General features: G+C 54.2%; 49 protein-coding genes and 3 tRNA genes (1 of these 52 running past the window's edge). 44 read left to right on the top strand and 8 right to left on the bottom strand.

The genetic code is table 11. The features are described 5' to 3' along the window. The 16 genes from cysJ to rpoS all read left to right on the top strand — a co-directional run. Positions 1 to 728: the 3' portion of an NADPH-dependent assimilatory sulfite reductase flavoprotein subunit gene (gene cysJ, locus JK223_RS11850; protein ID WP_212714386.1), read on the top strand. 1,081 nt of this gene lie to the left of the window's left edge; only the last 728 of its 1,809 coding nucleotides appear in the window; its start codon lies off the left edge, out of view; the stop codon is at positions 726 to 728. Continuing rightward, complete coding sequence (gene cysI / locus JK223_RS11845) at positions 728 to 2,440, top strand: assimilatory sulfite reductase (NADPH) hemoprotein subunit (RefSeq protein ID WP_212714385.1); 1,713 nt, start codon at positions 728 to 730, stop codon at positions 2,438 to 2,440. Before cysJ ends, cysI begins: the two co-directional genes overlap by 1 nt. 11 nt (positions 2,441 to 2,451) lie before the next feature. Further along, the gene (locus JK223_RS11840) at positions 2,452 to 3,183 is read left to right on the top strand and encodes a phosphoadenylyl-sulfate reductase (protein WP_212714384.1); all 732 of its coding nucleotides are present in this window, start codon (positions 2,452 to 2,454) and stop codon (positions 3,181 to 3,183) included. A gap of 326 nt (positions 3,184 to 3,509) precedes the next feature. Next, positions 3,510 to 4,922, top strand: coding sequence for a siroheme synthase CysG (gene cysG / locus JK223_RS11835; RefSeq protein WP_212714383.1), 1,413 nt, complete (start codon positions 3,510 to 3,512; stop codon positions 4,920 to 4,922). A gap of 11 nt (positions 4,923 to 4,933) precedes the next feature. Beyond that, positions 4,934 to 5,842 carry a sulfate adenylyltransferase subunit CysD gene (cysD, locus tag JK223_RS11830; protein ID WP_212714382.1) on the top strand — a complete coding sequence of 303 codons (909 nt, stop codon included), beginning with the start codon at positions 4,934 to 4,936 and terminating at the stop codon, positions 5,840 to 5,842. Positions 5,843 to 5,852: 10 nt separating this feature from the next. Beyond that, positions 5,853 to 7,283 carry a sulfate adenylyltransferase subunit CysN gene (cysN, locus tag JK223_RS11825; protein WP_212714381.1) on the top strand — a complete coding sequence of 477 codons (1,431 nt, stop codon included), beginning with the start codon at positions 5,853 to 5,855 and terminating at the stop codon, positions 7,281 to 7,283. Further along, a complete protein-coding gene (cysC, locus tag JK223_RS11820; RefSeq protein ID WP_212714380.1) occupies positions 7,283 to 7,888 on the top strand; it encodes an adenylyl-sulfate kinase in 606 nt (201 codons plus the stop codon). Before cysN ends, cysC begins: the two co-directional genes overlap by 1 nt. Positions 7,889 to 7,933: 45 nt before the next feature. After that, positions 7,934 to 8,257, top strand: a complete 324-nt coding sequence (locus JK223_RS11815) for a DUF3561 family protein (RefSeq protein ID WP_212714379.1) — start codon at positions 7,934 to 7,936, stop codon at positions 8,255 to 8,257. A 159-nt stretch (positions 8,258 to 8,416) separates the two neighbouring features. Continuing rightward, on the top strand, positions 8,417 to 8,734 hold the full coding sequence (gene ftsB, locus JK223_RS11810; protein ID WP_212714378.1) for a cell division protein FtsB: 318 nt from the start codon (positions 8,417 to 8,419) through the stop codon (positions 8,732 to 8,734). A gap of 11 nt (positions 8,735 to 8,745) precedes the next feature. After that, positions 8,746 to 9,462, top strand: coding sequence for a 2-C-methyl-D-erythritol 4-phosphate cytidylyltransferase (gene ispD, locus JK223_RS11805; protein ID WP_212714377.1), 717 nt, complete (start codon positions 8,746 to 8,748; stop codon positions 9,460 to 9,462). Next, positions 9,462 to 9,941, top strand: a complete 480-nt coding sequence (gene ispF / locus JK223_RS11800; RefSeq protein ID WP_305803617.1) for a 2-C-methyl-D-erythritol 2,4-cyclodiphosphate synthase — start codon at positions 9,462 to 9,464, stop codon at positions 9,939 to 9,941. Before ispD ends, ispF begins: the two co-directional genes overlap by 1 nt. Further along, the gene (gene truD / locus JK223_RS11795; RefSeq protein ID WP_371813123.1) at positions 9,938 to 10,987 is read left to right on the top strand and encodes a tRNA pseudouridine(13) synthase TruD; all 1,050 of its coding nucleotides are present in this window, start codon (positions 9,938 to 9,940) and stop codon (positions 10,985 to 10,987) included. The genes ispF and truD overlap by 4 nt, the downstream gene beginning before the upstream one ends. Next, a complete protein-coding gene (gene surE / locus JK223_RS11790) occupies positions 10,968 to 11,729 on the top strand; it encodes a 5'/3'-nucleotidase SurE (protein WP_212714375.1) in 762 nt (253 codons plus the stop codon). Before truD ends, surE begins: the two co-directional genes overlap by 20 nt. Continuing rightward, complete coding sequence (locus tag JK223_RS11785; protein WP_212714374.1) at positions 11,723 to 12,349, top strand: protein-L-isoaspartate(D-aspartate) O-methyltransferase; 627 nt, start codon at positions 11,723 to 11,725, stop codon at positions 12,347 to 12,349. Before surE ends, JK223_RS11785 begins: the two co-directional genes overlap by 7 nt. A gap of 159 nt (positions 12,350 to 12,508) precedes the next feature. Next, a complete protein-coding gene (gene nlpD / locus JK223_RS11780; protein WP_212714373.1) occupies positions 12,509 to 13,690 on the top strand; it encodes a murein hydrolase activator NlpD in 1,182 nt (393 codons plus the stop codon). Positions 13,691 to 13,738: 48 nt separating this feature from the next. After that, positions 13,739 to 14,728, top strand: coding sequence for an RNA polymerase sigma factor RpoS (rpoS, locus tag JK223_RS11775; protein WP_212714372.1), 990 nt, complete (start codon positions 13,739 to 13,741; stop codon positions 14,726 to 14,728). Between the two features lie 91 nt (positions 14,729 to 14,819). On the opposite strand, the gene mutS is transcribed toward rpoS, so the two are convergent. Next, entirely contained in the window at positions 14,820 to 17,381 is a 2,562-nt protein-coding gene (mutS, locus tag JK223_RS11770) for a DNA mismatch repair protein MutS (RefSeq protein WP_212714371.1), read from the bottom strand. Between the two features lie 778 nt (positions 17,382 to 18,159). Between mutS and JK223_RS11765 the strand changes: the two genes are divergently transcribed. After that, positions 18,160 to 18,540, top strand: a complete 381-nt coding sequence (locus JK223_RS11765; RefSeq protein WP_371813121.1) for a putative T6SS immunity periplasmic lipoprotein — start codon at positions 18,160 to 18,162, stop codon at positions 18,538 to 18,540. A gap of 293 nt (positions 18,541 to 18,833) precedes the next feature. On the opposite strand, the gene JK223_RS11760 is transcribed toward JK223_RS11765, so the two are convergent. From JK223_RS11760 to tssF, 7 genes are read right to left on the bottom strand one after another with little or no spacing between them, the layout of a single operon-like run. Then, complete coding sequence (locus JK223_RS11760; RefSeq protein ID WP_212714369.1) at positions 18,834 to 19,334, bottom strand: DcrB-related protein; 501 nt, start codon at positions 19,332 to 19,334, stop codon at positions 18,834 to 18,836. Beyond that, positions 19,327 to 21,072, bottom strand: a complete 1,746-nt coding sequence (locus JK223_RS17165; RefSeq protein ID WP_212714368.1) for an OmpA family protein — start codon at positions 21,070 to 21,072, stop codon at positions 19,327 to 19,329. The genes JK223_RS11760 and JK223_RS17165 overlap by 8 nt, the downstream gene beginning before the upstream one ends. Next, positions 21,069 to 22,400 carry a GlcNAc-transferase family protein gene (locus tag JK223_RS11750; RefSeq protein WP_212714367.1) on the bottom strand — a complete coding sequence of 444 codons (1,332 nt, stop codon included), beginning with the start codon at positions 22,398 to 22,400 and terminating at the stop codon, positions 21,069 to 21,071. Before JK223_RS11750 ends, JK223_RS17165 begins: the two co-directional genes overlap by 4 nt. Before the next feature lie 23 nt (positions 22,401 to 22,423). After that, complete coding sequence (locus JK223_RS11745; RefSeq protein ID WP_212714366.1) at positions 22,424 to 23,419, bottom strand: fimbrial protein; 996 nt, start codon at positions 23,417 to 23,419, stop codon at positions 22,424 to 22,426. A gap of 11 nt (positions 23,420 to 23,430) precedes the next feature. After that, positions 23,431 to 24,468, bottom strand: coding sequence for an ImpA family type VI secretion system protein (locus JK223_RS11740; RefSeq protein WP_249213603.1), 1,038 nt, complete (start codon positions 24,466 to 24,468; stop codon positions 23,431 to 23,433). Continuing rightward, the gene (tssG, locus tag JK223_RS11735) at positions 24,468 to 25,499 is read right to left on the bottom strand and encodes a type VI secretion system baseplate subunit TssG (protein WP_212714364.1); all 1,032 of its coding nucleotides are present in this window, start codon (positions 25,497 to 25,499) and stop codon (positions 24,468 to 24,470) included. The genes JK223_RS11740 and tssG overlap by 1 nt, the downstream gene beginning before the upstream one ends. Next, complete coding sequence (tssF, locus tag JK223_RS11730) at positions 25,496 to 27,370, bottom strand: type VI secretion system baseplate subunit TssF (RefSeq protein WP_212714363.1); 1,875 nt, start codon at positions 27,368 to 27,370, stop codon at positions 25,496 to 25,498. Before tssF ends, tssG begins: the two co-directional genes overlap by 4 nt. Positions 27,371 to 27,939: 569 nt before the next feature. Between tssF and tssH the strand changes: the two genes are divergently transcribed. The 27 genes from tssH to JK223_RS11595 all read left to right on the top strand — a co-directional run bounded on the left by tssH (position 27,940) and on the right by JK223_RS11595 (position 57,669). Further along, positions 27,940 to 30,609 carry a type VI secretion system ATPase TssH gene (gene tssH, locus JK223_RS11725; RefSeq protein WP_249213600.1) on the top strand — a complete coding sequence of 890 codons (2,670 nt, stop codon included), beginning with the start codon at positions 27,940 to 27,942 and terminating at the stop codon, positions 30,607 to 30,609. Positions 30,610 to 30,686: 77 nt separating this feature from the next. Then, positions 30,687 to 31,244: a fimbrial protein gene (locus tag JK223_RS11720; protein WP_212714361.1), complete on the top strand. Its 558-nt coding sequence runs from the start codon at positions 30,687 to 30,689 to the stop codon at positions 31,242 to 31,244. 77 nt (positions 31,245 to 31,321) lie between these two features. Further along, positions 31,322 to 32,104: a molecular chaperone gene (locus JK223_RS11715; RefSeq protein WP_249213599.1), complete on the top strand. Its 783-nt coding sequence runs from the start codon at positions 31,322 to 31,324 to the stop codon at positions 32,102 to 32,104. Between the two features lie 60 nt (positions 32,105 to 32,164). Then, the gene (locus tag JK223_RS11710) at positions 32,165 to 34,783 is read left to right on the top strand and encodes a fimbria/pilus outer membrane usher protein (RefSeq protein WP_212714360.1); all 2,619 of its coding nucleotides are present in this window, start codon (positions 32,165 to 32,167) and stop codon (positions 34,781 to 34,783) included. Beyond that, the gene (locus JK223_RS11705) at positions 34,771 to 35,340 is read left to right on the top strand and encodes a fimbrial protein (RefSeq protein ID WP_212714359.1); all 570 of its coding nucleotides are present in this window, start codon (positions 34,771 to 34,773) and stop codon (positions 35,338 to 35,340) included. The genes JK223_RS11710 and JK223_RS11705 overlap by 13 nt, the downstream gene beginning before the upstream one ends. Positions 35,341 to 35,409: 69 nt before the next feature. Further along, on the top strand, positions 35,410 to 35,946 hold the full coding sequence (tssB, locus tag JK223_RS11700) for a type VI secretion system contractile sheath small subunit (protein WP_249213598.1): 537 nt from the start codon (positions 35,410 to 35,412) through the stop codon (positions 35,944 to 35,946). A 27-nt stretch (positions 35,947 to 35,973) separates the two neighbouring features. Next, positions 35,974 to 37,470, top strand: a complete 1,497-nt coding sequence (gene tssC / locus JK223_RS11695) for a type VI secretion system contractile sheath large subunit (protein WP_212714357.1) — start codon at positions 35,974 to 35,976, stop codon at positions 37,468 to 37,470. 140 nt (positions 37,471 to 37,610) lie between these two features. Then, complete coding sequence (locus tag JK223_RS11690) at positions 37,611 to 38,096, top strand: Hcp family type VI secretion system effector (RefSeq protein WP_212714356.1); 486 nt, start codon at positions 37,611 to 37,613, stop codon at positions 38,094 to 38,096. A gap of 131 nt (positions 38,097 to 38,227) precedes the next feature. After that, positions 38,228 to 38,737, top strand: coding sequence for a type VI secretion system lipoprotein TssJ (gene tssJ / locus JK223_RS11685; protein WP_212714355.1), 510 nt, complete (start codon positions 38,228 to 38,230; stop codon positions 38,735 to 38,737). Between the two features lie 3 nt (positions 38,738 to 38,740). Further along, complete coding sequence (gene tssK / locus JK223_RS11680; protein ID WP_212714354.1) at positions 38,741 to 40,090, top strand: type VI secretion system baseplate subunit TssK; 1,350 nt, start codon at positions 38,741 to 38,743, stop codon at positions 40,088 to 40,090. Further along, positions 40,087 to 41,445: a type VI secretion system protein TssL, long form gene (gene tssL, locus JK223_RS11675; RefSeq protein WP_212714353.1), complete on the top strand. Its 1,359-nt coding sequence runs from the start codon at positions 40,087 to 40,089 to the stop codon at positions 41,443 to 41,445. The genes tssK and tssL overlap by 4 nt, the downstream gene beginning before the upstream one ends. 11 nt (positions 41,446 to 41,456) lie before the next feature. After that, complete coding sequence (gene tssM / locus JK223_RS11670; protein ID WP_212714352.1) at positions 41,457 to 45,230, top strand: type VI secretion system membrane subunit TssM; 3,774 nt, start codon at positions 41,457 to 41,459, stop codon at positions 45,228 to 45,230. A gap of 81 nt (positions 45,231 to 45,311) precedes the next feature. Continuing rightward, the gene (locus JK223_RS11665; RefSeq protein WP_249213596.1) at positions 45,312 to 47,465 is read left to right on the top strand and encodes a type VI secretion system Vgr family protein; all 2,154 of its coding nucleotides are present in this window, start codon (positions 45,312 to 45,314) and stop codon (positions 47,463 to 47,465) included. A 69-nt stretch (positions 47,466 to 47,534) separates the two neighbouring features. Beyond that, a complete protein-coding gene (locus tag JK223_RS11660) occupies positions 47,535 to 47,798 on the top strand; it encodes a PAAR domain-containing protein (protein ID WP_212714351.1) in 264 nt (87 codons plus the stop codon). Between the two features lie 24 nt (positions 47,799 to 47,822). Next, positions 47,823 to 48,281, top strand: coding sequence for a hypothetical protein (locus tag JK223_RS11655; protein ID WP_212714350.1), 459 nt, complete (start codon positions 47,823 to 47,825; stop codon positions 48,279 to 48,281). Between the two features lie 49 nt (positions 48,282 to 48,330). After that, on the top strand, positions 48,331 to 48,807 hold the full coding sequence (locus tag JK223_RS11650; protein WP_212714349.1) for a type VI secretion system baseplate subunit TssE: 477 nt from the start codon (positions 48,331 to 48,333) through the stop codon (positions 48,805 to 48,807). Positions 48,808 to 49,122: 315 nt separating this feature from the next. Further along, positions 49,123 to 49,710: a helix-turn-helix transcriptional regulator gene (locus JK223_RS11645; protein ID WP_212714348.1), complete on the top strand. Its 588-nt coding sequence runs from the start codon at positions 49,123 to 49,125 to the stop codon at positions 49,708 to 49,710. A 162-nt stretch (positions 49,711 to 49,872) separates the two neighbouring features. Then, the gene (mltB, locus tag JK223_RS11640) at positions 49,873 to 50,943 is read left to right on the top strand and encodes a lytic murein transglycosylase B (RefSeq protein ID WP_212714347.1); all 1,071 of its coding nucleotides are present in this window, start codon (positions 49,873 to 49,875) and stop codon (positions 50,941 to 50,943) included. A 90-nt stretch (positions 50,944 to 51,033) separates the two neighbouring features. Further along, positions 51,034 to 51,372, top strand: a complete 339-nt coding sequence (locus JK223_RS11635; RefSeq protein ID WP_212714346.1) for a zinc ribbon domain-containing protein YjdM — start codon at positions 51,034 to 51,036, stop codon at positions 51,370 to 51,372. 203 nt (positions 51,373 to 51,575) lie between these two features. Further along, positions 51,576 to 52,067, top strand: a complete 492-nt coding sequence (pncC, locus tag JK223_RS11630; RefSeq protein ID WP_212714345.1) for a nicotinamide-nucleotide amidase — start codon at positions 51,576 to 51,578, stop codon at positions 52,065 to 52,067. 96 nt (positions 52,068 to 52,163) lie between these two features. Next, complete coding sequence (recA, locus tag JK223_RS11625) at positions 52,164 to 53,234, top strand: recombinase RecA (RefSeq protein WP_212714344.1); 1,071 nt, start codon at positions 52,164 to 52,166, stop codon at positions 53,232 to 53,234. 132 nt (positions 53,235 to 53,366) lie between these two features. Next, the gene (locus JK223_RS11620) at positions 53,367 to 53,882 is read left to right on the top strand and encodes a regulatory protein RecX (RefSeq protein ID WP_212714343.1); all 516 of its coding nucleotides are present in this window, start codon (positions 53,367 to 53,369) and stop codon (positions 53,880 to 53,882) included. 136 nt (positions 53,883 to 54,018) lie between these two features. Continuing rightward, positions 54,019 to 56,646, top strand: coding sequence for an alanine--tRNA ligase (gene alaS / locus JK223_RS11615; protein WP_212714342.1), 2,628 nt, complete (start codon positions 54,019 to 54,021; stop codon positions 56,644 to 56,646). 251 nt (positions 56,647 to 56,897) lie between these two features. After that, positions 56,898 to 57,083 (top strand): carbon storage regulator CsrA, encoded by a 186-nt coding sequence (gene csrA, locus JK223_RS11610; RefSeq protein ID WP_025902553.1) that lies wholly within the window; start codon positions 56,898 to 56,900, stop codon positions 57,081 to 57,083. A gap of 264 nt (positions 57,084 to 57,347) precedes the next feature. After that, a tRNA-Ser gene (locus tag JK223_RS11605) sits at positions 57,348 to 57,440 on the top strand. 8 nt (positions 57,441 to 57,448) lie between these two features. After that, a tRNA-Arg gene (locus JK223_RS11600) sits at positions 57,449 to 57,525 on the top strand. 70 nt (positions 57,526 to 57,595) lie between these two features. Continuing rightward, a tRNA-Arg gene (locus JK223_RS11595) sits at positions 57,596 to 57,669 on the top strand. The last annotated feature ends 2 nt before the right edge of the window (positions 57,670 to 57,671 follow it).

Genomic DNA, 57,671 nt, shown 5'->3' with positions numbered 1-57,671 from the left:
GGCCGATTGTCGATATGGTCCGCCATGCCCCGGTGGAATTACGGGCAGAGCAACTGACAGAACTGTTACGACCGCTGACGCCACGCCTTTATTCGATTGCCTCTTCTCAGGCCGAAGCCGAAGATGAGGTGCATATCACGGTCGGTGTTGTCCGTTATGACATCGAAGGCCGCGAACGCAGCGGCGGAGCCTCCGGCTTCCTGGCTGACCGGCTGGAAGAAGATGGCGAGGTGCGGGTGTTTATCGAACATAACGATAATTTCCGTCTGCCGGAAAACCCGCAAACCCCGGTGATCATGATTGGCCCGGGTACCGGCATTGCCCCTTTCCGTGCGTTTATCCAGCAGCGGGACAATGACGGCGCAGAGGGTAAAAACTGGCTGTTCTTCGGTAACCCGCACTTCACCGAGGACTTTCTCTATCAGGTCGAATGGCAGAAATATGTAAAAGATGGCCTGCTGACCCGTATCGACCTGGCCTGGTCCCGTGACCAGCAGGAAAAAATCTATGTGCAGGATAAACTTCGTGAGCAGGGGGCCGAAGTCTGGCGCTGGATCACGGAAGGTGCGCATCTGTATGTCTGTGGCGATGCCAGCCGGATGGCGAAGGATGTTGAACAGGCCCTGATTGAGATCATTGCCGAACAGGGGCAGATGGACAGCGATGCTGCCGACGAATATTTGAGTGAGCTGCGCGTGGCGCGCCGTTACCAGCGAGATGTGTACTAATGAGTGATAAAAATCCCGGACCGTTAGTGGTCGAAGGCAAACTGACGGATGCCGAGCGCCTGAAAAAAGAGAGCCATTTTCTGCGCGGCACCATTACCGATGATTTGTCCGACGGTCTGACCGGCGGATTCCGCGGCGATAACTTTTTGCTGATCCGTTTTCACGGCATGTATCAGCAGGATGATCGCGATATCCGTGCCAGCCGTGCAGCGCAGAAACTGGAACCGCGTCATGCCATGATGCTGCGTTGTCGTCTGCCGGGCGGGATTATCACCCCGCAGCAATGGCTGGCGATTGACCGTTTTGCCACCGATAAAACCATTTATGGCAGCATCCGTCTGACCAACCGTCAGACCTTCCAGTTCCACGGGATCCTGAAGAAAAACGTCAAACCGGCGCATCAGATGCTGCATGAAGCCGGGCTCGATGCTCTGGCGACGGCAAACGACGTGAACCGTAATGTGCTCTGTACGTCGAACCCTGTCGAGTCGGAATTACATCAGGAAGCCTACGAATGGGCAAAACGTCTCTCTGAGCACCTGTTACCCCGGACCCGTGCCTATGCGGAAATCTGGTGGGACCAGGAAAAAGTAGCGACTACCGATGAAGAACCGATCCTCGGTGAGACCTATCTGCCGCGTAAATTTAAGACCACGGTCGTCATTCCGCCGAACAATGACGTTGATTTGCATGCCAATGACATGAACTTTGTGGCAGTGGCCGAAAACGGCAAACTGGCGGGATTCAACCTGTTGCTGGGCGGTGGATTATCCATTGACCACGGCAACAAAGCGACCTATGCCCGTACCGCGACCGAAATCGGCTTCCTGCCGCTGGATAAAACGCTCGATGTCGCCACCGCCGTGGTGACCACCCAGCGTGACTGGGGGAACCGGACCGATCGTAAAAATGCCAAGACCAAATATACCCTGGAACGGGTCGGGGTTGACGTTTTTAAAGCCGAAGTCGAAAAACGTGCCGGGATCCGTTTTGAACCTGTCCGTCCGTATGAATTTACCACCCGTGGCGATCGTTTTGGCTGGATCAAAGGGATCGATAATCAATGGCACCTGACCCTGTTTATTGAAAATGGCCGTTTACTGGACTATCCGGGCCGTTCGCTGAAAACCGGGATTGCGGAAATCGCGAAGATCCATCAGGGCGACTTCCGCCTGACGGCTAATCAGAACCTGATCGTGGCCGGGGTGGCGGAATCGCAAAAGCAGATCATCGAAGATCTCGCCCGTGAACATGGCCTGATGGAATCGGTCAGTGTGCAGCGTGAAAACTCCATGGCCTGCGTGGCCTTCCCGACCTGTCCGCTGGCGATGGCCGAAGCCGAACGCTTCCTGCCGGCGTTTGTGGATGAGGTGGAGACTATTCTGTCCCGTCACGGGGTGGGCGATGAACACATTGTCCTGCGGGTGACCGGGTGTCCGAACGGCTGTGGTCGTGCTCTGCTGGCAGAGATCGGCTTAGTCGGTAAAGCCCCCGGCCGCTATAATCTTCATCTCGGGGGCAACCGTATCGGTACGCGTATTCCGCGCATGTACCGTGAAAATATTAATCAGCAGGAAATTCTGTCGGTACTGGATGAACTGATAGGCCGCTGGGCCACCGAACGTCAGGCGGACGAAGGGTTCGGCGATTATGTGATTCGGGCGGGGATTATCCGACCGGTTCTCGATCCTGCCCGTGATTTCTGGGAATAACGGAGGTAGCTATGTCTCTCAGGTTATCCGAACTGAATGTACTGGACAAAACAGCACAGCAGCAGGCGCTTGCCGGGGTTAATCAGCAACTGGAAGCGCTGACCGCAGAACAGCGGGTAGCATGGGCACTGGAGAATCTGCCAGGTCATGTGGTGCTCAGTTCCAGTTTCGGGATTCAGGCTGCGGTTTGTCTGCATCTGGTGACCCGTCAGCGACCGGATATCCCGGTGATCCTGACCGATACGGGGTATCTGTTCCCGGAAACCTATCAGTTTATTGACCGTCTGACGGATCAGTTGCAGCTGAATTTACAGGTATTTCGTGCCACCGAATCCCCGGCATGGCAGGAGGCCCGCTACGGTAAACTCTGGGAGCAGGGCGTTGAGGGTATCGAAAAGTATAATACGCTCAATAAAGTCGAGCCGATGAACCGCGCCCTGGAAACCCTGCAGGCATCGACGTGGTTTGCCGGACTTCGCCGTGAACAATCGCAGAGTCGTGCCGGATTACCGGTACTTTCTGTCCAGCGCGGCGTATTTAAGATTCTGCCGATCATTGACTGGGATAACCGCCAGGTTTATCAGTACCTGAAACAACACGGGCTGTCTTACCACCCGTTATGGGACCAGGGCTATCTGTCGGTGGGGGATACCCATACCACCCGCAAGTGGGAGCCTGGTATGGCCGAAGAAGAAACACGTTTTTTTGGTCTGAAACGTGAGTGCGGTCTGCACGAAGGTTAAGCGGTTGCTGCACGGGACTCCCGGTGTCGTGCAGCGTTTCTGTGTTCTGTCGCTGGCGGATCGCCTGTTCAGGCAATGCCCTTTAGTCTGCTGATTAATAAGTTAAATTAATTTTTCCTGCCGAAAAATCCGGCCGGAACGGCGGAGTCTGCCCGCTTCTTCTGCGCTAAACAGCCTGCCGGGACGGGGGGTAACGGGGCTTATTCAGAATACGCATAAGCTTTGCATATTCCATTAGGTTACTGCTCATTCCAAATCGACATTTCAAACCTGCCGTGGCAGTCGTATAGTCATTATTATTCTAAGTAAATAACAACCAGGTGACCGTGGATTACCTTCCTCTATTTGCAGAGCTTCGTGGCCGGCCCGTATTAGTGGTGGGCGGCGGGGACATTGCTGCACGAAAAATTAGTCTGCTCAATCGCGCCGGCGCGCAGGTGCTTGTGGTCGCGCGGAAGCTTTGTGAAGAGCTGGAAACCCTGCGTCAGCAGCAACAACTGACCTGGCTGGCGACAGAATTTGCTGAGACGCAGCTGGATGCGGTGTTTCTGGTGATTGCGGCAACCAACGACAATGCTCTGAATCAGCGGGTGTATGACGCCGCAGAGCACCGGCAGAAGCTGGTCAACGTGGTGGATGATCAGGCGCGTTGCAGCTTTATCTTTCCCTCGATTGTCGACCGTTCACCGCTGGTGGTGGCGATCTCTTCCGGCGGGAAAGCTCCGGTACTGGCCAGATTCTGGCGCGAAAAACTGGAATCTCTGCTGCCGGCAAGTCTCGGCGAGGTGGCAAGGATCGCCGGGGAATGGCGGGACCGGGTGAAGCAACATTTACCGGATGTCACCCAGCGGCGCTACTACTGGGAACGCCTGTTCGGCGGACGTTTCACGGCACTGGTCACGGCCGGCCGCCAGCAGGAAGCAGAAAAAATAGCAGAGCAGGAACTGCAGCAGTACAGCACCCCGAAAGGGGAGATTTATCTGGTCGGTGCCGGCCCGGGAGATCCCGGACTTCTGACCCTGCGCGGGTTACAGGTACTGCAACTGGCCGATGTCGTACTGTATGACTATCTGGTCAGTGACGAGATTCTGGAATTAACCCGCCGGGATGCGGAGCGTATCTGTGTCGGTAAACGGGCAGGGGCGCACCTGGTTATCCAGGAAGAGACCAACCGGTTACTGGTCCGGCTGGCGCAGGAAGGTAAACGGGTGGTCCGCCTGAAAGGCGGTGACCCGTTTATTTTTGGTCGTGGCGGCGAAGAATTACAGGTTGCGGCAGAGGCCGGCATTCCTTTTCAGGTGATCCCCGGGATCACGGCGGCCTCCGGGGCGACGGCATATGCGGGGATTCCGCTGACGCACCGCGACCACTCGCAGAGTGTGCTTTTTATTACCGGACATTGCCAGCCGGGCAGCGAGCTTGACTGGCCTTCTCTGGCCCGGGCGCGTCAGACGCTGGCTATCTATATGGGGGCGATGAATGCGGAGACCATCAGCCGCGAGCTGATTGCTCATGGCCGGGAGCCACAGACGCCGGTGGCGATTATCAGTCGCGGCACCCGAGCAGATCAGCAGGTCAGTAAAGGCACTCTGGCCGGACTGGGTGAGCTTGCACGGCAGGCTCCTTCCCCGGCATTACTGGTTATTGGTGAGGTGGTTCTGTTACAGGATCAGCTTGCCTGGTTTCAAACTTCATCATCGCAGGTCGACGACGACCCGCGGCTGAACCCTTCTGTTTGAGGAAAAGTTGTATGGATCAGAAACGATTGACTCATCTGCGTCAGCTTGAGGCAGAGAGTATTCATATCATCCGTGAGGTGGCTGCCGAGTTCAGCAACCCGGTGATGATGTATTCCATTGGTAAAGATTCCTCAGTGATGTTGCATCTGGCCCGGAAAGCTTTCTATCCGGGGAAACTGCCTTTCCCGCTGCTGCATGTGGATACCGGCTGGAAATTCCGTGAGATGTACGAGTTCCGTGACCGTACCGTGAAAGAGATCGGTGCCGAGTTGCTGGTTCACCGCAATCCGGAAGGGGTCGCGATGGGAATTAACCCGTTCGTTCACGGCAGTGCCAAACACACGGACATCATGAAGACCGAAGGCCTGAAACAGGCGCTGAATAAGTATGGTTTTGATGCAGCCTTCGGCGGCGCACGCCGTGACGAAGAGAAGTCCCGTGCGAAAGAGCGTATCTATTCTTTCCGTGACCGTTTTCACCGCTGGGACCCGAAAAACCAGCGTCCTGAGCTGTGGCATAACTACAACGGGCAGATCAACAAAGGCGAAAGTATCCGCGTGTTCCCGCTGTCTAACTGGACGGAACTGGATATCTGGCAATATATCTTCCTGGAAAACATCGAAATCGTGCCGCTTTACCTGGCCGCTGAACGCCCGGTGCTGGAGCGTGACGGTATGCTGATGATGATTGATGATGACCGTATCGATCTCAAACCCGGAGAGGAAATTAAAAACCGCATGGTGCGTTTCCGTACGCTCGGGTGCTGGCCACTGACCGGTGCCGTCGAATCGCAGGCGGAAACACTGCCGGAGATCATTGAGGAAATGCTGGTTTCCACAACCAGCGAACGCCAGGGCCGGGTGATTGACCGTGATCAGTCCGGGTCTATGGAACTCAAAAAACGCCAGGGATATTTCTGAGGACACTGCCATGAATGAAGTATTAGCACAGGAAATTGCGGCTCAGGGCGGAGTGGAAGCCTGGCTGACCGCACAACAACATAAGAGTCTGCTGCGGTTTCTGACCTGCGGCAGCGTCGATGACGGCAAGAGTACCCTGATCGGCCGGTTACTGCATGATACTCGTCAGATCTATGAAGATCAGCTCTCATCACTGCAGACTGACAGTAAGCGTCACGGAACCCAGGGTGAAAAGCTGGATCTGGCATTGCTGGTGGATGGGCTGCAGGCGGAACGTGAGCAGGGCATTACCATTGATGTGGCTTACCGTTATTTCTCTACCGAAAAACGTAAATTTATTATCGCCGACACCCCGGGACACGAGCAATACACCCGGAATATGGCGACCGGCGCATCGACCTGTGATCTGTCGATTTTGCTGATCGATGCCCGGAAAGGGGTACTGGACCAGACCCGGCGCCACAGCTATATCTCAACCCTGCTGGGGATCAAACACCTGGTGGTGGCGGTGAATAAGATGGACCTGGTGGATTTCAGTGAACAGGTCTTCAATGATATTCGTCAGGATTACCTGGATTTTGCAAGCCAGCTGCCGGACGACCTGGATATCCGTTTTGTGCCCCTTTCTGCACTGACCGGAGATAATGTCGCCATCAGCAGCGAGGATATGCCGTGGTACACCGGGCCTTCGCTGTTACAGATTCTGGAAACGGTGGAAATCGTGCCGCCGACCGTTGATCAACCGATGCGTTTCCCGGTGCAGTATGTGAACCGCCCGAATCTGGACTTCCGCGGGTATGCCGGGACTCTGGCCTCAGGCACCGTCCGTACCGGGCAGGCCGTGAAGGTATTGCCTTCCGGGGTATGCTCGACCATTGCCCGGATTGTCACCTTTGACGGCGACCTGCAGGAAGCCTCGGTCGGGGAGGCTGTTACGCTGGTCCTGAGTGATGAAGTGGATATCAGCCGCGGTGATTTGCTGGTCGATGCACAGGAAACCCTGAAGCCGGTGCAATCTGCCGAGGCGGACGTGGTCTGGATGGCAGAAGCTCCGCTGATCGCCGGAAAAACCTACGGCATTAAAGTCGCCGGTAAGCAGGCCCGGGCGACCGTGGACCATATTGTTCACCAGGTCAATATCAACACCCTGGAGACGGCGGCGGTTGATGAATTACCGCTGAATGGTATCGGTAAAGTGGTTCTGACCTTCGATGAACCGTTAGTGATCGACCCCTACACTGCCAACCCGGTCACCGGCGGACTGATTTTTATCGACCGTCTGAGTAATGTGACGGTGGGTGCCGGGATGATCTCCGCGTTACGTGATGAGGCAGAGGCGACCTCCGGCCATCAGTACAGCGAGTTTGAACGCGAACTGAATGCGCTGGTCCGTAAGCATTTCCCGCACTGGGGTGCCCGTGACCTCTCCGGAGGCCGTTAATGGCTGAGCATGATGAGAATGTGGTCTGGCATCCTCACAGCATTACGCGGGAGGATCGCCAGCAGCGACAGGGTCATCGTGGCGCCGTCGTCTGGTTTACCGGGCTGTCAGGGTCGGGGAAATCGACCCTGGCCGATGCGGTTGAACAGCAGTTATTTCAGCAGGGGGTCAATACCTTCCTGCTGGATGGCGATAATGTTCGTCACGGCCTGTGTCGCGATCTCGGGTTCAGCGATGCAGACCGGAAAGAGAACATTCGCCGGGTCGGTGAAGTGGCAAAACTGATGGCCGATGCCGGATTACTGGTGCTGACCGCCTTTATCTCCCCTCACCGCAGTGAGCGGCAGATGGTCAGGGAATTACTGGACGGGGATCAGTTTATTGAGGTGTTTGTGGATACCCCGCTGCACGTCTGTGAGGCGCGGGATCCGAAGGGGTTATACCGTAAAGCCCGTGCCGGAGAGCTGACCAATTTCACCGGCATTGATGCGGTCTATGAGGCCCCTGAGCAGCCTGAACTGCATCTTGATGGCGAACAATTCGTTACAAAACTGAGTGACGAAATCATCGATCTGTTACGCAGGAAAGATATTATCGATCTTTGAGATGACAGGGCGAATTGCTGCCCTGTAACCGAATACAGGATCGATATGCAGAACGTCACTTCATTGCTTGCCAGACAATCAGTTCCGCCGGAAGAGGGCAGCGGTGTCTCTCTTTCCGGGGGAATTATTGGTTTTTTTGCGTATTTATTTGCGCTGGCAACGCCATTTTTCTACTTTGGTGCCAGTGTATTGTTCTTCTTTATGTATACCTGGCCGTTCTTTCTGGCATTATTACCGGTGTCAGTCATTGTCGGGATTGCGTTCTGCATCTGGCTTAACCGTCGTCTGCTACTGACCTTGGTATTTACGCTTCTGATTGTGATTTCTCTTTTCTGGGTGTTATTTTCCTTCCTTGCCGGCTGGAATTAGGGCCTGTCCTGAGGATCTTTTCTGCAAAAAAGCCATACTGCTGCGGTTAAGACAGCATTTTTATTACAGAATTTTCATGAAAAATACGACATTTTGGTTCCCGCAGTGGAGTCCTGCCGAAAGTTATGGGATGATTGAGCGGTTTTTCAGGGGGCGGGGATGGGAAAACTGACAATATTGTTACTGATTTTACTTGGCTGGCTGCAATACTCGCTGTGGCTGGGTAAAAACGGTATTCATGATTACACCACGGTAAATCAGGAAGTCGCGGCTCAGCAGGCAATCAATGCCAAACTTAAAACGCGCAATGATCAGTTGTTCGCGGAGATAGACGATCTGAACGGAGGTTCGGAAGCTATCGAAGAGCGGGCACGTAATGAGCTGGGAATGATTCGTCCCGGTGAAACTTTCTATCGTCTGGTAACAGAGCAAAATAAACGCACTGCACAATCTGCGGTGTCAAACCAACAACGATAAAAACGACAACAATGACAAGCACCGTATCCCTTCCGGATGTGATTGCTGTAGTTCCGGCAGCCGGTATCGGCAGCCGGATGCAGTCCGATCGTCCGAAACAGTACATGACTCTCGGTCAGCGTACTCTGCTCGAATACAGTATCGCCTCTTTATTTACCCACCCTGCTGTCAGTAAAGTCGTGGTGGCTTTGCACCCGGATGATGACCAGTTCCACCGGTTACCGCTGGCGTCTGACCCGCGTATTATAACGGTTACCGGAGGCGGCTCCCGTGCGGATTCGGTCTATGCCGGGCTGCAGGCGGCGGGCGACACGGAATGGGTACTGGTGCACGATGCCGCGCGGCCCTGCCTGCATCCGGACGACCTGCAACGTCTGCTGACGCTGACGGCTGACAGTAAGGTCGGGGGGATTCTGGCTTCGCCGGTTTCTGACACCATGAAACGCGCCCTGCATGAGGGGAATGCGATTGAACATACGGTCGATCGCGAGGCGCTATGGCATGCGCTGACCCCCCAGTTATTTCCGTTAGCATTGTTGAAGCAGTGCCTGCTTCAGGCGATGAATGACGGGGCCACTATCACCGATGAAGCGTCGGCGCTGGAGTATTGCGGGTACCATCCCCGACTGATCCCGGGACGCAGTGATAATATCAAAGTCACCCGCCCTGAAGATTTGGCGCTGGCAGATTTCTTTTTAACCCGCAGGCAGACAGAGGAGAACGCATGATGCGTATCGGCCATGGTTTTGATGTTCACGCCTTTGGCGGAGAAGGCCCGCTGGTCATTGGCGGGGTCAGAATTCCTTTTGAGCAAGGGTTTATTGCCCATTCTGATGGTGATGTTGCTTTACATGCCCTGACCGATGCCTTATTAGGCGCCGTGGCGATGGGTGACATCGGTAAATTATTCCCGGACACGGATCCGGCATTTAAAGGCGCTGACAGCCGCGGACTGCTGCGTGAAGCCTGGTCCCGCATTCGTCAGAAAGGCTATGACATCGGCAATGTCGATATCACTCTGATTGCCCAGGCACCTAAGATGCTGCCCCATGTCGCTCAGATGCGTATTAACATTGCTGAAGATCTCGGCTGCCATATGGACCAGGTCAATGTAAAAGCCACCACGACAGAAAAGCTGGGGTTTACCGGTCGCGGAGAAGGCATTGCCTGTGAGGCGGTGGCCCTTCTGACGGTAGCTGACCGATGAAAATGAGTGAACTGCTGTATCTGCACGGCCGGCCATCGGTTTCCGGGGTGATCCGTGCCACCGCTGATGATTTCCGGGTGACAGAAGACCTGGGATATCAGCCGGATGGCGAAGGGGAACAACTGCTGGTGCGTTTGCGTAAAACCGGATGCAACACACGGTTTGTGGCCGATGCCCTGGCCCGTTATCTGAAAATACCGGCCCGCGAGGTCAGCTTTGCCGGCATGAAAGACCGTCATGCGGTGACCGAACAGACATTCTGTTTACGGCTGCCAGGCAAAGAGATGCCCGATATGAGTGGCTTCGAGCTGGAAGGCTGTGAAATTCTGCAGGTTTCGCGGCATAAACGCAAAATCCGGACCGGGGCACTGGCCGGGAATGCGTTCAGCCTGATCCTGCGTGACATCAGCGATCGGCAGGCAGCGGAACAGCGACTGGCACTGATTGCTGAGGCCGGAGCCGTCAACTACTTTGGTGAGCAGCGATTCGGCCGTGACGGGCACAACCTGACCATGGTCACCCAGTGGGCCTGTGGGGAAATTACGGTCCGCGATCGGAATAAGCGCAGTTTACTGCTCTCGGCTGCACGAAGTGCTATGTTTAATCAGGTCACCAGCGCGCGACTGGCGGCGCAGGGTGACCTGCAGACGCTGATGCGCGGTGATTGTGTGCAACTGACCGGTCGTGGCAGCTGGTTTGTCGTCAAAGACGATGAACGGGAAGACGTGCAGGAGCGTGTCTGTCGCCATGAACTCCGCCTGACGGCACCGCTGGCTGGCCGCGGTGACGCCGGTCCGCAGGAAGACGCTAAACGGTTTGAACAGCAAATCCTGGACCAGAACCCCGGGCTCTGTGCCTTGTTGTGCAAAGAAAAAACCGATGCGGCCCGCAGAGCAATGCTGGTGGTCCCGAAAAATATGCACTGGCAGTGGCAGGATGATGCCACCCTGAAACTGGATTTCTGGCTACCGGCCGGCAGTTTCGCGACCAGTGTTGTCCGTGAACTGTTACTCCAGGGAGGCGTGATTGAGGATATTGCTGAGTAATGATGATGGTGTGTTCGCACCGGGGATCCAGATTCTGGCCAGTGCGTTACGTACAATGGCGGAGGTGCAGGTCGTTGCCCCGGATCGCAACCGGAGCGGGGCCTCCAATGCCCTGACCCTGGAATCACCCCTGCGGACGTTTACCCACAGCAACGGCGATATTGCCGTATTAATGGGCACACCGACCGACTGTGTTTTTCTGGGCGTTAACACGCTGATGCGCCCGAAGCCGGATATCGTTGTTTCCGGCATCAATGCCGGACCGAATCTGGGGGATGATGTGATCTATTCCGGGACGGTAGCGGCGGCGATGGAAGGACGTCATCTGGGGCTGCCGGCGCTGGCCATTTCCTTAAACGGGCAACGTCATTACGAAACGGCCGCCGCCGCTGCCTGTGCCATTCTGCAGGCATTACAGCGCGTCCCCTTACGGACCGGACGGGTACTGAATATTAATGTGCCGGATGTGCCGTTGTCAGACATTAAAGGCTACCGGGTCACCCGCTGCGGACGCCGGCATCCGGCCGACCAGGTGATCACCCAGCAGGATCCCCGTGGCGAGACCATTTACTGGATAGGTCCGCTGGGCGGCACCCTGGATGCCGGCCCGGGCACCGACTTTGCCGCTATCGAAGAGGGATATATCTCAATTACCGCTCTGGATGCTGATCTGACCGCTCATCCTGCTCAGGAAAAGCTGGCCGACTGGCTGGAGCATGCTGAGGTCGCGCTGCCATGCTGAACAAACGCATTGAAATGTTACTTGCGCAACTGCGCAAACAGGGGATCCATGATGAGCATATTTTACGTGCCATTACTGATGTCCCCCGTGAGCATTTCATTGACGAAGCGTTTGAACATAAGGCATGGGACAATAATGCCTTACCGATCGGCTACGGACAGACGATCTCCCAGCCTTATATGGTGGCCCGGATGACCGAGCTGCTCGGGCTGACACCGCATTCCCGGGTGCTGGAAATCGGCACCGGATCAGGTTATCAGACAGCAATCCTGGCCCACCTGGTGGATCATGTTTATTCTGTAGAGCGGATTAAGGGGCTGCAGTGGCAGGCAAAACGGCGACTGAAGCAGCTGGATTTGCATAATATCTCGACGCGCCATGGTGATGGCTGGCTGGGCTGGCCTTCCCGCGGGCCATTTGATGCTATTATAGTCACCGCCGCACCTCCTGAAATACCAGCCGCGTTATGCGGCCAGCTGAGTGAGCAGGGCGTGATGGTATTGCCGGTGGGCGATGAACAACAGGTATTACGACGTATTCAGCGTTCAGGCGATGAGTATATTGATGATGTGATCGAGCCTGTGCGTTTTGTCCCCCTTATCCAGGGTGACTTAGCCTGACAGGCTGATGAATTAAACGAAAACAGGTCGCGCAGCGTGTCGCTGGCAGGACAGTCAGCGACACCCGCCTTTATAGTGACCCTTGCCGGGACGTACAGATTTTTACGGCTTGCTGCCGGCAGGGTGTCATATCTCTTCCTTTTGTTATCCGGGGGAACGATGAGCACGGGAAGCACAACTTTTCAATTATTTCCATTACGCCGTCTGGCAGTTTTAACCATTACGGCGATAACCCTGGCGGGCTGTAGCTCCGGTGACAATACCCAGGCGCCTATCTCTGCCATCAACGGCAGTGCCGGAGGGCATACCAGTGATGCACCGGCCTCTTATGGTCGGGTGCCGGCAGCACCGGTCCTTAACGGTACCGTTCCCTCAGGCCCGGGGAATAGCATGAGTACGCGTCCGGTACAGCGCACGGCTGAACCGATACAGCGTACGGCTGAACCGATACAGCGTACCGCTGAACCTGTTCAGGCTCCGGTACGCACCGAAAACGGACATATTGTGTACGATCGGACGTATGGGAATATTCCTAAAGGTAGCTACAACGGACCGACCTATACCGTAAAACGCGGAGATACCTTGTTCTATATTGCCTGGATCACCGGCAATGATTTCCGTGATCTGGCGCAGCGGAATGATGTCGCTGCCCCGTATTCCCTCCACGTGGGACAGGTATTGCAGGTGGGTAATAGCTCCGGACAGCCAATCACAGGAGGGAATGCCATTTCAATCGCTGATTCCTCTCAACCTTCTGTAAATCCATCGGCTACGCCTTCTGTCAGGCAGGTTGCGCGGCAACCAGTTATTACGTATTCTGATGATTCGGGTGACGAAACAAACAGCACCGTTAATAGTGGCAGTAAACTATTACCGTCGAGATCACCGGTAGTGGGCAGTGCTTCGGCACCTATCACGGCACCGGTCACTCCACCGACCGCAAGCAGTACTTCAGTCAGCTCCGCGCCAATCACTACCTGGCGCTGGCCGACAGAAGGAAAAATTATTGATAGCTTCTCGGCCTCCGAAGGTGGCAATAAAGGGATCGATATTGCCGGCTCACGGGGACAACCTGTGGTCGCTACTGCTGCAGGTCGTGTGGTTTATGCCGGTAACGCACTCAGAGGGTATGGAAACCTGATCATCATTAAACACAATGACGATTATCTGAGTGCTTATGCGCATAACGACACGATGCTGGTCCGCGAACAACAGGAAGTGAGCGCAGGACAAAAAATTGCAACGATGGGGAGCACAGGAACAAGCTCAGTCAGGCTGCATTTTGAAATTCGTTACAAGGGGAAATCCGTCAATCCGTTGCGCTATTTGCCGCAACGATAACAGGCAGGGCTGAGATGGCTCTGTCCGGGATAAGGGGAGGAGCCATTGATGAACCGAAATACACTTAAAGTTAATGAGTTACAGGAAGATGCATTTGACGACAATGGCAACGAAGCCTTTGATGAGAATGCAATAGTAGCAAATGACTCTAAAGATGATGACGTAACAGAAGATGAGCAGCTGACTCAGGCGGCATCTCAGCGTGTTCTGGATGCAACTCAACTCTACCTTGGGGAAATTGGATTTTCTCCGCTACTGACTGCCGAAGAAGAAGTTTTCTTTGCCCGTCGGGCTTTACGCGGTGATGTGGCAGCACGTCGCCGTATGATCGAAAGTAACCTGCGTCTGGTGGTTAAAATTTCGCGGCGTTACAGCAATCGTGGTCTGGCTCTGCTCGACCTGATTGAAGAAGGGAATCTCGGCCTGATCCGCGCGGTTGAGAAATTTGATCCTGAACGTGGATTCCGTTTCTCAACGTATGCGACATGGTGGATCCGTCAGACCATTGAGCGTGCCATTATGAATCAGACACGGACCATCCGTCTGCCGATTCATATCGTGAAAGAGCTGAATGTCTATCTCCGTACTGCCAGAGAACTGGCCCATATGCTTGACCATGAGCCAAGTGCGGAAGAGATTGCCGAGGAACTGGATAAACCGGTTGAAGACGTCAGCAGGATGCTGAAGCTTAATGAACGCATAACGTCTGTTGATACCCCGTTAGGGGGAGATTCGGATAAGGCACTGCTGGATATTTTGTCTGATGACAATGACACCGGGCCTGAAGATCGTACCCAGAACAATGATATGAAGCAGAGCATTGTTAAATGGCTGTACGAACTGAATCCGAAACAGCGTGAAGTTCTGGCCCGCCGCTTTGGGCTGCTGGGCTATGAAGCCGCGACTCTGGAAGATGTCGGGCAGGAAATTTCTCTGACCCGTGAACGTGTCCGCCAGATTCAGGTGGAAGGTTTACGTCGGTTACGGGAAATCTTACAGGGACAGGGTCTTAGCATTGAAGCGTTGTTTCGCGAGTAACAGGACGTTATCGCGTAACGGACCATTTTCAGGGATGAACTGAGAGCAGCCTGTCACGACAGGCTGCTTTCTTTTTGCCGTTTTTCCGGCCTCAGACCAGGTCTTTTAACCGGTACAACCATTCCAGTGCCTGACGTGGCGACATAGTGTCAGGATCCAGCGCTTCCAGCGCTTCAACCGCCGGCGAAACCTCGGCTTCCAGCAGTGGCAACTGTGGCCCCCCGCTACGGGACGGCGTATCCTTTGCGGAAATCATCTCCAGTTCACGCAGTTTCTGACGTGCACGTTTAATCACTTCTTTAGGGACACCCGCCAGCGCCGCGACGGCCAGCCCGTAACTTTTACTGGCCGGGCCCTCCTGAACACTGTGCATAAAGGCAATGGTATCGCCATGCTCCATCGCATTCAGGTGCACATTGACCACACCCTCCAGTGTTTCCGGTAAGGCCGTCAGTTCAAAATAGTGGGTCGCAAACAGGGTCAGGGCCTTAATGCGGTTGGCCAGATTCTCGGCACAGGCCCATGCCAGTGATAATCCATCATAAGTCGAGGTCCCGCGGCCAATCTCGTCCATCAGTACCAGGCTGTTGGCAGTGGCATTGTGCAGGATGTTGGCCGTTTCGGTCATTTCGACCATAAACGTCGAACGTCCGGAAGCCAGATCATCGGCGGCACCGACCCGGGTAAAGATGCGATCGATCGGGCCCAGGGTAACCGCATCTGCCGGGACGTAGCTGCCGGTCCAGGCTAACAGGGCAATCAGTGCCGTCTGGCGCATATAGGTACTTTTCCCTCCCATATTTGGCCCGGTGACAATCAGCATCCGTCGTTGCGGCGAAAGTGCCAGCGGGTTAGCGATAAAGGGTTCTTTAAGTACCTGTTCAACGACCGGATGACGTCCTTCCCGGATACTGATCCCGGCACTGTCCTGTAAAACCGGACAGCAATAATTAAGTGTCATGGCACGTTCTGACAGATTTGTTAATACATCAAGTTCTGATAATGCACTGGCGCTTTGCTGTAACGGCTCAAGAAAAGGCAATAATTGATCAAAAAGGGCCTCATACAGGGCCTTTTCCAGCGACAGGGCTTTGCCTTTCGAGGTCAGGACTTTGTCTTCATACTCTTTCAGCTCAGGAATAATGTAACGTTCGGCATTTTTCAGCGTCTGGCGACGTACATAATGCATCGGCACCAGATGACTCTGACCGCGACTGACCTGAATATAGTAGCCATGCACCGCATTAAACCCGACCTTCAGGGTATCCAGCCCCAGTGACTCCCTTTCCCGGATTTCGAGTTTATCCAGATAATCGGTGGCACCGTCCGCCAGCGCCCGCCACTCGTCCAGCTCTTCATTGTACCCCGGCGCGATAACGCCTCCGTCCCTCACCAGAACCGGCGGAGTTTCGATAATAGCCTGCTCAAGTAACTCTCGCAGTCCGGTAAACAAGCCGCTTTGCTGCGCCAGTGTTTTCAGACGCGGGCTGGCGGCATTGGCTAAGATTTCCTGTAATTCCGGTAACTGACGGAAGGCGTGGCGCATTCTGGCGAGGTCACGCGGCCTGGCGGTCCGCAGCGCCAGACGGGCCAGAATACGCTCCAGGTCGCCGACCTGGTGTAACAGCGGTTGGAGCTGCTCATTCAGGTCCTGAAGTTCGGCAATGCAGCTCTGACGTTCCCGGATCACCTGTGCATCACGCAGGGGCATATGCAGCCAGCGTTTCAGCATCCTGCTGCCCATCGGGGTGACCGTCTTATCGATCACCGCCGCCAGGGTATTATCGGTGCCACCCGCCATATTCAGCGTAATTTCAAGATTACGACGTGTCGCGGCATCCATAATGATGGTGTCCTGCTGGCGTATCATACTCAGCCCACGGATGTGCGGCAGGGAGGTGCGCTGAGTATCGCGGGCATACTGTAACAGGCAACCCGCGGCAGGCAGGGCCAGCAGCGCCTGTTCAACCCCGAACCCGCGCAGATCGCGGGTGCCGAATTGCAGGTTAAGCTGCTGGCGTGCGGTACTGAGTTCAAATTCCCAGACCGGGCGACGGCGCAGACCGCGACGGCCATCGATTAATGGCATCGCAGCAAAGTCTTCCGGATAGAGCAGTTCTGACGGATGGGTCCGTTGCAGTTCAGCGGCCAGCGCTTCCGCATTTTCCGGCTCGCTCAGCAGGAAGCGTCCGGAACTGATATCCAGCGTGGCATACCCGAATCCCGTGCCTTTCGGGCTTTCATAAACGGCGGCCAGCAGATTGTCCTGACGCTCATTCAGCAAGGCTTCGTCGCTGATCGTGCCGGGGGTCACAATACGGACCACTTTCCGTTCGACCGGGCCCTTACTGAGGGCGGGGTCGCCCACCTGTTCACAGAGTGCAACGGACTCCCCCAGCTGAACCAGTTTTGCCAGATACCCTTCCACCGCATGGTAAGGCACACCCGCCATCGGGATAGGCTGTCCGGCGGAAGCACCGCGTTTGGTCAGCGAGATATCCAGTAATTGCGATGCTTTCCGTGCATCATCAAAGAACAGCTCATAAAAGTCGCCCATCCGGTAGAACAGCAGAATGTCCGGATGTTCCGCCTTCAGACGCAGGTACTGCTGCATCATCGGGGTGTGAGAGTCTAAATTTTCGAGGGTACTCATAGTGTTGAGATGTCCATTATCATAAAAATTAGAGAGTTAAGTGATTTTATGATTATCATTGTTTTCACGTTGTCTCATGGGATCTCATGAAATCCTGCCGTTAACGGCAGGCTGACGTGTAGCGTGCCAAACGGCAGAGGGGTGAAAATGCAGCTTCGCAAGCCACAACCCACATTTCCTTTCACGAGTACAGGGTGGATATGATAACGGAGTCTGCAGGACAGGAAAACACGCGGAGAAGCGACTTTTTTCGGGGCCGCCCGAAAGAATGAAATATGATGATGGCGATGCCGCGGAAACGGCAGAAATTCGGTGCATCGGCACCCTGCGATGGCCTGACCCGGAGTCAGTTTTTTCTGGCGCGACACGAGACGCCTGACGGAAAACCAGCCCGGGTTCAAAGGGGCACTTTCTGCGGACTTCTTCCGCCGCAGTACCTCCGGCAAACCTCGGTTTCTTTCGCAAACGACTTAACCTTCTGACATTTATGTGAAAAAGCTCACATACGTACTATATCTTATTGCACGCCGTACGATCTGCGTCGTACCGTATTAATACAGAGGATCTTCCCGCTTACCGTGTCCGGATAATCAGATTATTTCTAGATATTATTGCTTTAAATATTATGGGAGCATTCGTCTGAAATATGAAACCGGTCGTCAGGCAGGTTTTAATGATTTTTCAGGTAATAATACTCTTTCGCTATATAATAACCTATTCCTGGCATCAATGTGATAAGAGTGCGATATGATGAAATTAATAATCATGCTTATTTCTATTGTTTTTTTTAACCTCCTGCCATATAAATGATCCTCGCCCGGAAATTCATCGGGCGAAGGTCAGTGTAGCCGGTGGAAGGGTGTGTATTACTGCACCGGGGAGTCAGGGAGAAAGGATCACTTCATTAAGTATTAATGAGGTCAGGAATAGTGAAAAGTTGATGGCCAGAACATTCATTATTGATAATGCGCCAGTGTTATTTTCAGATAAATGCATTTCAGATGCCGGCTTTACTTTTTCCCCGGGTAAATCATATATATTCTCTGTTAATGCAATACGGATAAAAGAAAATCATATTATCGAAAATGGTAATAGTTATAGTGTGACTTTTTCCGTGTGGAAAGATAACGGGGAATTAAAAGTAAAAGATATTAACTAACCCGCCCGAAAATTGTGCCTGATTTCCGGCGGTCAGGAGAGCGCGTCTGTCACCCCGGCCTGTGGCAACGCCTGATCGGACCATCCCGTATCCGGAGAATGAAACACATCTTTCCGAAATGACCTCATCGGGTGACGAAGCCCGGGATGAATTCCGCAACAACCCGGGCCGGGGGCACGGGTCACCCGGGAGGCGTTAACCGAGAAAAACTGGCGCGGAGCCTGTCGCCGGTGAAATGCTCCCCCGGCTGACAAAAAGCATAACGTGCCCCCCGGTAAAGGGAGGCCTCAGGCTTACTCCACCGTGCCGCTCGTCGCCAGCGGCGTTTCTGCGGCAGTAAAACTGTTCATGATCCTGACATAATGTTTGCGCTGGCTGTCAGTAAATTCCCCCGCCGTGGCAAGGGTAAAAATCAGCAGGTTGCTCTGTGAAGGATTGAGTGAACTCTCGTAAGGCAGGCGGATGACCGACAGGATCTGCGTTGTCCACTCACCGTTATTCAGAAACCGGTTAGCAGCCTGCAGTACCGGAAGCTTTGACGGCCCGAGCTCCTGACTGAGGATCTCGCCTTCCGGCGTGTAGCCGGGCGTAAATTGCCGCATCCGCTGCTGCTGAATCTCATAAAAATCTTCCACGGTCTGGCCGTCTGCCAGCTGAGCACGGTTGATGATCACTTCATAGGGCCTGCTCTCGTCATCGGTATATTTCAGGATATTTACCGAATAATCCGCATCCGGGGGGAGCGTCAGAAATGTGCCTTCCGGCAGCGGGTAGGTGACGGGTTTATTAGTCATAGTCTTTGTTTACCTGGAATAAATGAGGGATGAGGGGAATGATTTCGATCCGCCGGTTACCTGCGCGTCCCTGCTGACTGTCGTTGGGGGTGACCGGGTGGGTTTCACCGGCACCCTCAACGATAAAATGGCTGGCCGGGAATTCACTGTTGGCCACCAGCCAGTCCCGGACGGCTTCCGCCCGCCGTAAGGACAGTGTCCGGTTACCCGCCGGTGTACCGGTATTATCGGTGTAACCGACGATCAGTACCGGATACTGTGGCGTACGACGCAGCACCGGTAACAGCGCCGCCAGCGTCGCATAACGCGTGCCGGTGATCGTGCTGCTGCCTGGCACAAACCAGCCAGCCCCGGGATCTGGCAGCGATAGCGGAGCGACCGCCGTAGCAGGCATTACCGGAGGGCCGGGGCGGGGGGAACGGGAAAGCAGCAGGGCGGCACTCAGTAGCAGGCATAACAGCAGCCCCTGTGCTGCGTAACGCCATCGGGCAGACCGCCTGAACGGAAGCGCGGGTGACTTTGCGGTTAAGGAAGCGACCGGCAACGGAGGCGGCAATGGCAGGGAGGGTGTGGCCTGCGACAGGGCCGGATACAGCAAATAATGTTCTGCCAGCCAGTGTGACCAGCCGCCATGGCGGGGAAAGCCCTGACAGATATCAGCCAGCAGCAACTCCGTCAGTTGTAACGGAGTATCGGTAAATAATTCACTCAATGAAGAGCAAAGTTCATCTCCGTTGAGCCAGTCTGATAACGGTTTTACCGCGCAGGCGCGTGCTGTGGCATCACTGTCGCCGTAATGCGCCGCACTCTGTAATTGCTGATGCAGTTGTGTCAGCAACTGCGGAAAGGATCCGGTGCCGGCCGCCGAAGGGGTCCGCACCCAGATCGCGCCCTGCGGCTCTCCGGGGGGAGGCTGGCGGCTGAGCCGGGCATAGATCACCAGCTGACAACGGACCGCCGGTATTTTACCGGCACTGATCAGGCTATGTCGCCAGCGGATAAAGGCGGCTGCCAGCAGGTCGTCACTCCCGTAAGCGTCTCCCGTCAGAGGAATAACGCAATCAAGCGCGACCTGCGGATAAGTTTCTGATAAATAGCGGAGGCGTTCGCTGAGTAACAGTGGATCGGTCACCACCATCCGCAGAACGGTTTTACCGGGGCTGCCCGTCGTATCGTGCCGGCTGAATCCGTATCCGGCACAGGGGCCGGTGATAAGGCAGATCCGCTGTCCTCTGCTCTCCGGTAACTCATCGTGCGGGGTGAACGCAGGGAGAGGCTCTGTGTCCGGTAACGAAAAATAGCGTTTCCGGTAAGCGACAAGAAAGGCGTCAGTCAGCGCTTTATCGCCGCTTCCCGTCACAGAAAGCAAGCAGAGCAGTCGATAGCTGTCACGGAAGAGTATGCTATCGCTGCCCGCCAGTAAGGCCTGGAGGGCCTCAGAAATGTCTGCCGGTAAATCTCTGTCGGCTGGAGCCTGTGGCCCGCATGCGGCATGGACCTTTCCGCAGGGGGAGTGTTGCCGGTGGCGCTGTAGCTGCTGGTCGAGAAAATAACGCAGCAGTCGGCAAAGTGAGCGGCTTTGATCTGTATCACCGTGCTCCTCTGTCAGGCAGCGGCTGAACTCCGCCATCCGATCCGCCAGCCGCTGCTGCAGGGCGGAAACCGAGGGGATGATCGCACCGGCACTGATCATTGTGCCGTACGCGGTCAGCTCACTAAAACAGGACCCGCGGCTCACCAGGGATGCTCCGTCAGTTCACCCCAGCCGGCCCCGGGCTGCCAGCCGCAGAGTCGCAACGTTTGCGGGTAACAGCAGGGCGGGGTGGAAAAACGGATCGACAGTGAGGTCGCCGACGGTTCCTTCCCGGGCGCCCCGTCTGAGGGAGGCAGACGGCAGGTGAACAGTAACCGGTTATCCCTGTCATAGACACTCAACCGGAAAAATTCGTAACCTGGCCCCGGGCCGGTGCTTACGGGCAGAGACAGCGTGACTTTCTGGTGATGCCACAGCGTAAAGGCCGCCAGCCATTCGGCATCGCCGGCAGGCGGGACAGCAAAATAGGCTCGTTTTTCATCGCCGGTGACGGCGGGCTGGACCGCCCTCAGACGCAAATGCAGTCCGGTCTGGTATTCAAACTGTCGAAGCGTTCGCTGGTGGCCATGACCGTAGGGGGCCGCCACCTCCTGCGCATCATCGTTCAGTCCGAGAAGGGTACAGATCCGTTGCTTTGATAGCCGGTCCCGCTCCCACCATGCCCTGGGGATCGTCCCCTGTTGTCTGGCCTCGTCGTTATGATCCTGCCAGATCTTCGCACATTCCGCGCGCCGATAGTAATGCCAGAGCAGGGGAATATGGGGGTGATACACGTCATATCCCTGAGTAAACGCCCGCACCGACATAGCAATTTCCTCCCCGGCAAAGAAGATGAGCGGGTCGTTCGGGACATCCCGCACAAACCGGCCCGGGGCAAAAATAAAGCCACCGGCCAGATAGCTGCCCCGTTCCGGGGCGGTGGCGGTAAACGCATGGCTCCCGGCCATCGGTATTCCTTCCCGGGTAAACTCCCTGAAAATCATCCGGCTGACCGAGGACTGCCTGCCGGTTATCTCATCCTCACCGGGCCGGTAGCCGGGCGGGTAGGCGGAAAGGATCGGCAACGGACTGATCGTCTTCAGCGACTCCAGTAAAGCGATCATTTGCTGATCCCATCCGCGAATAAACTGGCAGTGGGAGTCTATCTGCAAAAAGTAGGGTTCCTGCTGATAACAGGTTTCCGACAGATGGCGGGCCCAGCAGGCACCTTCGCTGGTAAGGTAATGGCGGGAAATGACCGTGACAGAGGCGCCGGCAAAGTGAAAAAAACGAACGTCCTGAGCCCCGGCCACACCGGAGACAGTAAAACCGGCATCGATGAAAACCGAAAAATCTTCCTCGTCCTGCCAGCACACCGCGATATGTAAGCCATGCGGTGCCGAGGCATGCTTTATCATATCCTTCAGTGTCGGGATCAGTTCCGGGTCACGGTAACTGGCGATACTGACAAAAATAGCTGGCGGGTATGCCATAGCTCTCCCCCGAATATGCGCAGTCAGGTGATATCAAAAATAATTTCAGCCTTGGCAGAAAATGTCCCCGCAGAAGGCTGGAACCAGCCTGCGGCTGAAAGTTCTGCCGTCCAGTGAAACTCCGCGTTGTTCTGACTGGGGGTGCTGGTGATTTGCTCACCCTCTTTACCATTCACCCTCAAAGGCCGGTTCTGGCTGTCTTTGATGGTGATCCTCAGACGGCCACTGCTACCCCCGGCATCCTTCACCATAATGTTGGCGGCATCGTAAGAGGGGGTATCGGTGGTGATGTACGCTGTGGCGGAGTAACTGCCATAATCACTTTTACAGTTGATAGCAAAATCCAGTTTTTCCGAGACGCCGTTCTCGAGCATTTTGGCCGTGACCTTACCAAAATCGACCGTTTTCGCACTGTCGGGGGTACATACCGGAGTACTGATCACTTTAATTTCGTTGAGGCTCAGTTTACTCAGGTAATTATTCGGATCATCGCTGACGATCAGATAAAAATAGCCAATCGGCCCGGGAGGCAGCACGAGATCACCGGCCGGGTTTTTAAGCTGCAGGCTGTCAGCCACTTTATAAAACTCGACTCTGTAGCCGGAAACATCAGGGAAACGGAAATAGACGTACCCGGAGTCATCCATGGGAGGCATATATACGGTGGTGGGAAATCCTCCCCATCCGGGCAGGCCGTTGGTCCAAAGGGGTTTGATGACAATACCGGGAATATTGGTTTTGAAGGTTTTGTCGCGGGCGCTGTAGGACTCCAGCCCGATCACCCTGCGGCCAACTTCGGTTCCGACCAGACAGTAGGTGTAAAAAATATCATGACCCAGTCGCGGGGTCTCAAAGGCCGCTATCGGGGTAGAACTGTCCGCCGGCGCATCCGCAGCAATAGTAATGACCTGATCCGGCACACTCAATATTGCCGGGCTACCTTTTTCCCAGTCACAAAAGGCCTGTACGCTTCCCGCGCCGAAAAGCAGAGGAGAGAGCAGGAGGGATCGCCATATCATATCTTTCTTCCTTAATTATCTTGCAGTAATAAGAGGATTTCCGGTGGATACATCGCCACCAGCTCAGAAAAATTTCGGCCAATACTGCGTTCGGCATAGGCCAGTAAAGGGATCACCGGGCTACCGGGTTCCGCTTCCCTGAACCAGAGACGCACTTCTTCCAGTCTGGCGCAGGCGCTCTGCCGGTCGGTAATGACCGGCACCGCAGGCTGTCCGGACGGCAGAAGGGAGGGGGCTGAACGCCCTGCCGGGCCTGCGGGCAGGGGGATATCCGTCTCCGGGGGGGCGGAACCCGGCAGAACGACTGACGGAAGGGGATTGGCCGGGGCAAATATGGCCAGCAGAGAGAGAAAACCGGTCAGATCAGGCGCGTCATCGCCCAGGTTATCCCGTATCTGCGTGACTAACCGGCCGGCATAGTGATGAGCCTGAGATAAGTCGCGGAAGGTTGCGTCCTCGCTGCTGGCCCATTGCTGACGTAACAGGGTGAGCCTCCGGGCAGCGACAGGTGCCTTTCCAGGCTGGGGGCCGCAGGCTTGTTCGACATCGCGGACGCTTAGCTGGCCCTCCGCTGTTTTCGGTAATGGTAACTGGCGGATATCAGCCAGTATTCCGTGGCTGTCATTCAGTTCGGCAAAGGCATTAGCCCGCAGTTGCGGAGCAAACTCTTCTTCATCGAACAACCGGGGATGCAGATCGTCCGGCCATTTTTCTAACAGAGCCAGTAGCAATGAAAGACCGCTCGTCAGTGCTGCCGCCCCTGTCAGTCGGATACGGCAGCGCATCAGGATAATGAGTAACCGGATATCCTTACACTGGCACAATAAGCGTTGCGTCGCAGCCCCGGTCTCTGACCAGTTCACTGACTCTGCCGGCTCATAAAAATCGCCATACTGAGCATCGGTTTTCGGTTGCAGTCCCGCCAGTAACAGCAGAAATTGCGGGTTCTCATCGATGGCCACCCCGCAAGGAGCATCGGCACTGATTTCTGTCAGCAGTGAGGCATCCTCATTTTCCGGTGTTGCAGTCTGAACCCCTGTTTGTCCCATCAATCTTCTGCCCCTGAGTCTCCGGAAAAATTTTCCGGTTCGAAGCACATCCCGGCCAGTGGCTGAGTTGTGTTTTCTCTTTCCAGCCAGACGGCATGCCCTAACCGATGGCGTCCATCCAGTTGCACCAACGGAACCTGGCTGGCCGCCAGTACCAGCTGTACATCCCAGCTGTATTCCACCCCGGTAAAACACCTCACCCATTCACGTAACACCGGCATATCCTCGCCGCCGGGGGTAAACGAGAGATACTGTTGCAGGGTGAGCGGGCCCGCAATGAGCCTGAATTTATGCTGGCGGTCATGCACCGTACTCCCGAGGATGGCGCCTTCCCCCAGCCGGCAGGCGCCCTTTTTTATCCCGAGACGGCTCTGGTCTTCTTCGGCTAACTCAATCCATTGCAGCACGAATTCCTGCAGTCGGAAGGGCAGGTCAAAGTAATGTTGCAGGCTCCCGGTCAGGCCATCGGGTGAACGGGCTTCTCTGACCAGATGCGGGGCGGACGCCAGCTGAGCATGGCGGGGTAACGGGGACGATCCCCCTGTCACCGGTGCAAACCCCGTCAGACAACCGAGGTAAAAAGAGAACCGTTCATTTTTCGGGTCGTCCAGGGTGGCCGTGTCCTGACACAGAAACCATGCACGGTAAAACAGTGACAAGGCCCGGTGGTGAAAAATATCCGCGAAATCACTCAGGCCATAGTCCTGACGGGTCGTACAGAAATAGGCCTGTTCTGACAGGTGTAGCGGAAAGACGCTGTTGGGGCCCCAGACTCCCGGCCAGAACAGATCGATCTTCAGTGTCCCGTTGTTGTCATTCAGGCTGGCAATCTCCCGCGGGGGAAAGATCATGCCGGGCTGCTGTCCGAGCCGGACCGGTTCCCGGGACGGCAGTCGTGCGGTGCCCGGGGCGGGTGAGCGGGGATGACGGGCGGCTATAGCCCGCATCAGGCTGAAAAAGCCACTCTTCCAGGGGGCTGAACATTCGTACCATTCGCTCAGGCCGTTATCCGGCGGAAACTCAGGGGTCATAGGATCCCTCGCCGTCCCGGGCGAGCCGGCCAGTCAGCGACCCGTCCGCGCTGTACTGAATACAGTTCGGTTTCAGTAAAAATATTGATCGCCACATGACGGGACAGATAATTTTCCATAATCAGTCCGAATAAATAAGGGCTGAGGCCGGAAAACCCCGTCTCATCGACGGTCAGTCGACAGCGGATCCCGCGGCCATAAATCAACAGGCCTTCCCCGCCCAGCCGGCGGATCACCGGTTCGGTCGTACAGCTGACCAGGCTTTCTATCTGCCTGGCGGTTTCCGGGTCTGAACGGGTAGTGAATAATCGTAAAATATCGCGCAGAACACCGGCTCCGCTGGACCCGGACATTTCACCGACAGGCAGATAATTCAGACTGAGCTGGGAAATCAGTCGCCAGGCGGCTTCGCCGACAGCAAAAGAACCCCGCGGGTCCGACGGCGTACTGACAAACTCCGCCTGACTTACCGGCACATCTTCCGGCAGGGTCAGACGGAAGCGGGCATGTTCAGCCAGTGTGCACGGCAGATCACGGTTAGTGACCAGGGCATCTACCCACAGGTAGCGCAGAGTATCGCCGTAAGGGGCTTCATGTTGATCTACCAGCGAAATATACGTTTCTGTCCCCGGGTAGGCATGGCGGGTCAGATAGCGGCTGTCGTCCTGTCCCTGGCGGACTTCACGTTGCAGAGAGAAATAGCGTCCGTAGTTTCCGTGATCCGCATGACGGGTGTGATACAGGGGGGTAAATACCACCTCGTCGCTGTTTTCTGCCTGAAGTCCGGTCACGCGACTGACAGAAAAGATCTCATAATCCAGGGGATGGCTGCGGTCGGCCACCGCATGAAACTGCGTCAGTGAACGGTTGAGGGGGATCCTGTCCAGCCGTTTCGGAAACAGATTAATGACCGGGGTACAAAACAGTAAAAAGCGGGCAGCACTGACATGGGCAATCAGGTCCTGCGGTAACCGGTCCAGCAGAACAATAATTTCGGCTTCGCGGGTATGATTATTTTTCAGCCCGGCCGCCAGCCGGGTCAGGGTAAAGAAGTAGAAGCGCTGGCGGCAACAGACATATTCCTGCAGCAAAGTATGGCCGTGAAACATATTCCAGCTGGCAGGCAGCAGTCCTTGTTGCGGTTCCAGACCTTCAGGAACCAGTGGCTGCTCTGTGATAATCGTGGCAGGAGTACCGGCATGGGGAGAGGGCATAATGACCCATTGATGGTGACAGTGCAGCAATTCAAACAGGTGCGAGACGATAGTTTCATCACCGGAAATATAGACCGGCAGCCGGTCCAGCCCCTTTAGCGCCGAAAAAGTGGTCTCGCCGGTCAGCCTGAGTCGTAACCGTAAGGTACCTTTACACTGGCTGATGTCATATTCTTCTCCCGTCATCGCCGGAAGATCCGGTGGTACCGAGGTTAGCCGGGCATCAGCAATTTCCAGCGGCCAAAGCGTCACCGGCTGACTATTACGAAACTCGCAGCGTGTCTGGCTCTCCGGAAGCCGCTGGCTGATAAAGGTGCTCTCGCGCTCAAGGGTATAGCCGCGGGTCAAATCACCGGTATCGGGGTCGGGATACAGGCGAACGACCCCCATCGCAGGTGTTGGTGCATTGTAATTCGGTGACAGCGTATCCAGTAATCGCTGAGTGAAGCGGGGGAACTCAGCATCCAGTTTGATACGGGTTCTGGCGGATAAAAAGCAGAACGCTTCGATCAGCCTTTCCACATACGGGTCGGCGACTTCTATTCCCTGCATTCCCAGCCTGGCCGCAATCCCCGGATGTTTCTGCGCAAACTCACGGGCCATTTCGCGGATAAATGTCAGCTCACGGTTATAATAATCCAGAAAATTATTTTCCACGGTGTTCTCTGATTAATGACATTATTTTAATGAATTTGCCGCGATGCTAAGCCGCGGGTGATAATTATCAGCCGGGATTTATAACGAGTTAACTTCCTTTTTATTTTCTGCCTGTTTCTGTGATCAGAATTCACCAGCAACTCTGTCGGATTCATCGTCTGCTGACAGACTATCGCGGTTTTCTCCACCCCGGGCTGTCGCGGGGGACACAGAGTAAAGCTATTCTTTATCGCCTTTTTTCTTTATTACACCTTATCTTTTTAGCACCTTATCGTCAGGTGATTAATTAATTTAAATAGTGATAATAATGATATTGATGAATTCATTTCTCTGTTATTACAACACCCGGAGATATTATCGATTCTCGCCAGGAATAAAACACTCCTCTCCTCTGTTTTTGTTTTTTAGGATTATGTATCAGGCTGTTTTCTTATTTTTATATAACTGCCAGGCACGGCGTTGTTAACTGATTCTTTTTTTGGCTACTATCCCGAACATGATGGCAGGGGGAGGTTATTTTTGTCCCCGTCTTTATGGTGAGTCTGTTATTTTTGGGTGCGATAACATTTATGATCGTCAGAAGAACCTTATTCGATAAACTTAACGACGTATTATCCCGAAGTATTGAAAGCGGGACAGAGCTCTGTCGTCTGAAGGGGAACCCTTATGTTGAGCTGGTCCACTGGCTGATCACACTGCTTCAGGAAGAGCGCTGTGATTTACAATATATTCTTCGTCACTACCCGCTGGACAGGGCGAAACTGGAAGAAGATCTGATGGCACAGGCCGCACGCCTGCCGCGTGGGGCGAGTGAGGTCACCGATTTTTCCTATCTTATTGAGCTGGCTATTGAAAAAGCATGGATCATCGCCAGTCTCGGGCCCTGTCCTGTGACGCGTATACGCAGTCTTCATCTTCTGATTGCCCTGCTGAGTCATCCTGAACTGCGCCGTGCACTATTATCGTTATCTCCGGAGTTCCGTGTCCTGTCGGCGGAGGATCTCAGCCGTCTGCCGGCCGCGCTGACCCGCGATTCGGCAGAGCAGGAAAACCTGTTCCCGGCGGAGAGTACCGCGTCGGAAAATGCGGATACGGCCTTCACCGGCCTCCGCCCCGGGGCAGAAAATGCGCTGGCGACCTACACCACCGATCTGACGGCACAGGCGAGGGCGGGGAAAATTGACCCGGTCACCGGCAGAGACCGTGAAATTACGACCCTTATTGATATTCTGCTGCGTCGCCGTCAGAACAACCCGTTACTTACCGGGGATGCCGGGGTGGGTAAAACGGCGGTGGCTGAAGGCCTGGCGCTGGCCATTGCCGACGGTGCCGTACCGCCGGCCCTGGCGAACGTCCGTCTGCTGGCGCTGGATATCGTGGCACTGACAGCCGGCGCAGGGATGAAAGGTGAATTCGAATCCCGGCTGAAATCCGTCCTGGAATCGGCGGCCAGGGCAGTACCTGCGGTGATCCTGTTTATCGATGAGTTTCATACCCTGGTCGGTGCCGGCGGAGACGCGGGGACCGGTGATGCGGCGAACCTGATGAAACCGATGCTGGCGAGGGGAGAGATCCGTACCCTCGGAGCGACGACCTGGAGTGAATTTAAACGTCATATCGAAAAAGACCCTGCATTGACCCGCAGATTTCAGGTGGTACAAATAGATGAACCCTCCGAATCTTTATCGGTACAGATGTTACGTGGTCTGTTACCCGCTCTGGAACAGCATCATCAGGTCTGGATCCTGGATGAGGCATTACAGGCAGCGGTGCGGTTATCGCATCGCTATATTCCGACCAGGCAGTTACCCGATAAAGCGATCAGCCTGTTGGATACGGCCTGCGCCCGTGTGGCCATCGCCAGATACACTCCTCCCGTGAAGCTGCAGCAGCTCCGTGCCAGTATCCGGGCTTCGGTCAGTGAACTGGCTTTGCTGGATAAATCACTTTGCTTTGGTAAAGCCAGTCCGCAGCGAAGAAGTGACATTGAAGCCGCTCTCGAACATGCGCAGCACGCGTCGGAACGTCTGGAAAATCGCTGGCATCAGGCGTGTGAATTGCTGACGGAAATCTATGCGCTCAGAGAACAACGACTGCAACCCGATCTGCCGGAAACAAAGGTTCAGGAGCTTCAGCAACAACTGCAAGAGTTACAGTACAGACTGGAGCAGCAGGGGGAGCAGCCACCGTTGGTCCGGGCTCAGGTCGATGCGACGGTGATTGCTGAAATTATCGCGCAATGGACCGGTATCCCGACCGGGCGGGTGATGAAGGATGATTTAAGTGCGGTACGGGAACTCCCGGCACTGCTGGCTGCCCGGGTAACGGGGCAACCCCGCGCGCTTGAGCAGATTTGTCAGTCTGTCAGGACCGCCAGGGCAGGCTTATCCGACCCGGAGCGGCCGACAGGGGTTTTCTTCCTTACCGGGCCTTCCGGTACCGGTAAAACGGAAACGGCGCTGGCACTCGCTGAATTGCTTTACGGGGGAGAGCCTAATCTGATCACGATTAATATGAGCGAATTCCAGGAAGCCCATACCGTGTCGACCCTTAAGGGATCACCGCCCGGATATGTCGGCTACGGTGAAGGCGGCATTCTGACCGAAGCGGTACGCCGCAAGCCCTACAGTGTGGTGTTACTGGATGAAGTTGAAAAAGCACATCCGGATGTCCATGAATTATTTTTCCGCATTTTTGATAAAGGGACCCTGGAAGATGCGGAAGGACGTCGTATCGATTTCCGGCATACCCTTATCCTGCTTACCAGTAATATCGGTAGCGAATTGCTGACAGTCAATGATTCTGACGCGTCTGCACTGCCGGAAAATGCGACGCTGCTTCCGCGACTCCATGCCTTATTGCTGAAAACGTTTCCTGCTGCATTTCTTGGCAGGGTCAATGTCGTGCCTTATTTCTCTCTGTGCAGAACATCACTGGACGTCATTGTCCGAATGCAACTTTCTAAAGTGATTACCCGGCTGGAGCAGCAGTCACTGGCACTGAAATACAGTGATGACATCGTCAGTTTCATTATTGAACGCTGTCAGTCGGTAACGTCCGGCGCCCGGGAGATCATTCATGTGATCGGGAAAGAGATTCTCCCTGTTATTGCCACATATCTTTTATCCCGTCCTCAAAACAGCAGGGATCAACAAGAGACACTTTTTTTGAGCTATACCGCTGAACAGGGGGTAGCGCTGGTGGTTGATTATCCGGAAAACAAGGAGGTTGAGCTATAAGCACGAAATTCAGTGAAAAATATGAAGAGGGAAATTTCTACCTGAAGGGTAATTACGTGACAAAAATAGGGATTTTTATGCAAAAAAATAAAGTATCGATCGCCTTACTGGCGTTGTTCGCATCGTCTTTCACATTATCTGCTTCAGCCGCAGATACCCTGAACCCCGGACAAGGCATGGTCACGTTCGATGGGGAACTGGTGGGGGAGACCTGTACGATTGAAAATGACAATCTGATTGTCACTTTACCGACAATATCGACTCAGTCGATGTCGGGTGCCGGAAGCCAGGGCGGCATTAAAAACTTTGATATTAAAGTGAAGGACTGTCCCGCTTCCTTTAAAAAAGTAGCGGCCCACTTCGAGCCGATTGGTTCCTCCGGGATTAACTACAGTACCTGGAACCTGAAAAATGATTATCAGGCCACCGGCGGAGGTAAAGAAGCCGCGACGAATGTCGAGGTGCGTTTGTTTAATTCGGATCATACCCATCTTCGTCCGGGAGATACCGGAAACGCAGTGGATATTGTTGGCGGACAGGCCAGCATGACCTATGCCGGCGGCTATTATGCCACCGGAGTAACGACGGCGGGGAAAGTCACGGCGCATGTGGTGTATACGCTTTCTTATCCTTAATGCCGTTATTGGCAGTTAATGACCGCGGGGGAGCGAAAGCTGCCCCTGTTATTCCACCACTTTGAATGGTTTATTCTATGAGATGTTACAGGGAAGTACTCTCGCCCCTCGTGATGATGATCGCCGGGTTATTGTGGCTGCCAGCGCCCGCCAGCGCAGGTGTCACCATCGCCGGTACACGGGTTATCTTTCCCGCGGCTGAGCGGGAAAAAAGTATTCGTACCAATAATAAAGGGAGTTCTCCCGTACTGGTACAGGTCTGGGTCGATGACGGTAGTAAGAATACTGATATTAACACCATGCAGGTACCGTTTACGGTAACACCTCCGGTTTACCGGATTGACCCCGGGAAAGGACAAAGTGTCCGGCTGATATATAACGGGATGGAATTACCCGCCGACCGGGAATCCGTTTACTGGTTTAATTTACTGGAAATACCCACGGTTAATGATGACGATAAAAACAGAGATCGGCTGGAGCTGGCTTTTCGTACCCGGATAAAAATATTTTATCGGCCGGCAGCATTAACAGGAAATAGTACCGATTATGTTTCAGCATTACGCTGGCAAACAGAACCCTATAAAAAATACGTAAAAATAGAAAACCCCACCCCGTATTACTTTTCTTTTGAATCCGTGATGGCAAAAGACGGTAAGCGAACCTATCCGCTGGTACCGCAAATGCTGGCACCGTACTCCTCTGCGTCGTTGGCCACGGAGGGCGCGCAGGGATTACCCGCTCAGCTGAGTAGTATCCGGTTTAATGTCCTTAATGATTACGGCAGCACAGTGACTGAGAAAGTGGTGTATCAGCAGAATAAAGGCTGGGTACTGAGTCAGTCAGCCGGAGATGAGTCCTGATGGCGGAGACCACAGCGTAACGCGCTGAACAGGATCAAATAACTGAAGGGAGTCAGAGAGTTGAAAATAATCACTTTGAGCGCCGGATTGCGCGACCATGGCGGGTATCCCGTCAGATTCGGGATGCTGGTTTTCAGCAGCAGTTTACTCATACTACCGGCTTCGGCAGCCTTCTCTGCAGAGCTCTCTGACCGTCCTTTCGCGCCGGACAGCGCCTCACCGGTCGTATTCAATAGCGCATTTATTCACGGTAGCGCCGTGGATGTGAAACGGTTTGCTGCCGGAAACCCGGTTCCCCCGGGACAGGCGGCGGTAAAGGTGCGGGTAAACGGTAAAATCCGCGGAAAATATGATGTTCTTTTCGTGGCCGTGCCTGGCCGTGATATCGCCGAACCCTGTTTCAGTGCGGCTCAGCTGGAACAGTTTGGTATCCGGCCGCCGGTGATGAAATACCGGGGGACTGACTTCGCACCAGATGGTGAGCAATGTAATGCGTTACCACAATGGATAGACGGCGCCAGTACCCGCTATGATCCAGCCGACTTTGAACTTGATCTCTTTGTGCCGCAATTATATCTGGTCAGTCAGTTACCCGGCTATACCAACCCGGCGAGCTGGGACAGCGGTGTTCCGGCAATGTTTCTGGATTACACCGCGAATGTCTATACCCAGCAGTTTTCCAGGGCCTATTCAAACGGTGTCGGCCATGCCATCAGCGCGAATCTGGGGTTACTGACCGGAATTAATCTGTTTGGCTGGCAGTTACGTAACCGCAGCAGCAGCTATTTCTCCGGCAGCGAAGCCCCCGGTTCCCGCAATCTGTATACCTATGCCCGTCATGATATACCACGGATGAAAAGCCAGGTGACGCTCGGGGAAACGGTCACCAGCGGGGATCTGTTCGATAGCCTCAATATTCGCGGCGTACAACTCGCCTCTGATGACCGGATGCTGCCGGAAAGTCTTCGTCAGTACAATCCGGTCATTCAGGGGATAGCGGAGAGCAATGCCCGGGTACAGGTGACTCAGCACGGGCAACTGATCTATGAAACCACGGTACCGCCGGGGCCCTTTGAGCTGAACAGCATCGGTGCGATGGGGTATGGCGGTGATTTACAGATGACAATTATCGAGGCAGATGGCCAACAGCGCAGCCAGGTGATCCCGTACTCCGCCCCCCCGATGTTATTACATGCCGGAATCTCCCGTTACTCGGTGTCGGTGGGTGAGATGAATGAGAGCAGCATGAAGAAAAACCCGCTGATGGCGACCGGCTTTTATCAGTACGGAATGAACAACTTTTATACACTGTATGGTGGCGGCCAGTTTTCAGAAAATTATCTCTCGCTGGCTATCGGGCAGTCTTTTAACACCCGGGTCGGCGGGATTTCGGTGGATATCACCCGCGCCCGAAGCCGGCTGAAAGACAGCCGAATTTCGACAGGCAATAGTTTTAATGTCGGGTTCAGTAAGTACCTTGAGTATTCCGCCACAAATATCTCGATGGTAGCGTATCGCTATTCCTCAAAAGGCTTTTATTCCCTGCGTGATGCTGCCGCAGAACGTTATGGCATGGGCCGCGACTACTACCTTATTGATTACCGTACCCGTCAGCGGCTCTCGGTCAACCTTGCCCAGACATTGCCGGGGGACAGTCGTCTGGTACTGGCCGGCAATTTCTATCAGTACTGGAATAACCGTAATGCGTCTTCCCAGTATTCGCTCTATTTCAGTAAATCGCAGCGGCTGTTCTCCTGGTCTGCGGGGATCAGCAGAAGCTATAACGCTATCGGGAAAAATATTAACAGTTATTCCCTGTCGCTCACCATTCCGCTAAGCCGCCGCTATAACATCACCGATAAACCGCTGTTCACTTCCATGAGCATGATGATGAGCCGGGACAATAACGGGAATACCTCACTTATCACTAATGCGAACGGCAGTCGCGGTGAGCGTTCCGCGCTGAGTTATGGCCTCGGAACCAGCACCAGTCGAACCCGCGGGGGCGGTACCAGTTATTCGCTGAACGGCAACATGAACCACTATTCCGATATGGGGCAATTTGGTTCAACGCTGGCCATCGGCAATCAGTCGCGCCAGTTCTCTGCGACCGCGAACGGCAGCCTGGTGGCGCACCGGGGCGGCCTGACGATGGGACCGCCTCTGGGAGAGTCACCTTTTGCGATAGTCAATGTTCCCGGGGCTACGGGGGCAAGGCTATTGAATGGATACGGGGCCCGGGTCGATAGTCGCGGATATGCCATTGTGCCGTCACTGACGCCTTACCGTGAGAATACGGTGTCTGTCGACAGTAAAGGTCTGCCGGATACGGTGGATATTCTGCAGAATGAGCAGGTCATTATTCCCCGCTCGGGGGCCGCCGTCGCGGTGAAGATGAAAACCCAATCCGGCAAGCCGGTATTACTGATCATCCGCGCCCCGGGCGGTAATTATCTGCCGATAGGCAGCGAACTGACTAACGCCTCCGGAGAGATGGCCGGCATTGTCGGGCAGGCCGGTATGGCATTTATTCGTGGCTGGAGTATAGGGACCGAAGCGATGTCAGTCCGGACCGGAAGCACCACCTGTACCATTCCGGCAGACAAAGCGCTGGCGCAAGATATCGCATTATCGGGCAGCAGTGCGGTGATCCGTGCGGAGGTCATATGCAAGTCTTAATACGTAGGGGGGCCGGCATAACACAGTGCGCGATGACGTTACTGGGGCTGCTGATACCGGCCACTGCATCTGCCGGCGAGTATCCGATCACCGTAAATTTCACCGGGGAGTATGTGACGGAGACCTGTGAAATCAGAATCAACGGAAGCGGAAATAATGAAGCGGTCACCTTACCAAGGCTCACCACCACGGCGCTGAATAACAGTGGCGGGGAAGGGGGGAAAACCGGATTTACCGTGACACTGGCAGAGTGCCCGGGGTTCACGACCGTGAATCTGCTTTTCGGGAGTGATTATTCCCCGGCAGATACTGCTACCGGGAATTTGCTTAATCAGACCGGCAATGACTATAGCCGCAATGTACAGTTGCGGATCCGTAAGGAAGATGGCAGTCAGATAATGATTGATGACCGGAATACGGCTCAGCAATACCGGATATGGTTTGCAAATACCCCGGTCACTCATCAGTTTTACGTAAGTTATTTTTCAGGAAATGCAGGCCCGGTGACGGCCGGAAAAGTCCATGCCATTGCCGGTATTACCGTCGATTACCATTAACCGGACAGGCGTTCAGTGCCGTCAGCCGGCATTGCTCTCCTGTCTATTCTCGTCCAACTGAAGGTGAGTATGCTTATGCCTAAGGATAATTCTCAGAAGTTTATTGCAAGGAACCGGGCCCCGCGGGTACAGATTGAATACGACGTTGAAATCTATGGGAATGAAAAAAAAATAGAGTTGCCGTTTGTCATGGGGGTAATGGCGGATTTATCCGGTAAAACGAAAGAGCCTTTACCTCCGGTGACTGAGCGTAAATTCCTGGATATTGACATCGATAATTTTGATGAACGAATGCAGGCAATGCAGCCAGGCGTTGCCTTTGCGGTCCCGGATACGCTGACCCGTGACGGGCAACTGATGGTCAATATGACCTTCGGGTGCATGGACGATTTCTCGCCCGATGCCATTGCCCGCAAAGTGGATGCGCTATCGCAGCTACTGGAGGCGCGGACGCAACTGGCGAATCTGCAAACGTATATGGATGGCAAGGCGGGCGCAGAAGGTCTGGTCATGCAGGTGCTGCAGGATAAAGCGCTGCTGAATAGCTTAGCGAAGGCTCCCCGGCAGGATTCGGTATGCACAGATGCCGTGACCGGGGATGAATGAAAGTATCAGGGATGAGAGGTCATAATAATGGATACCCAACAGCAGAAAACGCAGCCGGGGAAAACGGACATCCGGCAAAGTGATTTTAATGCATTATTATCCAAAGAGTTCCGTCCAAGGTCAGACCAGACGCGGGCTGCGGTAGAAAATGCCGTAAAAACACTGGCAGAACAGGCTCTGCAAAGTTCGGTCACTATCGCCGAGGATGCCTATAAGAATATCTCAGCACTGATTGCAGAGATTGACCGCAAACTGACTGAACAGATTAATTTAATTCTGCATCATCCTGAATTCCAGGCGCTGGAAAGTGCATGGCGTGGCCTGCATTATCTGGTCACCCACACGGAAACGGATGAGAAGCTCAAACTGCGTTTTATGGATATTTCGAAGCAGGAATTGAGACGTAACATCAAACGCTATAAAGGTATCGCCTGGGATCAAAGCCCGCTGTTTAAACAAATTTATGAGGAGGAGTACGGACAGTTAGGGGGAGAACCTTACGGGTGTCTGGTCGCAGATTACTATTTTGACCACTCCGCGCCGGATGTTGACCTGTTATCCTCTATTGGCAGAATCGCCGCATCCGCCCATGTGCCCTTTATTACCGGTGCGTCGCCCTCGGTGTTACAAATGGAAAGCTGGCAGGAGCTGGCGAACCCGCGGGATCTGACCCGGATATTTACCCGTAATCTGGAATATGCCGCCTGGAATGCCCTGCGCCAGTCTGAAGACTCGCGCTATATTGGTCTGACTATGCCCCGTTTTCTGGCGCGCCTTCCTTACGGGATACGCACCAATCCGGTGGATGCCTTCAGCTTTGAAGAGGATACCGAAGGCGCAGATCACAGTCGCTATGTCTGGGCAAACGCTGCATATTCGATGGCCGTGAATATCAACCGTTCTTTTAAAAATTACGGCTGGTGCACGATGATCCGTGGCGTGGAAAGTGGCGGGGTGGTGGAAAAACTGCCCTGTCATACCTTTCCTACGGATGATGGCGGTGTCGATATTAAATGCCCTACCGAAATCGCTATTTCTGATCGCCGGGAAGCCGAACTGGCTAAAAACGGATTTATTCCCCTGATCCACCGTAAAAATACCGATTATGCCGCCTTTATCGGTGCTCAGTCCCTGCAGAAACCTGCGGAATATTACGACGCCGATGCGACAGCGAACGCTAATCTTTCTGCGCGTTTGCCTTATCTGTTTGCCTGTTCCCGCTTCGCGCATTATCTGAAATGTATCGTCCGCGACAAAATCGGGGCCTTTAAAGCGCGTGAGGATATGCAAAAGTGGCTGAATGACTGGATCATGAACTATGTGGATGGTGACCCGGCAAATTCATCAGAAGAAACCAAGGCACGCCGGCCTTTAGCCGATGCCGAAGTGCTGGTGGAAGATGTTGAAGGAAATCCCGGTTACTACCAGGCGAAGTTTTTTTTACGGCCTCATTTTCAGCTTGAAGGACTGACGGTGTCTTTACGGATGGTCGCTAAATTACCGTCCGTCAAAGATGTTGCCTGAATAAATGTGATTCCCCCTGCGGGAAATGACCACAGGAAGAGTACCAAAGACGACAGCGGTAATCAGGACGTCGTCTGGAAACGTAATGACGTTACCTGACCGGTAACGTGTATCTCTAACAGCGATAAATAAGGATTATTATGGCTCAGGATATGTTTATTAAAATCGATGGCATCGAAGGTGAATCACTGGATGCTTCTCATAAAAATGAAATTGAAGTGCTTAACTGGAGCTGGGAAAGCCTCCAGCATTCCAATATGCATGCCGGTTCCGGCGGCGGCGCCGGGAAGGCGACAGTCAGTGATTTCAGGTTTGAACATTATCTGGATAAGGCGAGTACCAATTTATTAAGTTATTGCCTTTCAGGAAAACATATTAAGGAAATTAAGTTTGTCGTCCGTAAAGCGGGGGGAGAACCGCTGGAATATCTGAATATTAAATTCACGGATGTCATTATTACGCAGGTCGGGGTTTCCGGATGCAGTAATGAAGATGTCCGCCCCCGTGAAGTGGTTGCTTTCTCGTTCTCCGGCTTCACACAGGACTATGTTATGCAGAGTGCTGAAGGGAATAAATCCGGCATTATTTCTGCCAGTTACGATATCAAGGCCAATCAGCGCAGTTAATTGATCAGCCAGGCTGAATATTCAGCCTGGCCCGGGAGATTTCACCCGGGGTGCGGCTGATAGCCGGGGGCAGGGAAGCGATGAAAATAAAAACGGTTATTTTAAATGGCAGAGTAAAGAATTTCCGTCAGGTGAAAAACAGAGCAGCTATTTATCGCAGCCTTCGGCTGTTGTCATTGTGTTTCATTTTTTTCGCGGTGGGCTGCAGTTCTTCATTACCCGAAAAAAAACGATCTCCGTTATTGCTGGATATCCGGGTCGATAAAGATGTTAACCCGAACCGCTACGGTGAACCGGCTCCGGTAAATATTGCAATCTATCGTATGAGCCTCCCCGGGATTATCGACAGTGAGATAACTGAGTTGCGGGACTTCGGGGAAAACAACGGTGCAAAACGTATATTCAGTGCGGTATTTCAGCCGGGGGAAAGCCGGTGCCTGACACTACCGGTCATGGCAGACACCCGGGCCATTGGCGTCACCGGTGAATTTCGTGACATTGATCACGCGCAGTGGAAATCGGTACAGCCGCTCCCGCAGCGTGATGCACTTCCCTGGTGGAAAAAGCTGTTTACCTCCCGGGATAACACCCTGTATGCCAGAGTTCACCGGCTGGGGCTGACTCTGACGGAAACGGAATAAATCATGAAAACCAACAAAGTGGTCTGGAGTGAGGGGCTGTTTTTACGCCCCCAGATATTTCAGCAGCAGGAACGCTATCTGGAGTATTTTATCCATCAGCGGGCGTCTGCCCCTGGCCTCTATTTCTGGGGATTTTCACGCTATGAGATAGACAGTGAAGCACTGACTTACGGCAAGCTGGTCTTACGCAGTGCCAGTGGTGTTTTTCCTGATGGTACACCCTTTGATATGCCCGGCCATGCCGGGATCCCAGCGCCTCTGACGCTCCTGCCGGAGCACAGCGGTAAGACTATCTTTCTGGCGGTGCCACTCAGGCTGGATAACAGCGATGAAACCATCTTCGATAGCGGCAGCCCGGATTCTCTGGCGCGTTTTTCTGCCGTGGATACGGAGCTGACGGACAGTAATGCTATCCGGCAGGGAAGGAAGCCTGTTCAGCTGGCGCGGCTGCGGCTGAAATTACTCCCCGATAGCGGAATGACCGGAGCCTGGATTGGGTTGCCTTGTGCAAAAGTCAAAGCACTTCGTCCGGACGGCAGTGTATTACTGCATACGGACGACTACATCCCCCCGGTCAGCTGTTACGGGGCGAATGCGTTGATCTGCGAATGGCTTAATCATCTCAGCGGGTTAGTGAAGATTCGCGCCGGCTTACTTGCCGGACGACTGATCGCCAGCGACGGAAAACCCGAAGATAACGCCAGTGTCATGGATTATCTGTTATTGCAGATATTCAATAAATATCAGGTGATCCTGGAGCATCTGCGCAATACACCGCAAACCCCGCCGGTCGACGTTTATCAGGTACTCGCCCGGCTGGCGGCGGAGGCATCGACCTTTGTGGAAACGAAAGTCCGCCGGCCTTCGCCGGCCCCCGATTATGATCATGCCAGCCTTTATAGCTCGTTACGTCCGCTGGTGGATCAGGTCCATGACCTGCTTAATCAGATTCTGGTCAGGGCGGGAGAGATAATTCCGTTGCATGCCAAGGGTCACGGTATCTGGGTGGCATCCGTGTTGCCGGCTGAACTGAATGCGTTTACAGGTATTGTTCTTGCGGTACATGCCCGGCTGGCCCCGGATGTGTTACAGCATCAGTTTTTCTCGCGGGTCAAAATCAGTGCACCACAGCACCTTCACGAGCTGGTGCGATCACACCTGCCGGGGTTGCTGATTCAGGCATTACCCGTGCCCCCCCGTCAGATCCCTTACCGGGCAGACTATGTCTATTTTGAACTGCAGAGAAAAGGCGATTTCTGGCGGGCGATAGCGGAATCCGGGTCGCTGTCTTTACATATCGCGGGTGACTTTCCGGCCATGAAGATGGAACTTTGGGGGATACGAACCTCATGAAACCAGAGAAGGCACAGGAAGTGCCCGCACAGCCAGCGGCCTCAGAGGCAGAAGAGGGATGGGGCGATTTTTTGCTGGATAACAGAGATGTCTGGGAGAGCGAGGAGGCTATCCCGCCCGGCGACCCGGAATATCAGCATGTGCCGCTGCAGCACGAACAAATCGCAGCCGTGTTTGATGCCGATCCGCAGCATGTCCGCTCGCGTATCCCGGGAGTAAAAGCCGCCAGCGATCCGTTACTGGAAGCCGCAAAACCCCTGTTGCGGGCAATCAGCCAAATGCCGCAGGAGCTGAGCGATCTCCGGCATGCCGCTCCCCTGCGGGAGATCCTGATGCGTGAAATCAATTACTTCACGATGCTCTGCGATGAGGTGAATATTCCCTGGAAAAAAATGGCCATCGTCCGTTATTGCCTCTGCACGGCGCTGGATGAAGCCGCGCACAGTACGAACTGGGGGACAGAAACCGGCTGGTCCCAAAACAATCTGTTGAATTACTTTGAAAATGATAACGATGGCGGTACTAAATTTTTCCTGCTGATTGGCCGGATATCCATGAGTCCTGCGGAGTATATGGATGTTATCGGGATTTTATTGCGCATACTCGGCCTGGGGTTTGAAGGTCGTTACAGTGTTCAGCAGGACGGTGAGCGGCAACTGATCAGGATACGTCAGCGGCTGCTTACGCTGTTACAGAGTCATCGCCGGCAGCAGGCGTTGCCGGCCATCATGGCGATCTTACCGGAATATCCGCCGCCTTACCGTTGGCGCTGGTCTCTGCCATTGCGTACCACGCTGATTATCTCCGGAGTTATCCTGGCGGTGAGCTGGCTGAATGACAGTTACCGGTTATTCGTAGCCAGACAGCCGCTGCTGGCGGCGATCCATGCGCTTTATCCGGTGAAAACCGCCGATTTATTGCCTTTCCCCCGTTTACGGCTCGGTCAGTTATTGCAGCCGGAAATACAACAGCGGTTACTCACGGTCAATGAAGATGATCAGCAGAGCCATGTGGTGCTCAGTGGTGATCATACTTTTGAGTCCGGTTCTGCCCGTGTCTCTCCGGCGATGACAGAGGTCATCCGCAGAGTCGCAACACAAATCCGGCAGGTGAACGGCTCGGTTCGGGTTATCGGGCATACCGATTCCCTCCCCGTTCGTCAGGGGACTATCAAAGATAACACGATGCTTTCTTCCCTTCGTGCGCGAGCGGTTGCCGATGTACTGACAGTGTCGGGCATTCCGGCGGACAGGGTGTCGGTACAGGGGATGGGAGAAGGGCAACCGGTCGCCAGTAATGCGACCGCAGCCGGCAGGGCCGTGAACCGTCGTGTTGAATTTTTCGTGACTTATTAATGAGATATAATATGTCTTTTCTCCGTCGTCTGGTATCGCGTGATAATATTCTGCTGCTACTGCGCCTGGTCATTGCCGGCGTTTTGATGGCAGTCATCTGGTTCACGGGGCCAAAGATCGGGTTCGGTGATGCACGGCCGCTGGCCGATGTGTTACCGCGGTTGCTGGCGATCCTGTTTATTATTTTCCTGTTTATTACCTCCCTGGCCCGCTGGCATGGATCACTGACGGTGCTGGTCACCGGGATAGTGTTGCTTTGGGTTACGGGACCTTGTCTCTCTTTCGGGGAGGGATTTTTTCTCTCCGGGGTTACGACACGGCTACTGCTTACCGGCCTGATGCTGGTGGTCTGGTTGTGTTATTGCGTTGTTCTCTGGCTTCGCCGCCGGGGGTATTTTCGCCGTCCGGCGGCAGAGCAGGGGATTGCCGAAGCGGCAGAGGTCTCTGACGGGATAGATGCGATGTTCCGACAGGTGAACCAGGAGTTGCAGCAGAGAACGAAGGCCGCTTCCCGCAGGGGCAGACTGACAGGGCTGATACGCCGGCAGGAGATGATCCCCTGGTATCTCCTGCTTGGCAGCCAGGGCGCCGGTAAAACGACGGCTGTCAGTCTGTGTGGTCAGCATTTCCCGTTAACCGAAACCATGGAACCCTTGTCGGTCAGCGCCGGTCACCCGGAACTCTGCCGTTGCTGGCTGGCCAATGATGCGGTCTATCTTGATACTGACGGGAAATATGTCAGCGCGGCACAGAGCAGCCAGGCTGAATGGCTGACGCTGCAGAATGCGTTAAAAGCCAGTCGGCCGGGTGTCGCCATCAACGGTGTTTTACTGATGGTTTCGGCGCAGGAACTGACGGCAACGGACCAGGATACCCGGGAGCGGCTTGCCGCAACATTACGTCACCGGCTGAGCGAATTACGCCGGATCCATGATCAGTTTTTTCCGGTCTATCTGGTGGTGACGCAACTGGATTATCTGTGCGGATTTGCTGAATATTTTCGCGGGCTTTCCCGGCAGGAACAACAGGATATCTGGGGGATCAGTTTCCCTGCCGGGGCCGGAGAATCACTGGTCAGCCAGCAGGCGGAGCAGCAGCTGGTTTCGCTGGTTCAGCGGATTGAATCAGAAATTAATGTCCGTCTGCTAAAAGAGTATGATCCCGCTGATCGCAAAAAGATGTACGGCTTTCCGGGTGATCTCTCGGTACTGGTACAGAATCTGCGACAGTTTCTGCAAACGCTCTTTTTCCCGTCCCGCTATGACGATACCGGCAACGGTTCTGCACTGCGGGGGATCTATCTCACCAGCTGTTATCCCGGGGACACCCGGCAGTTTACTAACCCGCTAACCGTTATCCGCCAGTGGGCCGGTTATGTGAGCCCGCCCGCCGCAGAGGCAGAGGCAGAGGCAGCGCCCCCCCGCCGGCAGGGCCCCGGACATCCCTGCTTTTTACATCAGTTGTTTTGTGAACTGATTATCAGGGACCAGTCTCTGGCGGCCAAAACCTCACTGACGTTTTCCGGCCCTGTCATCCGGCACTGGCTGAAACACAGTGCATTGCTGTTGTTACTGATGGTGATCTCTTATGGGCTGTACCGTAGCTATCAGAATAATACCGGTTATTTACAGGCGGTCAGCGGTAAAACAGCCGCGCTTCGGGAAGCACAGGAACGCTTTATGCATCTGCAGCCGTCGGCGCGTCCTGCGGAACTGCCGCCGTTACTGGCCGGCTTCCGTCACCTGCCGGATGCCCCGGGGCTGGATCTGGCGGATCCGGGGCTGAACTGGCGATACGGGCTTTTCACCGGTCATCGGGTCGCTGAAGTTTCGCAGGCACTTTACCGTGAGATGCTACAAAAAACCTTACTGCCGTTTCTTCGTCAGTATGCTGCACGCCAGTTAACGCTGGCGCTGGCTGAACGCTCCTACGATACCGTTTATGTCAGTCTCCGGCGTTATCTGATGCTCTATGGCATTATCCCGGCGGATGTCCCTTTCCTGACCCGTGACCTTTCCGGCTTATGGCCGGAGGCAGCACCACTTTCCGCCGCCCCTGCCGATATTTCCGTGATCCCGCATCTGACACAGCTCTTCCGTCTGCCACAGACACTACTCAGAGAACCGGCGGATGAGGCGTTGATCCGCCGCGCCAGGGATTTTCTGGGCCGCGAAGACGCACCGGCGCGTCTCTATCTGCGCCTGAAAAAGGGATTGTCCGCCGATGAGCCTCCGCCACTGGATCTCCGGCAGATGGCCGGGGACAGCAGTCAGCCATTGTTTTCACTACAGGCAGAAGCCCCGGTACCGGTCATACCCGGACTTTTTACACGGGCAGGCTATCAGCAGGTCAAAAAAAAAATTCTGCTACAGGTCACTTCCCTGGCACGTGAGGACAAGGCAGTCATGGGGCAGGTTACAGAACAGGAGCATCCGGACCCGGCATCGCAACTGCGAACCCCGGCGACCATCCGGTTATATCATGCGGTGATGGACCGTTATCTGTCGGAATATGCCCGCACCTGGCAGCACTATCTGGCTGAAATACGTCTGCGTCCATCGGTGCTGGCAGGGCATGCCTCGCGGCCGGGTTACCGGCAGCTGCCCGACCGGCTGGGGCAACTGGCGTCCATCGACTCGCCGTTGTTTACCCTGTTACAGAGGAGTGTGGCAGAAACCACACTGGCGGACTCTCCGGAAGCCGGCAGTGAAAAAAGTCCGGTAACTGCCGGTATCGCCGGGGTCCGGCAAGGGCTGAAGGCCTATAACGACGATCGCCAGTCTGTGCTCCGCCGGCAGGTGGATAACCGGTTTAAGTCGTTGCGTTATTTTGTCCGGGCAGGCGGTGAGGCGACCCCTGCTGCGGAGAATTGTCAGACGGAGACCCCGTTGTGTCAGCTCCGGGCACAGCTGGAAGAGTTACAGATTCTGTTGAGTGCTCAGCAGGCAGAAAGCGAAAAAGCCTCTGCGCAAGCCGTCACTGAATTTATCGCGGAACTGCTGACCCGTTCGTCAGCCTGGCCGTTACCGGTCAGCAATATCGTGCAGCCATTGCTGGAGCAGATAGCCGCCGTTAATCGTCAGACGGCAACGGCGCGGACGGCGGCGGGTATTGCGGCGGGTCCGGTCGCGTATTGCCGAAAGATTCTGGCAGGCAGGTATCCCTTTATTCAGACCGCCCGGGAAGTCAGCGGGGAAGATTTTAACCGCTTCTTTAGCGGGGAAGAGAGTGCCGGAGCCTATTTTAATCAGCATCTTGCCGGAAAAACGGTGGTGACAGAACCCGCCTGGCATTTTACGGGGACAGCCCCGGCAGACAGTGAGAACCGGAGCCTGGAAATGTTCAGCAATGCACGGCAGATCAGACAGGCATTTTTCCCGGGCGGGGCGGCGCAACTGTCGCTTCCCCTGAAGATTTCGGTTCCCTGGTTGTCTCCGGGCATCAGCCGCCTTGAATTACGTACGGCGTCACAGCGGCTGACCTATAGCCATGGGCCGGTCAGGCAGACCGCTATCCACTGGCCTGCCACAGAATCTGACCCGTCGGTGACCCTGAGCCTGACCTCAGCCAGAACCGGTGAAACCCGAACCCGCCGCTTTACCGGTCCCTGGGCGTTGTTTCGCTGGCTGGACAGTGCGCAGCAATTGCGGATCACGCTGACGGGGGAGGTCGCGGCCGATTTCGGTACCGGTGATGGCAGCTCCGCAGCGACGTTGCAGATTGCCGGGCTGGTTTTTCACGGGGAATCACTGATGACTCTGCTGAGGCGTTTTACCTGTCCGTGATCTGCGGAGGTGCAGGACGAAGCATCCACGGTTTTTTCTGTCCGCGCCGTTTTTAACGATAACTAACTGACTGGCGGTTTTATGACCCGAACTCTTAGCTTAGAAAGTGCCGCAATGCCTCACCTGCTTGGTGAACCCGCGCTGGTGATCACCCGTCTGCAGGGAGAAGAGTCGCTGTCGGCACTCTACAATTATACCGTGACCGCTACCACGCCGGACAACAGCAATATTTCGTGGCAGGCGGCCTCAGCGATTGATATCAAATCACTGATTGGTAAACAGATGACCGTCCGGATCGCCCTGAATGACTGGCGGACGGAGACCGGAACAGAGTCAGCTCATCGCGAGATCACCGGTATTGTTCAGCAGGTCAGGTTTCTCGGGCGCAGGAATAATTGTGCCCTTTATCAGATGGTCCTGCGTCCCTGGCTCTATCTGGCTGAGCTGACGTCAGATTTCCGTATTTTCCAGAATAAAACGGTGACTGAGATCATCGGTGAGGTCCTCGCCGATTATGATTTTCCGCAGGAAAAACGCATAGCGGCGACCTACCCGCCACTGGAATATCAGGTCCAGTACGGAGAAACCGATTTCGGTTTTATCCAGCGACTGATGGAAGAGTGGGGGTTGTACTGGTTTTTTGAGCATCAGGGACAACAGCATAAGCTGGTGATTGTCGATAATATCGGGGCGCATAAACCGTTTTTATCCGCCAGCGCCCACGTGGTGGGGTATGACCAGCAAACGCATGAAAACCGGAAAGAATATATTGCGCAATTCCATCACCTGCAAACGCTTACCTCCGGGCGCTGGGTGACGAATGATTATGACTTTACCCGCTCCCGCGCCGATATCCTGTCCCTCGACAGCAAACCCCGGCACACCAGTTTTAACCAACAGGAGATATTTGACTGGCCAGGCAACTATGGTGATACGGCGACGGGAGAACATTTAGCACGGGTCCGGATGGAAGAGCGGGGAGCGGCAGGTTCCCGCAGTCAGGGCAGTGCCCCGGTACCGACGATAGTCTGCGGCTGTGTTTTCACGCTGGACCACTATCCTCTGGCGAAAGCGAACTGTGAATATCTTGTGCTGGGGACAGAACTGGATTGCCGTGAAATCACTGAACGGACCGGCACAGCCGATTTTTCGGTGCAATGCCATTTTCAGGTGCAGCCCGCCACTAAAATTTACCGGCATCCGCGCAGCGTCCCCCGGCGCAGGACTTACGGTCCCCAGACCGCCATTGTGGTCGGTCCGCCCGGAAAAGAGATCTGGACCGATGAATATGGCCGGATCAAAGTGCGTTTTCTGTGGGATCGTTATGGAAAAAACAGAGAGTCGGATTCCTGCTGGATGCGCGTCAGTCAGCCCTGGGCGGGTAATTATTTTGGCGGTATCTGTATCCCGAGGGTGGGGCATGAAGTGATCATCGACTTTATTAACGGGGACCCGGATCGACCGCTGGTGATGGGCAGTCTGTATAACAATGTCACCATGCCTCCCTGGGAACTCCCCGAAAATGCCACCCAGAGTGGCTGGATCAGCCGCACGCCCGGCGGTGGCCGTACAAATTTCAACGGACTCCGCTTTGAAGATAAACCGGGACTGGAAAATTACTGGGAGCAGGCCGAAAGAGATATGAACCGGCTGACCAAGCGCGATGAAGAACAGGTGATTGGTCGCTCCCGGGCCGTCACGGTCGGGGCGAATGACGCGCTGTCGGTGGCCGGTGAAAGCAGTATGCTGGTCGGGGGCGCACTGGGTATCTCTGTCGGCGGAGGGCAGAGCGATAATGTGGGAGGCGCCAAAGGAATTAATGTCGGAGGCGCATTTATGACGGCGGTGGGCGGATATCACTCCGTCGTGGTCGGCGGAGCGCATCAGCTGGCCGCCGGGGGGGCGGCGACGATGACCGCCGGGGGCATTTTCTGTATTAACTCCGCCAATGAGCTGGTGATCAGCGCACCGCTGGTACGGATTATCGGTTCTCAGCAACTGGTATTACAGGGAGGACAGGTACTGATAAACCCTGGCGATTGTCAGAACTGCGGCGGTGGTGGCGGTGGCGGTGGCGGTGGGGGCGCGATCATCGGCAAGCCCGGTATTCCGGGAATTATCGCCGGGGCCGGCTTAGGCAGGTTGCCAACCCTGCCGTCACCCACAGAAAGCCCGACGGAATCGCCGGTCCCGACAGAAACGGAAACACCGCCCTGGAGCCCGCCATTGGGATAACGTCACCGTGGACGCCGGTAACGCGGGTTGCAGTCACCCCCGGCACACTCAACGCGAAGGAGTTACAGAATGTTTAATGCAGCTCGGGCAGGCGATGCCACCACCCATGGGGGAGTCATTATTAACGGGGCTTCGACGGTTTTTATTAACGGCCTTCCTGCCGCCGTGGCGGTGATCAGCCAGGCCGGTTGCAGCCTTTCCCACGGGACGGCGCCCGTGGTCACCGGGTCCGGTACCGTGTTTATCGAAGGCGTTGCGGCAGCCAGAGTCAGCGATATGACCGGCTGTGGTGCGGTTATCTGTACGGGAGCCGGAAATGTTTTTATGGGGTAACCGTCAGCACCAGGAACAGGCACTATGCCCGTAATACTGCCCCCGATTGAGACTTCCGGCGAGCCGTCATCCCTGAAGAGCAGTGAACTCCTCGCGGTGGATGACCGGTTCAGCGGCGGAGCCTACGCAACAGACCGGCATAGCGGTTACAGCCAGCTGCAGCGGGACCCGCGGGATATTCTGAAAATTCTGGGGAATGAATATATCTGTTATCTGTATGACCCACAGGGGGGACCGCAGAGCAGGACCGCCGGCTCGCCGCCGAAAATCCTGCCGCCGGAGTTTACAGCGCAGGACCCGCCCGGGGCTCAGAAAACGCTGACAGAATATCTGCTGGGTGACGAACGTCTGATTGACCGGTTACTGGACGATGCTCCTCAGGAAGAATGGGTTATCCGGCCGCTGTTCGGGGAAGATGAGCCGGATTTGTTGTCGGCACTGGCTCCCGATTTTTTGCTGAAGGATTTACCCGTCATAGAATAGCGAAAGTCTTGCGCTGCCTTTTCCCGTGAGTTTTACGGACGGAGATACTATGAAATCAGGATGGCGTTACCCGCCGGCATTATCGGACAGGCTAATGGGTTCCGACAGTACGGTGAATAAAAACAGAGATTATCGGATAAGTGCAGATAAAATGCGTCAGCTGGTAATTACTGAAATTCTGGAATTATTAAATCACACTAACAGAGAAAATGAGATTGGTGGTGAAAAATATCCGCAGGTCCTTTCTTCTGCCCTGAATTTCGGACGGCCAGCCCGGCGTTTTTTTTCCGGTGCGGAGGAAGGCATTCAGACCGAAAATGATATCCGCACGGCCATATTACGTTTTGAGCCGCGGGTGATCCCTGAAACATTAATCGTCCGGGTCTCCCCCTCCCGCCAGAGCAGGCAACAACGGGGTACGATAGCCGTTGAGGTTTCTGCGATGATCTACTGGCATCCCTCACCGCTGGACCTCTGTCTGAAAGGGCATTATGACCGGGATACCCACCGGCTATCTGTGCGGTAGGCGATTTATCCGCCGGTGATCCGTGGCGTGGAAATGATTATTATGACCGCTACGTCCGGACTGATTATTTATATCAATAACCCGCCGGAGACCCATTAAATATTCCTGTTACCGGCAGTGGTAACTCTTTTTTGTAAGGAATTCGCCAGTAATGGTTAGTTTAATTAAAAGCTGCAGGATCCGTCCGGTTTAAATAATAGAAAATTACAAGGCGGGTGTAATCATCCTGTTTGTATCCGCCTGCGATAATATGCATATTAGCCTGTGGGAAGGCGGTACTTGCCTTCTGATAAAAATAAATAACAGGTGTAATGGATGACATTGGAAATATTTTTTTTAGATCCCAATATCTATGAAGTGATTGGGATTAAAGCGATTGTCTGTCAGCAATACCCGGGAGATCCTGCCGATATCCGTTTTCCTTCTCAGGAAGAGTCCTCGTTGAGAAGCGACGCACGTATTATTTTTCGTCACGAAGCGATAACCATGAAGTTACCGGTGTTGCCCTCCTGCCGGCAGCAGGCCGTCGCGGGATGTCCGGTGATGACACTGCATGTGCCGTTTCTGAGCCGGAAGTGTCCGGTGGATGACTTTGCGTTAAAAATAAAAAAAATTCTGAGTATTGCCACCTCCGCCCGCAGGTTTCCTCTCGCTGACAGTCTTTCAAAACTGACGGGTTACAGACAGTTATCTGATACTGAATATCAGGTCATGATCCTGATCGGTCGCGGGATGACCTGTCAGGATATTTCACGGGCACTGAACCGTTCAGAGAAAACCATCAGTGCCCATTACCGTAACGTCAGCCGGAAAATGGGGGCGGCTAACCGGGCTGAATTTTATCGTTATGCTTTCTTTATCTCCCGTTCCGGCGGGGATCGGAGAAACACATTATTTTTGTGACCGTGATGACAGCCCCCGGGGGCTGACTACCTGGCCGGAATATCCTTCGGTTTTAATGCTTTTTACCGGCAATTCTCAGAATTTTTTTCCACAGTCACTTTGGCTCTGTGTAGTAAAGCATTATCATGGGAATCTTTCTGATTTCTGGTTAATGGGTCCCTGATGCGTTACAAAATTGCTTTGTTACCGTTATTTGCCTTACTCGCCGCTTGCAGCAGTAAACCGCAAGGGGCTGCCGGGTCTTCGCCTCAGGGCGGTTTTTTACGGCCTCCTGCCGCAGAGCAGAGCATGCTGTCCGGCGATTTTCTCGGACAACCTCAGACTGAAGCCTTCATTACGATGATGGTGAAAAAGCATGGCTTCGAGCGCAGTCAGCTGGAATCCTGGCTTGGACAGGCCCGCCGCCTGGACTATGTGTTACGGCTTATGGACCGCCAGGCGCCGAATGTGGCTCCGGCCGTCGGTCCTAATGGCGCATGGTTACGCTACCGGAAGAATTTCATCACCCCGGGCAACGTCCGGAACGGGGTCGCTTTCTGGGATCAGTATCAGACAGAACTCCAACAGGCTCAGCAGAAATACGGCGTACCGCCGGAAATCATCGTGGGCATTATCGGGGTAGAGACCCGCTGGGGCCGTGTCATGGGGAAAACCCGTATCCTGGATGCGCTGGCAACCCTGGCCTTTGATTATCCGCGGCGTTCAGCCTATTTCAGCAGTGAACTTGAGACCTTTCTGTTGATGGCCCGGAACGAAAATGAAAGTCCGCTCGGGCTGAAGGGGTCGTTCGCCGGGGCGATGGGCTATGGGCAGTTTATGCCGTCGGCCTATCAGAAATATGCGGTCGACTTTAACGGCGACGGACATATTAACCTGTGGGATCCCGTCGATGCTATCGGCAGTGTGGCCCACTATTTCCAGCAGCACGGCTGGCAAGCCGGGCAGGCGGTGGCAATCACCGCGAACGGTTCCGCTCCCGGCCTCAATGATGGCTTTTCCACCCGGTATCGGGTGAGTCAGCTGGCGGCGTATGGACTGCAGCCGCAAATGGCACTGTCCGGTTCCACCGAGGTGAGTCTGCTTCGCCTGGATATGGGGCAGTATTATCAGTACTGGTTCGGGTTGCCTAACTTTTATGTGATAACCCGCTATAATCACAGCACCCACTATGCAATGGCGGTCTGGCAGCTGGGAGAAGCGGTCCGCAACGCCCGGCAAAGCAGCATTTTTTAATTCAGCCCTTTCCTTATCAAATGTGTGGATATACTATGGCGCCCTTTGCGGGCGCCCTTTGTGCCTGCCGTTAAGTGAAGGAACCCTCCGATGCAAACATTACCTCCCTGCCCGCAATGCCATTCTGAGTACACCTGGCAGGATAATGATAACTACAACTGCCCTGAGTGCGGTCACCTGTGGCCGGTGAACGAAAGCCAGCCTGCGGAGACTGAGCTTCAGGTTCGCGATGCTAACGGGAACCTGCTGGCGGATGGCGACTCCGTTACGGTGATCAAAGATCTGAAAGTGAAAGGCAGTTCATCGGTCTTAAAGATCGGCACCCGCGTGAAAAGCATTCGTCTGGTCGAGGGTGACCACAATATCGATTGCCGTATCGAGGGCTTTGGTCCGATGAAACTGAAATCTGAGTTCGTAAAAAAGAACTAATATGATTTCCGCTCTGCGCCCGGGACTCCTGTGAGACCGGGCACATTACTGCTAATTTTCACGCCTTTCTGACTGTTTTCCCTCAGCCATATTCCCAAATCCCCCGCAAGCCGGCGAAGATAACTTGAAAACCAGCGATTAACCCATAGTATCTTCTGAGTAGTGGCAGACATTTGTCATGCCGGAGAATGAAAGGAGAAACGATGGATAGGGATTTACAGCAGTTAAGTATTAAAGCCGGTCAGTTTTTATTGTCCCGCGGGGCGACGTTAACGGCCGCAGAATCCTGTACCGGGGGCTGGATAGCCAAAGTCATTACCGATATCAGCGGCAGTTCGGCCTGGTTCGAGCAGGGGTTTGTCACGTACAGCAACGAGGCGAAAACCACGATGTTGGGCGTGAGTCCGGTCACGCTTGAAACCTACGGTGCGGTCAGTGAGCAAACGGTGCGTGAAATGGCGAACGGAGCATTACAACAGGCGGGTGCAGATTATGCTATTGCCGTCAGCGGCATTGCCGGTCCCGGAGGGGGGAGTGATGAGAAACCGGTAGGAACGGTCTGGTTTGGTTTCGCTTCTGCGTCCGGTGAAACGGTAGCCGTTAATCGTCTGTTCCGGGGAGACCGTGACGAAGTTCGCAAGCAGGCAGTTATTTTTGCGCTGCAGACATTGTGTGAAGGATTTGCGGAAAAATAAACTTGATACTGTATGACTATACAGTATAATTGGTGGTCACAGAGACAGAGATATCATTAAATTTGCCTGGCTAATCCGGCATAATCAGGAGTGGAAATGGCGATCGACGAAAACAAACAGAAGGCTTTAGCCGCAGCGCTGGGGCAGATTGAAAAGCAATTCGGTAAAGGCTCCATTATGCGTCTGGGTGAAGACCGCACTATGGATGTTGAGACTATTTCGACCGGTTCTCTGTCTCTTGATATTGCGTTAGGTGCCGGTGGCCTGCCGATGGGACGTATTGTCGAGATTTATGGCCCGGAATCGTCAGGTAAAACGACACTGACCCTTCAGGTCATTGCCGCCGCTCAGCGTAAAGGCAAGACCTGTGCCTTTATCGATGCAGAGCACGCACTGGACCCGGTCTATGCCAAGAAGCTGGGTGTGGATATCGACAACTTGCTGTGTTCACAGCCGGATACCGGTGAACAGGCGCTGGAAATCTGTGATGCGCTGGCACGTTCCGGTGCGGTAGACGTTATCATCGTCGATTCTGTCGCAGCACTGACACCAAAAGCCGAAATCGAAGGTGAAATCGGTGACTCACACATGGGTCTGGCTGCCCGTATGATGAGCCAGGCGATGCGTAAGCTGGCCGGTAACCTGAAACAGTCCAATACGTTACTGATTTTCATCAACCAGATCCGTATGAAAATTGGTGTCATGTTTGGTAACCCGGAAACGACCACCGGGGGCAACGCCCTGAAGTTTTATGCGTCTGTACGTCTGGATATTCGTCGTATCGGTGCCATTAAAGAAGGCGATAATGTCGTCGGCAGTGAGACGCGGGTAAAAGTCGTTAAGAACAAAATTGCGGCGCCGTTCAAACAGGCAGAATTCCAGATCATGTACGGTGAAGGGATCAACTTCTACGGTGAACTGGTTGACCTGGGCGTGAAGCACAAGCTGATTGAAAAAGCCGGTGCATGGTATAGCTACAATGGCGACAAAATTGGCCAGGGTAAAGCGAATGCCAGCAACTATCTGCGTGATAACCCGCAGGCTGCTACAGAAATCGAAAAGAAACTGCGTGAAATGCTACTGAACAATCCGGCTCAGGAAACCGCTGAAGCAGAGAAGGGTGAAAATCACCTCGATGCTGTCAGCGATGAGCATCAGGAATTCTGATGTAAACCGCCTGACGGATGTCAACAAAACGGGAGATAGCCTCAGGGCTACTCCCGTTTTTTGTTATTCGCTTACCGCCACTGATAGAGTAGGGCGGTATTCACCGTTTTACCTGTCGGGGAAAGGAACACCATGCTTTTTACAGAAAACGAACGACGTCCTTCATTTACCGCATTGCTTGACCGTGCGATGAGGCTGCTTGCTCAGCGAGACCATCCTGAGCAGGAGTTGCGGGAGAAAATCCGTCTGTCACTGCGCCGAAGCGAGTTGCGGCAGGGCAGTGGCAGTGCTGAACCTCTGGATGAGGAAGCTCTGGAACAGGTCATTGCCTACTGCCTTGAGAACGACTGGCTGAATGATGATCGCTTTATCGGGCGTTTTATCGTCAGCCGAAGCCGGAGTGGCTATGGCCCGCAGCGTATCCGACAGGATTTAACGCAGAAAGGGGTGGACAGACATGCCATTGAACAGGCCATGGATGAGGCTGAGGTAGACTGGCTGGCCTGCGCCAGCGAAGTCGCGCACAAAAAATATGGCGAGCAGGGCCCGGCCGATCTGAAAGAAAAAGCAAAAGCCCAACGTTTTTTGCACTCCAGAGGCTTTCTGATGGCAGATATTCGTGCTGTTTTAGCAAATTTTGGTCACTGAGCCATAATGGGATTTTACTTCCCAGTGAAGAAAACTTATCTTATTCCCACTTTTTGTTCCTTTGTCACGGGCAGATGTTATTTCAGCAATCGCCCGGACTGAGCGGAACATCCGTTAGCGTGATACCAGGATAATTATGAGCAAGAGTACTGCTGAGATCCGTCAAGCGTTTCTCGATTTCTTTCATGGCAAGGGACATCAGGTTGTAGCCAGCAGCTCCCTCGTACCGAATAACGACCCGACGTTACTGTTCACTAACGCCGGGATGAACCAGTTTAAAGACGTTTTCCTGGGTCAGGATAAACGCAGTTATCATCGGGCAACCACTTCACAGCGTTGTGTGCGGGCGGGCGGTAAACATAACGACCTGGAAAATGTCGGCTACACCGCACGTCACCATACCTTCTTTGAAATGCTGGGTAACTTCAGCTTCGGTGACTACTTCAAATCTGATGCAATCGCTTACGCCTGGGAATTACTGACCGGGGATGAGTGGTTCAGCCTGCCTAAAGAACGGTTATGGGTCACGGTCTATGAGACCGATGACGAAGCCTACAATATCTGGGCAAATGATATCGGCATTCCGCCGGAACGTATTATCCGCATTGGCGATAATAAAGGCAGCGCCTACGCTTCTGATAACTTTTGGCAGATGGGTGATACCGGTCCGTGCGGCCCATGCAGTGAGATTTTCTATGACCACGGAGATCACATCTGGGGAGGTCCTCCGGGCAGCCCTGAAGAAGATGGTGATCGCTACATAGAGATCTGGAATATCGTCTTTATGCAATTTAACCGTCAGCCTGACGGAACCATGCTGCCGTTACCAAAACCTTCTGTAGATACCGGAATGGGGCTGGAACGTATCACTGCGGTGTTACAACACGTCAATTCTAACTATGAAATCGACCTGTTCCGTAACCTGATCCGCGCGGTAGCAGAGGTGACCGGCACGACCGATCTGAATAATAAATCGCTGCGGGTTATTGCTGACCATATCCGTTCCTGTGCCTTCCTGATCGCCGATGGTGTGATCCCATCCAATGAAAACCGCGGTTATGTCCTGCGTCGTATTATTCGTCGTGCGGTACGTCACGGGAATATGCTGGGTGCTAAAGAGAGCTTCTTCTACAAACTGGTACAGCCGTTAATTGATGTAATGGACATTGCCGGTGAAGAGCTTCGCAAACAAAAAGATCATGTGGAAGCGGTGCTGAAAACTGAAGAAGAGCAGTTTGCAAAAACGCTGGAACGTGGTCTGGCTCTGCTGGACGAAGAACTGTCAGCCCTGACCGGAGATACGCTGGACGGTGAAACGGTCTTCCGTCTGTATGATACCTTCGGTTTCCCGGCGGATTTAACCGCCGATGTCTGTCGTGAGCGTAATCTGAAAATTGATGAGGCCGGGTTCGAAGAGGCGATGGAAGCGCAGCGTCAGCGTGCGCGCAGCGCCAGTGGATTCAGCGCGGACTACAACAATCTTATCCGTGTCGAAAAAGACTCAGCTTTTACAGGGTATGATGCCCTGCAGGCGCAGTCCGAAATCACGGGTATTTTTGTGGAAGGACAAGCCACCGATGTGCTGACGGCCGGACAGGAAGCGGTGATAATCCTGGACCAGACACCATTCTATGGTGAGTCAGGCGGACAGGTGGGTGATACCGGCACTCTGACGGCTAACGGGACGACCTTTACGGTTTCTGATACCCGGAAGTTTGGTCAGTCAAACGGCCACCTCGGGACGCTGACCGCCGGGACGATGAAAGTCGGAGACCGCGTCATTGCCCATGTTGACGAACAGCGCCGTGCCCGGATTCGTCTGAATCACTCTGCCACCCACTTACTGCATGCAGCATTGCGTGAAGTGTTGGGTGACCACGTGGCTCAGAAAGGGTCGCTGGTGAACGATAAATACCTGCGTTTCGATTTTTCTCACACCGAAGCCGTTAAACCGGAGCAATTGCGTCGTGTTAACGAGATTGTGAACGCGCAAATTCGCCGCAATCTGCCTGTCGAGACCCGTATCATGGATCTGGACGAGGCGAAGGCAAACGGTGCGATGGCGTTGTTTGGTGAAAAATATGATCAGAAAGTCCGTGTCCTGACGATGGGGGACTTCTCTGTCGAGCTGTGCGGGGGAACCCACGCCAGCCGGACCGGAGACATTGGTCTGTTCCGCATCACCTCAGAGGCAGGCACGGCAGCCGGTGTACGTCGTATTGAAGCCGTGACCGGCCAGACGGCACTGGAGAGTGTTTTCACTCAGGATGCTCAGTTGCATGAAATTGCACATCAGGTGAAAGCGAATAACAGTAACCTGAATGAAAAAGTTCGTTCTCTGGTGGAGCAGGTGCGTTCACTGGAGAAAGAAGTGCAGCAGTTGCAGGACCAACAGGCAGCACAGGAGAGCAGTTCTCTGGCTGCCAAGGCCATTGATATTAAAGGTGTCCGTGTGCTGGTCAGCGAGCTCAGTAACATGGAGCCGAAGCTGCTGCGGACCATGGTTGACGATTTGAAAAATCAGCTGGGTTCTGCTGTTATTGTGCTTGGCACTGCGAATGAAGGTAAAGTTTCTCTAATTGCTGGTGTAACGAAAGATTTAACGGACAAGGTAAAAGCAGGGGAACTGATCAGCGTCATCGCCAGTCAGGTGGGCGGTAAAGGTGGTGGTCGTCCGGATATGGCTCAGGCTGGCGGAACGGACCCTGCGGCATTACCGGCTGCTCTGGCAGGCGTTGAAGCGCTGGTCAGTGCAAAGTTGTAATGAAATAAAACGAGCTATCGGTAAAGGCGCTCAGGAGGTTTCTCCGGGCGCTTTTTACACGAGGAACAGCCAGTAATGATAAAGTCAGGGTGTAATGGTGTATTTCGGCTAAACTAACTATTAGCGAAATGTATTGGCAAACTGATTGAATTTTCTGTATCAGTCATAGTCAATATATGTGTTGCGTTATACGATGGATTTGCCGGGAGCATGAACAGGCCCGACTCTTTTAATCTTTCAAGGAGCAAAGAATGCTTATTCTAACTCGTCGAGTTGGTGAAACCCTCATGATTGGCGATGAGGTGACGGTCACGGTATTAGGTGTGAAAGGGAATCAGGTACGTATAGGCGTTAATGCTCCCAAAGAGGTTTCTGTCCACCGGGAAGAGATCTACCAACGCATTCAGGCAGAGAAAACCCAGCAGCCTGACTACTAACATATTCAGCGCCTCGTTTTTTAACGAGGCGCGCCTCTTTTTAAGCCCCGGATTTTTGTCGTCCTCTCTTTCTTACCCCATGCTGTGCTGTTGAATATTCACTCTTTTTGCTTTTTAAATGCCCTGATTGATGAAGAAGCGCTCAAACAAACAATCTTCCGGAAAAATTGTTTGACTTATAAGTCGGGGAAAGTAATATGTGCGCCAACGCAGCGACGAAGAGCGATGTAAAGCACTGAGTCGGGCGGGAAGTAAAGTAACAATGGTGAGGTGGCCGAGAGGCTGAAGGCGCTCCCCTGCTAAGGGAGTATGCGGTCAAAAGCTGCATCGAGGGTTCGAATCCCTCCCTCACCGCCATTTACGCTGCATCCGTAGCTCAGCTGGATAGAGTACTCGGCTACGAACCGAGCGGTCGGAGGTTCGAATCCTCCCGGATGCACCATGCGTAACCTGGCACGTTAATTTACGAAGATGTGATATCAGCACTCTGCATTATACAAGAATTCTAAAATGCATCCGTAGCTCAGCTGGATAGAGTACCCGGCTACGAACCGAGCGGTCGGAGGTTCGAATCCTCCCGGATGCACC

It is taken from the genome of Tatumella sp. JGM118 (assembly GCF_018257515.1).
In the GTDB taxonomy this organism is placed as follows: domain Bacteria; phylum Pseudomonadota; class Gammaproteobacteria; order Enterobacterales; family Enterobacteriaceae; genus Tatumella; species Tatumella terrea.
The sequence above is the reverse complement of the archived record's forward strand: the minus strand, read 5'-3'. Positions and strand labels throughout refer to the sequence as shown.

Bases quoted from the DNA above. Each gene is read 5' to 3' on its own strand.
- JK223_RS11760 (WP_212714369.1), bottom strand. From the start codon at position 19,334: ATGACTAATAAACCCGTCACCTACCCGCTGCCGGAAGGCACATTTCTG.
- pncC (WP_212714345.1), top strand. From the start codon at position 51,576: ATGGATAGGGATTTACAGCAGTTAAGTATTAAAGCCGGTCAGTTTTTA.
- JK223_RS11815 (WP_212714379.1), top strand. From the start codon at position 7,934: ATGCAGAACGTCACTTCATTGCTTGCCAGACAATCAGTTCCGCCGGAA.
- JK223_RS11655 (WP_212714350.1), top strand. From the start codon at position 47,823: ATGCCCGTAATACTGCCCCCGATTGAGACTTCCGGCGAGCCGTCATCC.
- recA (WP_212714344.1), top strand. From the start codon at position 52,164: ATGGCGATCGACGAAAACAAACAGAAGGCTTTAGCCGCAGCGCTGGGG.
- JK223_RS11660 (WP_212714351.1), top strand. From the start codon at position 47,535: ATGTTTAATGCAGCTCGGGCAGGCGATGCCACCACCCATGGGGGAGTC.
- rpoS (WP_212714372.1), top strand. From the start codon at position 13,739: ATGAACCGAAATACACTTAAAGTTAATGAGTTACAGGAAGATGCATTT.
- JK223_RS11785 (WP_212714374.1), top strand. From the start codon at position 11,723: ATGCTGAACAAACGCATTGAAATGTTACTTGCGCAACTGCGCAAACAG.
- JK223_RS11715 (WP_249213599.1), top strand. From the start codon at position 31,322: ATGAGATGTTACAGGGAAGTACTCTCGCCCCTCGTGATGATGATCGCC.
- tssB (WP_249213598.1), top strand. From the start codon at position 35,410: ATGCTTATGCCTAAGGATAATTCTCAGAAGTTTATTGCAAGGAACCGG.
- JK223_RS11840 (WP_212714384.1), top strand. From the start codon at position 2,452: ATGTCTCTCAGGTTATCCGAACTGAATGTACTGGACAAAACAGCACAG.
- csrA (WP_025902553.1), top strand. From the start codon at position 56,898: ATGCTTATTCTAACTCGTCGAGTTGGTGAAACCCTCATGATTGGCGAT.
- ftsB (WP_212714378.1), top strand. From the start codon at position 8,417: ATGGGAAAACTGACAATATTGTTACTGATTTTACTTGGCTGGCTGCAA.
- JK223_RS11620 (WP_212714343.1), top strand. From the start codon at position 53,367: ATGCTTTTTACAGAAAACGAACGACGTCCTTCATTTACCGCATTGCTT.
- JK223_RS11645 (WP_212714348.1), top strand. From the start codon at position 49,123: ATGACATTGGAAATATTTTTTTTAGATCCCAATATCTATGAAGTGATT.
- ispD (WP_212714377.1), top strand. From the start codon at position 8,746: ATGACAAGCACCGTATCCCTTCCGGATGTGATTGCTGTAGTTCCGGCA.
- JK223_RS11740 (WP_249213603.1), bottom strand. From the start codon at position 24,468: ATGGGACAAACAGGGGTTCAGACTGCAACACCGGAAAATGAGGATGCC.
- truD (WP_371813123.1), top strand. From the start codon at position 9,938: ATGAAAATGAGTGAACTGCTGTATCTGCACGGCCGGCCATCGGTTTCC.
- JK223_RS11750 (WP_212714367.1), bottom strand. From the start codon at position 22,400: ATGGCATACCCGCCAGCTATTTTTGTCAGTATCGCCAGTTACCGTGAC.
- mutS (WP_212714371.1), bottom strand. From the start codon at position 17,381: ATGAGTACCCTCGAAAATTTAGACTCTCACACCCCGATGATGCAGCAG.
- tssM (WP_212714352.1), top strand. From the start codon at position 41,457: ATGTCTTTTCTCCGTCGTCTGGTATCGCGTGATAATATTCTGCTGCTA.
- JK223_RS11635 (WP_212714346.1), top strand. From the start codon at position 51,034: ATGCAAACATTACCTCCCTGCCCGCAATGCCATTCTGAGTACACCTGG.
- tssH (WP_249213600.1), top strand. From the start codon at position 27,940: ATGATCGTCAGAAGAACCTTATTCGATAAACTTAACGACGTATTATCC.
- JK223_RS11650 (WP_212714349.1), top strand. From the start codon at position 48,331: ATGAAATCAGGATGGCGTTACCCGCCGGCATTATCGGACAGGCTAATG.
- nlpD (WP_212714373.1), top strand. From the start codon at position 12,509: ATGAGCACGGGAAGCACAACTTTTCAATTATTTCCATTACGCCGTCTG.
- cysN (WP_212714381.1), top strand. From the start codon at position 5,853: ATGAATGAAGTATTAGCACAGGAAATTGCGGCTCAGGGCGGAGTGGAA.
- tssK (WP_212714354.1), top strand. From the start codon at position 38,741: ATGAAAACCAACAAAGTGGTCTGGAGTGAGGGGCTGTTTTTACGCCCC.
- JK223_RS11745 (WP_212714366.1), bottom strand. From the start codon at position 23,419: ATGATATGGCGATCCCTCCTGCTCTCTCCTCTGCTTTTCGGCGCGGGA.
- alaS (WP_212714342.1), top strand. From the start codon at position 54,019: ATGAGCAAGAGTACTGCTGAGATCCGTCAAGCGTTTCTCGATTTCTTT.
- mltB (WP_212714347.1), top strand. From the start codon at position 49,873: ATGCGTTACAAAATTGCTTTGTTACCGTTATTTGCCTTACTCGCCGCT.
- cysC (WP_212714380.1), top strand. From the start codon at position 7,283: ATGGCTGAGCATGATGAGAATGTGGTCTGGCATCCTCACAGCATTACG.
- tssC (WP_212714357.1), top strand. From the start codon at position 35,974: ATGGATACCCAACAGCAGAAAACGCAGCCGGGGAAAACGGACATCCGG.
- JK223_RS11690 (WP_212714356.1), top strand. From the start codon at position 37,611: ATGGCTCAGGATATGTTTATTAAAATCGATGGCATCGAAGGTGAATCA.
- tssL (WP_212714353.1), top strand. From the start codon at position 40,087: ATGAAACCAGAGAAGGCACAGGAAGTGCCCGCACAGCCAGCGGCCTCA.
- ispF (WP_305803617.1), top strand. From the start codon at position 9,462: ATGCGTATCGGCCATGGTTTTGATGTTCACGCCTTTGGCGGAGAAGGC.
- cysD (WP_212714382.1), top strand. From the start codon at position 4,934: ATGGATCAGAAACGATTGACTCATCTGCGTCAGCTTGAGGCAGAGAGT.
- JK223_RS11720 (WP_212714361.1), top strand. From the start codon at position 30,687: ATGCAAAAAAATAAAGTATCGATCGCCTTACTGGCGTTGTTCGCATCG.
- tssG (WP_212714364.1), bottom strand. From the start codon at position 25,499: ATGACCCCTGAGTTTCCGCCGGATAACGGCCTGAGCGAATGGTACGAA.
- JK223_RS11665 (WP_249213596.1), top strand. From the start codon at position 45,312: ATGACCCGAACTCTTAGCTTAGAAAGTGCCGCAATGCCTCACCTGCTT.
- JK223_RS11705 (WP_212714359.1), top strand. From the start codon at position 34,771: ATGCAAGTCTTAATACGTAGGGGGGCCGGCATAACACAGTGCGCGATG.
- cysI (WP_212714385.1), top strand. From the start codon at position 728: ATGAGTGATAAAAATCCCGGACCGTTAGTGGTCGAAGGCAAACTGACG.